General features: G+C 59.2%; 37 protein-coding genes, 8 tRNA genes and 9 pseudogenes. 12 read left to right on the top strand and 42 right to left on the bottom strand.

Annotated features, from left to right (window positions below; genetic code table 11):
* From CES87_RS18270 to leuC, 20 genes and pseudogenes are all read right to left on the bottom strand, one after another.
* Window positions 1–1,288 (bottom strand): annotated as a pseudogene (locus CES87_RS18270) (molybdopterin cofactor-binding domain-containing protein); the annotation flags it as partial.
* A gap of 525 nt (window positions 1,289–1,813) precedes the next feature.
* A tRNA-Asp gene (locus tag CES87_RS18265) sits at window positions 1,814–1,890 on the bottom strand.
* A 108-nt stretch (window positions 1,891–1,998) separates the two neighbouring features.
* Window positions 1,999–2,075, bottom strand: a tRNA-Asp gene (locus tag CES87_RS18260).
* Window positions 2,076–2,128: 53 nt separating this feature from the next.
* Window positions 2,129–2,204 (bottom strand) — tRNA-Val (locus CES87_RS18255).
* 233 nt (window positions 2,205–2,437) lie between these two features.
* Window positions 2,438–3,210 (bottom strand): annotated as a pseudogene (locus tag CES87_RS18250) (SDR family oxidoreductase).
* Window positions 3,207–4,418: an O-succinylhomoserine sulfhydrylase gene (locus tag CES87_RS18245; protein WP_128607218.1), complete on the bottom strand. Its 1,212-nt coding sequence runs from the start codon at window positions 4,416–4,418 to the stop codon at window positions 3,207–3,209. Before CES87_RS18245 ends, CES87_RS18250 begins: the two are co-directional and overlap by 4 nt.
* Before the next feature lie 116 nt (window positions 4,419–4,534).
* Window positions 4,535–6,039, bottom strand: a pseudogene (gene purF / locus CES87_RS18240) (amidophosphoribosyltransferase).
* Window positions 6,040–6,080: 41 nt separating this feature from the next.
* Window positions 6,081–6,641 carry a CvpA family protein gene (locus CES87_RS18235; RefSeq protein ID WP_128607217.1) on the bottom strand — a complete coding sequence of 187 codons (561 nt, stop codon included), beginning with the start codon at window positions 6,639–6,641 and terminating at the stop codon, window positions 6,081–6,083.
* A gap of 98 nt (window positions 6,642–6,739) precedes the next feature.
* Window positions 6,740–7,408 carry an SPOR domain-containing protein gene (locus CES87_RS18230; protein WP_128607216.1) on the bottom strand — a complete coding sequence of 223 codons (669 nt, stop codon included), beginning with the start codon at window positions 7,406–7,408 and terminating at the stop codon, window positions 6,740–6,742.
* Window positions 7,392–8,699 (bottom strand): bifunctional tetrahydrofolate synthase/dihydrofolate synthase, encoded by a 1,308-nt coding sequence (gene folC, locus CES87_RS18225; RefSeq protein ID WP_128607215.1) that lies wholly within the window; start codon window positions 8,697–8,699, stop codon window positions 7,392–7,394. Before folC ends, CES87_RS18230 begins: the two co-directional genes overlap by 17 nt.
* A complete protein-coding gene (accD, locus tag CES87_RS18220) occupies window positions 8,696–9,616 on the bottom strand; it encodes an acetyl-CoA carboxylase, carboxyltransferase subunit beta (RefSeq protein WP_128607214.1) in 921 nt (306 codons plus the stop codon). The genes folC and accD overlap by 4 nt, the downstream gene beginning before the upstream one ends.
* A 195-nt stretch (window positions 9,617–9,811) precedes the next feature.
* Window positions 9,812–10,435 (bottom strand): phosphoribosylanthranilate isomerase, encoded by a 624-nt coding sequence (locus CES87_RS18215; RefSeq protein WP_128607213.1) that lies wholly within the window; start codon window positions 10,433–10,435, stop codon window positions 9,812–9,814.
* Window positions 10,436–10,498: 63 nt separating this feature from the next.
* Window positions 10,499–11,322: pseudogene (gene truA / locus CES87_RS18210) on the bottom strand (tRNA pseudouridine(38-40) synthase TruA).
* Window positions 11,323–11,628: 306 nt separating this feature from the next.
* A complete protein-coding gene (locus tag CES87_RS18205; RefSeq protein WP_128607212.1) occupies window positions 11,629–14,295 on the bottom strand; it encodes a FimV/HubP family polar landmark protein in 2,667 nt (888 codons plus the stop codon).
* A gap of 207 nt (window positions 14,296–14,502) precedes the next feature.
* Window positions 14,503–15,513 (bottom strand): aspartate-semialdehyde dehydrogenase, encoded by a 1,011-nt coding sequence (locus tag CES87_RS18200; protein ID WP_128607211.1) that lies wholly within the window; start codon window positions 15,511–15,513, stop codon window positions 14,503–14,505.
* Window positions 15,514–15,759: 246 nt separating this feature from the next.
* Window positions 15,760–16,872, bottom strand: a complete 1,113-nt coding sequence (asd, locus tag CES87_RS18195; RefSeq protein WP_128607210.1) for an aspartate-semialdehyde dehydrogenase — start codon at window positions 16,870–16,872, stop codon at window positions 15,760–15,762.
* A gap of 68 nt (window positions 16,873–16,940) precedes the next feature.
* Window positions 16,941–18,023 carry a 3-isopropylmalate dehydrogenase gene (gene leuB, locus CES87_RS18190; RefSeq protein WP_128607209.1) on the bottom strand — a complete coding sequence of 361 codons (1,083 nt, stop codon included), beginning with the start codon at window positions 18,021–18,023 and terminating at the stop codon, window positions 16,941–16,943.
* A 51-nt stretch (window positions 18,024–18,074) separates the two neighbouring features.
* Window positions 18,075–18,842: a class I SAM-dependent methyltransferase gene (locus CES87_RS18185; protein WP_128607208.1), complete on the bottom strand. Its 768-nt coding sequence runs from the start codon at window positions 18,840–18,842 to the stop codon at window positions 18,075–18,077.
* Window positions 18,843–18,978: 136 nt separating this feature from the next.
* Entirely contained in the window at window positions 18,979–19,623 is a 645-nt protein-coding gene (gene leuD / locus CES87_RS18180; RefSeq protein ID WP_128607207.1) for a 3-isopropylmalate dehydratase small subunit, read from the bottom strand.
* A gap of 2 nt (window positions 19,624–19,625) precedes the next feature.
* A complete protein-coding gene (leuC, locus tag CES87_RS18175; RefSeq protein WP_128607206.1) occupies window positions 19,626–21,056 on the bottom strand; it encodes a 3-isopropylmalate dehydratase large subunit in 1,431 nt (476 codons plus the stop codon).
* Window positions 21,057–21,204: 148 nt separating this feature from the next.
* On the opposite strand from leuC, the gene CES87_RS18170 reads away from it, so the two are divergent.
* Window positions 21,205–22,095, top strand: a complete 891-nt coding sequence (locus tag CES87_RS18170; RefSeq protein ID WP_128607205.1) for a LysR family transcriptional regulator — start codon at window positions 21,205–21,207, stop codon at window positions 22,093–22,095.
* A 66-nt stretch (window positions 22,096–22,161) separates the two neighbouring features.
* Window positions 22,162–25,440 carry a bifunctional diguanylate cyclase/phosphodiesterase gene (locus CES87_RS18165; protein ID WP_128607204.1) on the top strand — a complete coding sequence of 1,093 codons (3,279 nt, stop codon included), beginning with the start codon at window positions 22,162–22,164 and terminating at the stop codon, window positions 25,438–25,440.
* A gap of 188 nt (window positions 25,441–25,628) precedes the next feature.
* Here the strand turns inward: CES87_RS18165 and CES87_RS18160 are convergent, their stop codons facing one another.
* From CES87_RS18160 to gltX, 10 genes are all read right to left on the bottom strand, one after another.
* On the bottom strand, window positions 25,629–26,075 hold the full coding sequence (locus CES87_RS18160; protein ID WP_128607203.1) for an Hsp20 family protein: 447 nt from the start codon (window positions 26,073–26,075) through the stop codon (window positions 25,629–25,631).
* Between the two features lie 131 nt (window positions 26,076–26,206).
* Complete coding sequence (locus CES87_RS18155; protein WP_128607202.1) at window positions 26,207–27,166, bottom strand: tRNA-dihydrouridine synthase; 960 nt, start codon at window positions 27,164–27,166, stop codon at window positions 26,207–26,209.
* A gap of 170 nt (window positions 27,167–27,336) precedes the next feature.
* A complete protein-coding gene (locus tag CES87_RS18150) occupies window positions 27,337–27,774 on the bottom strand; it encodes a thioesterase family protein (RefSeq protein WP_128607201.1) in 438 nt (145 codons plus the stop codon).
* Between the two features lie 48 nt (window positions 27,775–27,822).
* The gene (locus CES87_RS18145; protein ID WP_128607200.1) at window positions 27,823–28,656 is read right to left on the bottom strand and encodes an alpha/beta fold hydrolase; all 834 of its coding nucleotides are present in this window, start codon (window positions 28,654–28,656) and stop codon (window positions 27,823–27,825) included.
* A gap of 29 nt (window positions 28,657–28,685) precedes the next feature.
* Window positions 28,686–29,225 carry a TetR/AcrR family transcriptional regulator gene (locus CES87_RS18140; RefSeq protein WP_128607199.1) on the bottom strand — a complete coding sequence of 180 codons (540 nt, stop codon included), beginning with the start codon at window positions 29,223–29,225 and terminating at the stop codon, window positions 28,686–28,688.
* A 184-nt stretch (window positions 29,226–29,409) separates the two neighbouring features.
* Window positions 29,410–29,485 (bottom strand) — tRNA-Glu (locus tag CES87_RS18135).
* 80 nt (window positions 29,486–29,565) lie between these two features.
* Window positions 29,566–29,641 (bottom strand) — tRNA-Ala (locus CES87_RS18130).
* A gap of 53 nt (window positions 29,642–29,694) precedes the next feature.
* A tRNA-Glu gene (locus CES87_RS18125) sits at window positions 29,695–29,770 on the bottom strand.
* A 79-nt stretch (window positions 29,771–29,849) separates the two neighbouring features.
* A tRNA-Ala gene (locus CES87_RS18120) sits at window positions 29,850–29,925 on the bottom strand.
* A gap of 248 nt (window positions 29,926–30,173) precedes the next feature.
* Entirely contained in the window at window positions 30,174–31,655 is a 1,482-nt protein-coding gene (gene gltX, locus CES87_RS18115; RefSeq protein WP_128607198.1) for a glutamate--tRNA ligase, read from the bottom strand.
* A 230-nt stretch (window positions 31,656–31,885) separates the two neighbouring features.
* Between gltX and CES87_RS18110 the strand changes: the two genes are divergently transcribed.
* Together CES87_RS18110 and CES87_RS18105 are read left to right on the top strand one after the other, a co-directional pair.
* Entirely contained in the window at window positions 31,886–32,974 is a 1,089-nt protein-coding gene (locus CES87_RS18110) for an HlyD family secretion protein (RefSeq protein ID WP_128607197.1), read from the top strand.
* Between the two features lie 49 nt (window positions 32,975–33,023).
* The gene (locus CES87_RS18105; RefSeq protein WP_178081439.1) at window positions 33,024–34,514 is read left to right on the top strand and encodes an MDR family MFS transporter; all 1,491 of its coding nucleotides are present in this window, start codon (window positions 33,024–33,026) and stop codon (window positions 34,512–34,514) included.
* Window positions 34,515–34,618: 104 nt separating this feature from the next.
* On the opposite strand, the gene uvrB is transcribed toward CES87_RS18105, so the two are convergent.
* On the bottom strand, window positions 34,619–36,634 hold the full coding sequence (uvrB, locus tag CES87_RS18100) for an excinuclease ABC subunit UvrB (RefSeq protein ID WP_128607195.1): 2,016 nt from the start codon (window positions 36,632–36,634) through the stop codon (window positions 34,619–34,621).
* Between the two features lie 407 nt (window positions 36,635–37,041).
* On the opposite strand from uvrB, the gene CES87_RS18095 reads away from it, so the two are divergent.
* A complete protein-coding gene (locus CES87_RS18095; protein ID WP_128607194.1) occupies window positions 37,042–38,238 on the top strand; it encodes an amino acid aminotransferase in 1,197 nt (398 codons plus the stop codon).
* Window positions 38,239–38,556: 318 nt separating this feature from the next.
* Here the strand turns inward: CES87_RS18095 and CES87_RS18090 are convergent, their stop codons facing one another.
* Window positions 38,557–39,015, bottom strand: coding sequence for a transposase (locus tag CES87_RS18090; RefSeq protein ID WP_128607193.1), 459 nt, complete (start codon window positions 39,013–39,015; stop codon window positions 38,557–38,559).
* Between the two features lie 515 nt (window positions 39,016–39,530).
* Here CES87_RS18090 and CES87_RS18085 point away from each other — a divergent pair.
* Entirely contained in the window at window positions 39,531–39,731 is a 201-nt protein-coding gene (locus tag CES87_RS18085; RefSeq protein WP_128607192.1) for a hypothetical protein, read from the top strand.
* Here CES87_RS18085 and CES87_RS18080 read toward each other — a convergent pair.
* Window positions 39,728–39,958 carry a hypothetical protein gene (locus tag CES87_RS18080; protein ID WP_128607191.1) on the bottom strand — a complete coding sequence of 77 codons (231 nt, stop codon included), beginning with the start codon at window positions 39,956–39,958 and terminating at the stop codon, window positions 39,728–39,730. The two genes, CES87_RS18085 and CES87_RS18080, sit on opposite strands and share 4 nt — an antisense overlap.
* Window positions 39,959–40,185: 227 nt before the next feature.
* Here CES87_RS18080 and CES87_RS18075 point away from each other — a divergent pair.
* A tRNA-Asn gene (locus tag CES87_RS18075) sits at window positions 40,186–40,261 on the top strand.
* Window positions 40,262–40,322: 61 nt separating this feature from the next.
* On the opposite strand, the gene CES87_RS18070 is transcribed toward CES87_RS18075, so the two are convergent.
* The 7 genes and pseudogenes from CES87_RS18070 to CES87_RS18040 form a co-directional block, all read right to left on the bottom strand.
* Window positions 40,323–40,904, bottom strand: a complete 582-nt coding sequence (locus CES87_RS18070) for a hypothetical protein (protein ID WP_128607190.1) — start codon at window positions 40,902–40,904, stop codon at window positions 40,323–40,325.
* 195 nt (window positions 40,905–41,099) lie between these two features.
* Window positions 41,100–42,617 (bottom strand): nucleobase:cation symporter-2 family protein, encoded by a 1,518-nt coding sequence (locus tag CES87_RS18065; RefSeq protein WP_128607189.1) that lies wholly within the window; start codon window positions 42,615–42,617, stop codon window positions 41,100–41,102.
* Window positions 42,618–43,005: 388 nt separating this feature from the next.
* The gene (locus tag CES87_RS18060; protein WP_128607188.1) at window positions 43,006–43,833 is read right to left on the bottom strand and encodes an arylamine N-acetyltransferase; all 828 of its coding nucleotides are present in this window, start codon (window positions 43,831–43,833) and stop codon (window positions 43,006–43,008) included.
* A 112-nt stretch (window positions 43,834–43,945) separates the two neighbouring features.
* Window positions 43,946–44,740, bottom strand: a complete 795-nt coding sequence (xth, locus tag CES87_RS18055; protein ID WP_128607187.1) for an exodeoxyribonuclease III — start codon at window positions 44,738–44,740, stop codon at window positions 43,946–43,948.
* Between the two features lie 518 nt (window positions 44,741–45,258).
* Window positions 45,259–46,218, bottom strand: a pseudogene (locus CES87_RS18050) (DUF1254 domain-containing protein); the annotation flags it as partial.
* A gap of 142 nt (window positions 46,219–46,360) precedes the next feature.
* Window positions 46,361–47,929 carry a GGDEF domain-containing protein gene (locus tag CES87_RS18045; protein ID WP_128607185.1) on the bottom strand — a complete coding sequence of 523 codons (1,569 nt, stop codon included), beginning with the start codon at window positions 47,927–47,929 and terminating at the stop codon, window positions 46,361–46,363.
* A gap of 240 nt (window positions 47,930–48,169) precedes the next feature.
* Complete coding sequence (locus CES87_RS18040; protein ID WP_128607184.1) at window positions 48,170–49,915, bottom strand: murein L,D-transpeptidase; 1,746 nt, start codon at window positions 49,913–49,915, stop codon at window positions 48,170–48,172.
* An 82-nt stretch (window positions 49,916–49,997) separates the two neighbouring features.
* Between CES87_RS18040 and CES87_RS18035 the strand changes: the two genes are divergently transcribed.
* The 3 genes and pseudogenes from CES87_RS18035 (at window position 49,998) to CES87_RS18025 (ending at window position 51,904) form a co-directional block, all read left to right on the top strand.
* Window positions 49,998–50,702 carry a murein L,D-transpeptidase catalytic domain family protein gene (locus tag CES87_RS18035; protein WP_128607183.1) on the top strand — a complete coding sequence of 235 codons (705 nt, stop codon included), beginning with the start codon at window positions 49,998–50,000 and terminating at the stop codon, window positions 50,700–50,702.
* A gap of 63 nt (window positions 50,703–50,765) precedes the next feature.
* Window positions 50,766–50,948, top strand: a pseudogene (locus CES87_RS18030) (copper oxidase); the annotation flags it as partial.
* Between the two features lie 164 nt (window positions 50,949–51,112).
* The gene (locus CES87_RS18025; RefSeq protein WP_128607182.1) at window positions 51,113–51,904 is read left to right on the top strand and encodes a transporter substrate-binding domain-containing protein; all 792 of its coding nucleotides are present in this window, start codon (window positions 51,113–51,115) and stop codon (window positions 51,902–51,904) included.
* 128 nt (window positions 51,905–52,032) lie between these two features.
* On the opposite strand, the pseudogene CES87_RS18020 reads toward CES87_RS18025, so the two are convergent.
* Window positions 52,033–52,250: pseudogene (locus CES87_RS18020) on the bottom strand (hypothetical protein).
* A 457-nt stretch (window positions 52,251–52,707) separates the two neighbouring features.
* Here CES87_RS18020 and CES87_RS33255 point away from each other — a divergent pair.
* Window positions 52,708–52,976 (top strand): annotated as a pseudogene (locus tag CES87_RS33255) (short-chain dehydrogenase).
* 320 nt (window positions 52,977–53,296) lie between these two features.
* Window positions 53,297–54,783, top strand: a pseudogene (locus tag CES87_RS18005) (sensor histidine kinase).
* Between the two features lie 12 nt (window positions 54,784–54,795).
* Here CES87_RS18005 and CES87_RS18000 read toward each other — a convergent pair.
* A complete protein-coding gene (locus tag CES87_RS18000; RefSeq protein ID WP_128607180.1) occupies window positions 54,796–55,482 on the bottom strand; it encodes a response regulator transcription factor in 687 nt (228 codons plus the stop codon).
* Window positions 55,483–55,488 lie beyond the last annotated feature (6 nt).

Raw genomic sequence — 55,488 nt, 5'->3', positions numbered from 1 at the left:
TGCGGCATGTAGTAGATCGACTGCGCCGCCGTGGCGCCAACCGCCGCCACCGAAGGGCTGTAGTTGATTCGTCCGCCGCCGTCGACGCTCATCTCGGCGCGGAAAATCTTGAAGCTGTGGTCGGTCTTGTCCACCGCCAGCTGATAGCGGATATCGAACGGGTGACGCTTTATCCCGCTCTGGAACTGCTCGTAGCGATCGTTGGCCAGACGCACCGGCACACCGGCGCCGTACAACGCCGCCAGCGCTGCGTAGTAGACGAAAATGTTGTGGTCTTTAGAGCCGTAGCCGACGGTGTAGCCCGGGTGCATGTTCAGGTTGGCCAGGCCGAAACGCGACGGCGCGATCATCTTCGCGGTCTCGGTCGCGGTTTCCAGTGGGCACTGAGTGGCGACAACAAAATGCAGGGTCTTGGTCGCCGGGTCGTACCAGCCGTTGCCGTTGTCCGGTTCCATCGCTGCCGGTTCGATCGACGGCGTCTTGTAGCGCTCATCGAACACCAGCCAGTTGTCCGGCGGCGTATCGATCTGCTGCTTCATGCGCTCGGCGTAGAACAGACCGCGCTCGGTCAGGTTGCCATGCAGGTTCGGTTGGGATTCCACACCGGACGGCGGTTGCGCAGCATCGGGAACAGGATCGAATCCTTGAGACTGGCGAATTCGTCTTCGTCCGCCGAGGTCGCGCCACCCACACGCACGTAGCGGAAGCTGCCGTAGGGATCGCCTTCGTAGAACGGCGCTATATCGCCATAGCGGATTGCTTTGTCATTGAACTTGAGTTTGGCCTTGGCCTGGCGGAAGCGCTCGAAGTCGTTCCAGATCAGGATCGCCACCGGATGACCGATGAACATCGTACTTTGCCGGCTGGCAGCAGCGGATCAGGGCATGTTCTTCCGGAAAGACGATACCGTCCTTGACCAGGTCTTCGGCGTGACGATGCGGTCAGGCTGCAACTCGGCGCCCAGCCACGACAGATCGTAACCGTCGTAGATACGGTCAGCCTTGATGGTTTTCAGCAGCATGGCGTGGCCTTGTTGCTGCGGCCAGCCCGGCATGTCCTTGGCGCGGATGTCGCGCGCAAAGACCTTGCTGCCGCAGACTTTGGACAAGGCATCGTTACGGGCGCGCGCCTTGCCGTTGTTGCCGAGCCATTGCTCGGACGGCACGGTCACGCTGTTTTCCATCAAGGCCGCCAGCGCCTGACTGCTCAGCGGTATAAGCGTCACGCTCACACCCGCCACCAGCCCGCCCTGTAGGAACGAGCGCCGGGATATTTCACGGTTGGACATGGATCATCCTCTGGGCGGTTATGGGGTCCGCCCTTCTGGTTATGTACTGGAAATCTCGAGTCTTGCAGAAGCCCTTCTTGACGTTGCAAAGGGCTGAAATGACAGTGCAAAGCTGACCGAAAGGTTAAGTTTATAGACTTATGCGCTTGCGGCAAACAACCAGTTAGAAAAAAACTGACCAAAGAATCAAAATTCTTACGACCTCGGCCTCACATCTGATTTCAATCGGCCACAAAATTGTGTTCGACGCAGATCCAGGGTGGGAGCAACTGTCTTGATGTCTTTTATTTTGAAGATAGATCAGAGGGCAGCCGAACTCCCACAGTCGCAACCATGTGGTTTTCCAAAGCGCTTTACGAAGCAAATGCCCAGAAAGAGCAGACTGTCAGTGCAAGAGGAGAAAAAGCCAAATTTCAGACACAAAAAACCCCGGTCTTTCGACCAGGGTCTTTGCTATCGACTCGAAGTAACCAATACTGGCTTTCTTCGTAGCTCCAAGGCGTTCAGTGGGCCTTGAGGCAGATATGGCGCAGCGGACGGGACTCGAACCCGCGACCCCCGGCGTGACAGGCCGGTATTCTAACCGACTGAACTACCGCTGCGTATCGCTTTGAGCTGACGCTCAATTAACTCGTTTGATTGAAAGCTTCGGTACTTTTCAGTCACTAAATCAGTCAATCGCGAACCGAATGAATCCGATTCGTAAAATATGGCGCAGCGGACGGGACTCGAACCCGCGACCCCCGGCGTGACAGGCCGGTATTCTAACCGACTGAACTACCGCTGCGCGTCGGTGGAGGCATTTCAGCTTCCATCTTGCTTTCGCAAGACTCTCGGGAGTGGTGGGTGATGACGGGATCGAACCGCCGACATTCTGCTTGTAAGGCAGACGCTCTCCCAGCTGAGCTAATCACCCGTTTGCATCTCCGAGGCCGCGAAATTTACGCAGGTGGCGAACCTAAGTCAATAGCAGGATTGAAGTTTTTCTGAAAAAGACGAAATTCTTTCAATCGGTACAACATCGACAGCAGTCAGACAGCTTTCGCGAGCAGGCTCGCCCCCACAGTGGATCGCGTTTCTAATGTGGGAGCGAGCCTGCTCGCGAAGACGGCGGCACATTCAACGTCAATGCCTGGATTGCGGCTCAATCTACTCGCTATAAATCATCTTCTTGGTCATGCCGCCATCCACCACAAACTCCTGCCCCGTAACGAAACCGGCGTTCTTCGACAGCAGCCAGGCCACCATCGCCGCCACGTCCTCGACCGTCCCTACCCTGCCCGCCGGATGCTGCGCGTGATCAGTATCGGTCAGCGGTTCGGCACGGCGCACAGACGGGTCGCGCGTATCGATCCAGCCAGGGCTGACCGCATTGACGCGAATCTCCGGACCCAGACTGATGGCCAACGCGTGCGTCAGGGCCAACAGGCCGCCCTTGCTTGCCGCATATGCCTCGGTATCGGGTTCCGACTGCCCGGCGCGGGTCGAGGCCAGATTGACGATCGCCCCGCTATGAGCCCGCAGGTACGGCGCACAGTGTTTGGCCAACAGCATCGGACCACTGAGATTCACCGCCAGCACTCGATTCCAGTAGTTCAGATCGAGACTTTCCAGAGTGATGTTGTGTGGATCAGCCACTGCCGCATTGCACACCAACGCATCCAGGCGCCCGAACTGCCCCAGCACTCGGCAACACCCAACGCCACCTGCCCCTCGTTCGCGACGTCCATGGCGATGAACCAGGCATTTTCGCCAAGTACCTTCGCCACTTTCGATCCGCGCAAACGATCCAGATCCGTCAGCACAACCTGCCAGCCTTCACTGATCAGCCAGGCCGCGATACCCAGCCCGATGCCCCGTGCAGCGCCGGTCACCAGCGCTACACGGCCATTGGAGCCGATTGGCGTGGACAACTCGATCACAAGGCAGCCAACCCGCGCGCCAGATCGGCTTGCAGGTCTGCCACGTCTTCCAGACCGACCGCGATGCGGATCAGGCTGTCACGAATGCCCGCGGCTTCACGCTCTTGCGGCGCGAGACGGCCGTGGGAGGTGGTGCTCGGATGTGTGATGGTGGTCTTGCTGTCGCCCAGGTTGGCGGTGATCGAAATCAGGCGGGTTGCATCGATAAAGCGCCAGGCGCCCTCTTTGCCGCCCTTGACCTCGAAACTCACCACGGCACCGAAACCCTTTTGCTGGCGCTGGGCCAACTCGTGCTGCGGATGGCTCTTGAGGCCCGCGTAATGGACTTTCTCGATACCGTCCTGCTGCTCCAGCCACTCGGCTAACTCTTGGGCGTTGGCGCAATGCGCCTTCATCCGCAGGTTCAGGGTTTCCAGGCCCTTGAGGAAGATCCAGGCGTTGAACGGACTCAGGGTCGGCCCGGCGGTACGCAGGAAACCCACCACTTCTTTCATTTGCTCGCTGCGACCGGCCACGACCCCCCCCATACAACGACCTTGGCCGTCGATGAACTTGGTAGCCGAATGCACGACAATGTCCGCGCCCATTTTCAGCGGCTGCTGCAAGGCCGGGGTGCAGAAGCAGTTGTCGACCACCAGCATTGCGCCTTTGGCGTGAGCGATTTTCGACAGTTCGGCTATATCCACCAACTCGGCCAGCGGGTTGGACGGCGATTCGACGAACAGCAATTTAGTGTTGGCCTTGATCGCCGCATCCCAGCCGGACAAATCCGCCAGGGGCACGTAGTCGACTTCGACGCCAAAACGCTTGAAGTACTTCTCGAAGAGGCTGATGGTCGAGCCGAACACGCTGCGCGACACCAGCACGTGATCGCCGGCACTGCACAGACTCATCACCACCGCCATGATCGCGGCCATGCCGGTGGCGGTTGCCACGGCTTGCTCGGCGCCTTCCAGCGCGGCAATGCGCTCTTCGAAAGCACGCACGGTCGGGTTGGTGTAGCGCGAATAAACGTTGCCCGGTACTTCCCCGGCAAAACGCGCGGCCGCGTCGGCGGCGGTGCGAAACACATAGCTGGAAGTGAAGAACATCGGATCACCGTGTTCGCCTTCCGGCGTACGGTGCTGACCGGCACGTACGGCCAGGGTATCGAACGCTACGCCTTCGAGGTCGCTGTCCAACCGACCGGCATCCCAATCCTGACTCATGCTGTCACTCCTTGCTTGTTCGATAGTAGATACAAAACCGGCCTTGTAGGAGCGTGGCTTGCCCGCGAAGGCATCTTTGGAACCGCCAAAAGCGTCGCGGGCAAGCCTCACTCCTACTAGTTGTTGTACAGATCGATGATCGCGCTGACTGCCTGCGTCTTGACCTTGGAGGCATCGTTACGTGCCTGTTCGATCTTGTTCAGGTAAGCCTCATCGACGTCACCGGTGACGTAATGGCCATCGAACACTGCGCAATCGAACTTGTCGATCTTGATCTTGCCGCCACCGACCGCTTCGATCAAGTCAGGCAAGTCCTGATAGATCAGCCAGTCAGCACCGATCAGGTCGGCCACGTCTTGGGTCGAACGGTTGTGAGCGATCAGTTCGTGGGCGCTCGGCATGTCGATGCCGTAGACGTTCGGGAAGCGCACGGCCGGTGCTGCGGAGCAGAAGTAAACGTTCTTGGCGCCCGCTTCGCGCGCCATCTGGATGATCTGCTTGCAGGTGGTGCCGCGCACGATGGAGTCGTCCACCAGCATCACGTTCTTGCCGCGGAATTCCAGCTCGATCGCGTTGAGCTTCTGGCGTACGGATTTTTTCCGTGCCGCCTGACCCGGCATGATGAAGGTACGGCCGATGTAGCGGTTCTTCACGAAGCCTTCGCGGAACTTCACGCCCAGGTGGTTCGCCAGCTCCAGGGCTGCGGTACGGCTGGTGTCAGGGATCGGGATGACCACGTCGATATCGTGATCCGGACGCTCGCGCAGGATCTTCTCGGCGAGCTTTTCACCCATGCGCAGACGGGCCTTGTACACCGACACGCCGTCGATGATCGAATCCGGACGCGCCAGGTAAACGTGCTCGAAGATGCACGGGTCAGGGACGGGTTGGTCGCGCACTGACGGGTGTGCAGCTTGCCGTCTTCAGTGATGTAGACCGCTTCGCCCGGTGCCAGGTCGCGAATCAGGGTGAAACCGAGCACGTCCAGGGACACGCTTTCGGAGGCGATCATGTACTCGACGCCTTCGTCGGTGTGACGCTGGCCGAACACGATAGGGCGGATGCCGTGCGGGTCGCGGAAACCGACGATGCCGTAGCCGGTCACCATCGCCACGACCGCGTAACCACCGACGCAACGGTTGTGCACATCAGTGACGGCAGCGAACACGTCTTCTTCGGTAGGCTGCAACTTGCCGCGCTGGGCCAGTTCGTGTGCGAACACGTTAAGCAGTACTTCCGAATCAGAGTTGGTGTTGACGTGGCGCAGGTCAGATTCGTAAATCTCCTTGGCCAGTTGTTCAACGTTGGTCAGGTTACCGTTGTGCGCCAGGGTGATGCCGTAAGGCGAGTTGACGTAAAACGGTTGAGCTTCGGCCGACGTCGAGCTGCCCGCGGTCGGATAACGCACATGGCCGATACCCATGTGACCGACCAGGCGCTGCATGTGACGCTGCTGAAACACGTCACGCACCAGGCCATTGTCCTTGCGCAGGAATAACCGGCCATCATGGCTGGTCACGATACCGGCAGCGTCCTGGCCGCGGTGCTGGAGGACGGTTAGCGCGTCATACAGCGCCTGATTGACGTTCGACTTACCGACGATACCGACGATGCCACACATGCGACGCAACCCCTACTTAATGGATCTGAACTGAACACTACTCACTGAGGCGTTTTGGCCATCGGCAAGAGGTGCTCCTTGAACGGTATATCAGCGGGTACGCTGATTCCGCTGGCAAGCCACTGACTGCTCCACCCGAGAATCAGGTTTTTGGACCAGTCTGCAACCAATAGAAATTTTGGCACGAGCTGTGACTGTTGCCACCACTCGTCGTGCTGTACCGGCCCCAGGCTCAACAGCCCGACCGCCACAACCACCAGCAACCCGCCACGCGCGGCGCCGAAGGCCATGCCGAGGAATCGATCGGTCCCGGAAAGCCCGGTGACGCGTACCAACTCGCCGATCAGATAATTGATCATTGCGCCTACCACCAGGGTGGCGACAAACATGATGGCACAGCCCGCGATCACGCGAGCCGAAGGTGTCTGGATATATCCGCCGAGGTACTCGGACAATGAGCCACCAAACATCCAGGCAACGACTCCTGCGATGATCCAGGTCACCAGCGACAGAGCTTCTTTGACGAAGCCGCGGCTCAGACTGATCAATGCGGAGATGGCGACGATTGCAACGATCGCCCAGTCAACCCAGGTTAATGGCACAGTGCAGCCTACAGACGGATAAGGCGGCGCATTTTAGCAGAGCCCATGCTTGTCGGTAAGCTGCGATTGTCAGTGCATTTCAAATCAGGGCGATAGATTTAGCCGCGCTCTGGCTGAAAGCGCACCACAAATCCCTTGAGGTTCTGCTGACGGTTCAACAAGTCACGCAGACGATCGGCCTCGGCGCGCTCGATCAGCGGCCCGACAAACACCCGGTTCTTGCCGTCGGCAGAGCGGATATAGGCGTTATAACCCTGGCTGCGCAGGGTTTTCTGCAGTTTTTCCGCGCTTTCACGGTTTGACAGGCTGGCCAGTTGCACCGACCAACTGATCGACAGACCATTGGCGTCGACACGGCTTTGGGTGGTGTCTGGCTTGCCCGGGGCAGCCGTGATGGGCTGGGAAGGCGCTGTTGCAGGTTTAGCGGCCAGTGCCGGAACCGGAGCTGGCGACGGTTTGACCGGTTTGGCAGCTGGCGCCGGTGCAGCGGGCGCGGCCGGAGCGATCGGCGCTGCGGGCTCGTCCTGTGCAAGATCGTCGTCGCTCGGCACCGGTTCCTGAGGCAAGGCTTGCGGCTCAGGCACCACCACCGGCTCAACCTGAACTTGCGGTACCGAAGGTGCTTGCGGCGCAGACGGGGCTTCGACCGTTACCTGGCGCAGATCATCCTGACGGGAAAACAGCATCGGCAGGAAAATCACCGCCAGCGCCACCAGAACCAGGGCGCCGACCATGCGCTGTTTGTAGGCTTTATCCAGCAACGCCATTTGCCGCTTCCTCCGTGGAGTGCCGGGCCAGCCAATCCAGGGCCTCGGCGACACAATAAAATGATCCGAACAACAGAATTTCGTCGTCGCTCGTTGCCAGTGCGCACTGCCCTTCCAGGGCAGCGGCCACGCTGCCATAGGACGTTACCGAAGCACCGCGCTTGTGCAGCGCTGCGTGCAATTGAGCTACCGGCCGCGCCCTCGGCGAATCCAGCGGTGCAACGGCCCAATGCTCGACACTAGCACTCAATTCACCGATAACACCATCCAGATCCTTGTCTGCCAGCAACCCGAACACCGCCAGACGCTTGCCGGCCGGTGGACGACTGTCCAGACGCCGGGCCAGATACTCCGCCGCATGCGGGTTATGCCCCACATCCAGCAACAGATTCAGACGCTTGCCCTTCCAGTCGAACTGCCGGCGATCGAGGCGACCGACTACGCGCGTCGCATGCAGCGCCTGGATAATCTGCGCATCCACCCAAGGCAAACCGAGCAGCAGATAGGCTTGCAACGCCAGCGCCGCGTTTTCCATCGGCAGATCGAGCAAGGGCAAATCGCGCAACTCGACTACACGGCCTTGGGTGTCAACACCGCGCCATTGCCAGTTGTGATCGGTGATACCAAGGTCAAAATCGCGCCCACGCAGAAAAAACGGGCAATTGAGCTCGCGCGCTTTATCCAGCAGCGGTTGCGGAGGATTCAGGTCGCCACAGAGCGCCGGTGCGCCCTGGCGGAAGATACCGGCCTTCTCGTAGGCCACGGACTCACGGGTATCACCCAGGTAATCAGCATGATCGACGCCAATGCTGGTGACCAGCGCCATGTCGGCGTCCACCACGTTAACGGTGTCCAGACGCCCGCCCAGACCGACTTCCAGCACTACAGCGTCGAGCCCGGACTGTTGAAACAGCCAGAACGCCGCCAGGGTGCCCATCTCGAAATAGGTCAGGGAAGTGTCACCGCGCGCCGCCTCGACCGCAGCGAAGGCCTGGCACAGCTCGGCGTCAGTGGCCTCGACGCCATTGACCTGCACTCGCTCGTTGTAACGCAGCAGGTGCGGGGAATTGTAGACACCGACTTTCAGGCCCTGGGCCCGTAGCAACGAAGCCACGAACGCACAGGTGGAGCCCTTGCCGTTGGTGCCGGTGACCGTGATCACCCGAGGCGCCGGCTTGCCCAGTCCCATGCGGGACGCTACCTGTTGCGAGCGCTCAAGGCCCATGTCGATGGCCGAGGGGTGCAACTGCTCAAGGTAGGCGAGCCACTCGCCAAGGGTACGCTGGGTCATATGTTGGCAGGCACCGGTGGAACGACGATCGGTTCGATTGGCGCGGCGACGAATTTCGGCGTCGGCAGGCCCATCATTTGCGCCAGCAGGTTGCCCAGGCGCGGACGCAGTTCCTGACGGTGAATGATCATGTCGATTGCACCGTGCTCCAGCAGGAATTCACTGCGCTGGAAGCCTTCCGGCAGTTTTTCGCGCACCGTCTGCTCGATGACTCGCGGACCGGCAAAACCGATCAGGGCTTTTGGCTCGCCGACGATCACGTCGCCCAGCATCGCCAGACTGGCGGAAACACCACCGTAGACCGGGTCGGTCAGCACGGAAATGAACGGAATGCCTTCTTCACGCAGACGCGCCAATACCGCGGAGGTCTTGGCCATTTGCATCAGGGAAATCAACGCTTCCTGCATCCGTGCACCACCGGAGGCGGAGAAGCAGATCATCGGGCAGCGCTGTTCCAGCGCGTAGTTGGCAGCGCGCACAAAGCGTTCACCAACGATGGCACCCATCGAACCACCCATGAAGGAAAATTCGAATGCCGAGACCACAACCGGCATGCCCAGCAGGGTACCGCTCATGGAGACCAGCGCGTCTTTTTCACCGGTCTGCTTCTGCGCAGCGGTCAGGCGGTCCTTGTACTTCTTGCCGTCACGGAACTTCAGACGGTCAACCGGCTCCAGGTCTGCACCCAGTTCGGCACGGCCTTCAACGTCGAGGAAAATGTCGATACGGGCGCGGGCACCGATACGCATGTGGTGATTGCACTTGGGGCAAACGTCCAGGGTCTTTTCCAGCTCCGGACGATACAGCACAGCCTCGCAAGACGGGCATTTGTGCCAAAGACCTTCAGGCACCGAGCTCTTCTTGACCTCGGAACGCATGATCGAAGGGATCAGTTTGTCTACTAACCAGTTGCTCATGCTTACTTTCTCCAGTACCGGCGGCCCGAACGCTTTGGTTCGCAGCCCCGCGTATGCCCTTGAGCTAAATTCATGTGTGCGGCGATGTTTGATGAATGGCCGGGTCAGTGAAGCGTGACCAGCGTACGACCCATCAATCCTCAGCCGTTTTGTTCAGTGCAGTGGACGGCGGCAGTCTGCCAGCCGTCACATCATCTACGTGCTCGCGCGTACCGCCTCGATGAACGCCTTGATCTTTGCGTGATCCTTGATGCCCTTGCTCGCCTCCACCCCGCCACTCACATCCACGGCATAAGGCCGAACCCGCGCCACCGCTTCGGCAACGTTATCCGGGGTCAGGCCGCCCGCCAGGATGATTGGCTTGCTCAAGCCCTGCGGTATCAGTGACCAGTCGAACGCTTCGCCGGTTCCACCGGGAATACCTTCGACATAGGCGTCGAGCAGGATACCGCTGGCGCTGGGATAGGCATCGCAAGCCCCGGCGATGTCATCACCGGCCTTGACTCGCAACGCCTTGATGTACGGACGATGCCAGCCTTCACAGTCTTCAGCGGCTTCATCGCCATGGAACTGCAACAGGTCCAGCGGCACGGCGTCGAGGATTTCCCCCAACTCGCAACGGCTGGCATTGACGAACAGCCCGACGGTCGTGACAAACGGCGGGAGCGCCTTGATGATCGCACGTGCCTGCTGGAACGTGACCGCCCGCGGGCTCTTGGCGTAAAACACGAATCCGATGGCATCAGCCCCGGCTTCGACCGCTGCCAACGCATCCTCTATGCGGGTAATCCCGCAAATCTTGCTGCGAACGGCTGACATGTCGATAAAACCTCGCGGCAAATCCGAGAAAGTCCCGGATGGTAACAAAAGCGTTCGAGGGCGTCAGCCGTCAAGTTCGGAGAAACCGGTGAGGAAGTGTGGCCCGATATATCGCTCGGGTAATTCAAACTCGTCGCGGTATTCGACCTGCACCAGATACAGACCAAATGGATGTGCCGTCACCCCGCCTGTACGACGGATACGACTCTCCAGCACTTCTTTCATCCACTCCACCGGACGCTCGCCAGCACCAATGGTCATGAGCACACCGGCGATGTTACGCACCATGTGGTGCAGGAAAGCACTGGCACGGATATCCAGCACGATCATCTTGCCGTGGCGCGTGACGCGCAGGTGGTGCAGCTCCTTGATTGGCGACTTGGCCTGGCACTGGCCGGCGCGGAAGGCGCTGAAATCATGGGTGCCCACCAGGTATTGAGCCGCTTCGGCCATGCGCTCGACGTCCAGCGGACGATGGTTCCAGGTGATTCTTCGTTCAGGTGCGCCGGACGGATCTGATCGTTGTAGATCACATAGCGGTACCGACGGGCGATGGCCTTGAACCGTGCATGAAAATGCGCCGGCATGACCTTGGCCCAACTGACGCTGACGTCGTGCGGCAAATTGATATTGGCGCCCATCACCCAGGCTTTCATCGATCGCTCGACCTGAGTGTCGAAATGCACCACCTGGCCGCAGGCGTGCACACCGGCATCGGTACGTCCGGCGCAAAGCAAGGAAACAGGTGAATCGGCAACTTTGGACAAGGCGTTTTCGAGGGTTTCCTGCACGGTAAGCACGCCGGACGCCTGGCGCTGCCAGCCGCGATAGCGCGAGCCTTTGTATTCAACGCCCAACGCGATCCGGAAAAAGCCGTCGGCAACCATTTCGGCGGCCGGGTTATCTATGTTTGCCAAGGGGTGACAGCCTGCTGATGTTCGCTAAGGCGGGCATTATAAGGCTGTGAGGTGGGGATGCCAGCGGTGTGTGGGTTTTGTGGTTTATCGGGTTGAGGTGTGTGGTGGATGTGAGGGCCTCTTCGCGGGCAAGCCTCGCTCCTACAGGATTTGTGTTGACCTGTAGGAGCGAGGCTTGCCCGCGAAAGCGGTGGATCAGCCGCCATCACCCTACCGCCAGAAACAAAAACGGCAGCCTCACCGGGCTGCCGTTTTGTTTTCAACAATTCCTATCAATCAAGCCAGACGCGAAAGCATCTCCCTGGCTTCGCTCTTCTGACCGTCATCGCCTTCGGTCACCACCTCATTAAGGATATCGCGGGCACCGTCGTTGTCGCCCATATCAATGTAGGCCTGAGCCAGATCGAGCTTGGTGGCGACTTCGTCGGTGCCGGACAGGAAATCGAATTCCGGTTCGTCGTCCACAGTCGCCAGGGCGTCATCCACGGTGAAGGTTGGCTCACTGAAGTCCTGGGAGAGGCGATCCAGCTGGAAGTTTACATCATCCAGCTCGGCGGCAAACGCATCCGGAGCCGCCGGAGCCGCCGGAGCGTCCATCTCATCCGCCAGGGACAAGTCGAAATCGGCCGGTAGTTCCAGGTCGTCCAGCGTCACTTGCGGGACCGCCGGCACTTCGGCAACAGGCAGATCCTTGATGTCGTCATCCAGGCTCAGCAGGAAATCGTCTTCGGCCAGGGTCGCCGGCGAAGGCTCGCCACCGAGATCCATGTCCAGGTCAAAGTCTGACAGATCGTCGAGGTTTTCCTTGATCTCAGTCTGCTGTTGCAGCACCGACTCGAAGCTCAGATCGTCGTCGAGCGGAAAATCTTCCAGCTCGTCCAGCGCTGCAGCTTCCGGCTCCGCTTGCGGCGCTGGCGTAACGGCTGCTGGCGTAATGGTATCCAGATCATCCAGGCTCAGATCGAAGGCGCTGTCGAAATCGTCATCGGCCGGTGTCGGTGTCGGTGCTTGCGGCTCATCCAGCAGCAGATCCTTGACGTATTGCGCATCCAGCTCGGCAACGGCGGCAGCCGCAGCGATTCCACCGGCTGCGACCAGCGCCATGGCCGGGAAGCGGTTTTTCAGCTTTTCGACCTGGGCGAAATTGTCGCCATTAGCCACCAACTGACGCTCCTGAACCACGAACGCATCGCGATCGCCCTGCTGACCGTAGACCTCCATCAGTTTCAGGCGCAAATCACTGCGCTGCGGCTCACGCTTGACGCCCTCTTCCAGCAGCGCCGCAGCCTGATTCAGCCGACCACCGGCAATATGCGATTGTGCCTGGCCCAACACGTCGTCAGAACGCTCGGCGGCCGGAGCGACCAGCGGTGCGGCGATCGGTGGTGTGACCACAACCGGAGCAATAACCGGGGCGGGTGCCGGAGCCGGGGTTGGTGCAACCGGCGGCATGGTGGCGAGTTTCACGCTTGGCGGCGGAACTTCCAGGCCTTCGAAGCTGCTTTCCGGCAGATCGAGATCGGCGGAAAACGGCTGCTCTTCGGCCAGGGCGCGGGCCATTCGCAGATGCTTCTCGGCTTCCTGCTGGGCTTTGCGACGTCGGGCCAGCAACAGCAGCAACAGCAGCACAACCACTGCCCCGCCACCGGCCAAGCCCAGGAGCCATGGATTGGTCAGCAACTCGTTGAATTTCTGCTCGTCGGAGGCTGTCGGTGCAGGCTGCACGGGTTGCTCGGCCGGAGCCAGAGCCGGGGCAACTTCAGGCGTAACGGCGGCCGGTGTTGCCGGCACAGGCTCGACAGGTGTTGTCGCAGGGCTGGTCGCCAGTTCAGCCGTGATCGCCGGAGCGGTCGCGGCAGCAGAGGCAGCCGGCGCACCTGCAGCACCTTCGGCCTGCAACTTGGCCAGTTGATTGTTCTTCAGTTCGATGAGGCGCTGCAGCTTGTCCATCTGACTTTGCAGATCGGTCATGCGGCTTTTCAGTTCCTCGTTGCCACGACGGCTCGTGTCAAGGTTTTCCTGAGTAACAGCCAGTTTGTTGCTCAGCGCCTTGGCATCACCTGCAGCACCTTTACCACGGGCCTTGCCGGACTCTGCAGAGACCAGGCTCAACTTGTCCGGGCCCGCTTGCGTCGAAACCGCCTCACCGCGACCGCGGTTGGTGGCATCGAGTTGCTGCTGACCCGACCCCGGTTTCGCTACATAGCGACGACCCTGACGCCATGCAGTATTCTGCGCAGCCACTTCGGCAATGGCCTTGGGTTGCGGCAGGCCGGTGCTTTGTGCCTGATCAGGCAGACGTAGCACCTGACCGGTTTTCAAGCGGTTGATGTTGCCGTCGATAAAGGCATCCGGGTTCAGCGCCTGGATGGCCAGCATGGTTTGTTGAATCGACCCGCCGCTCCGTGCCTTCGCGGCGATTTCCCACAGGGTATCGCGCGGCGTGGTGGTGTATTGGGATGGCTTGGTCGCACCGGTGACCGGCGCCGTAACGCCTTGGGTCGGCGCAGGTTGCGCAGCCGCTTCAGCGGTTTGCGGCGAAAATTTGGATGGATCGAGCAGCACGCTGTACTCGCGCAACAGGCGACCGTTGGGCCACATCACTTGAACCAGGAATTTCACCATCGGTTCGGAGAGAGGCTTGCTGGAGGTCACACGCAGGATGCTTTTGCCGCTGGCGTTCAATACCGGGGTGAAGGTCAGGTCGTTGAGAAACGCCTGGCGGTCAACACCGGCCTTGGCGAATTCTTCAGGCAAAGCCAGGCTCGGCACCACTTCGGCAGCGGTGAGCTCCTTGACGTCGAGCAACTCGATTTCCGCCACCAGCGGCTGGTTCAGCGTCGATTTCAGGGTCAATTCCCCGAGCCCGAGGGCATGCGCCATACCGGAGGACAGCGCCGAGGCGGCCGCTATTGCTAACACCAGTTTGCGAACTTGAACCATAGCTAATCCTTAGTTTGAACATTCCTCGGCCAGCGAGAAGGTGTTGATTACCGCTGCCGTAAGGCATTGCGCGCGGAGACGAAGGGTCGTCGCGCGCGATCGTTTCGTGCATGCCCCGCAAAGCCCCGCAGGGTGGCTCGCCTTCAGCATTGCGGCCAAGCATAACGCTCGTTCGGAACCATTCGAAAAATTGTTGCCAAGTATCTTTTACAGCAGGTCTTTTATCAACAATTCAGCCAGCTGCACAGCATTGAGCGCGGCGCCTTTGCGTACGTTATCTGACGTCAGCCACACATTTAGTTCCGACAGGTCGTCGATACCGTGGCGCACCCGACCAACGTAAACCACATCCTGCCCTACCGCATCGCCGACCGGGGTTGGGTAATCACCGGCTTCGACCAATTCGATGCCGGGGGCATCCTCCAGCGCAGCGTTGACTTTCGCCAGGTCAATCTCGCTTGCAGACTGCAAGGTCACGCTAAAGCTATCGCCAAAAAATACCGGGGCTTGAATGCAAGTGACAGAAATCTTTAATGCAGGCAGCGCCATGACCTGACGCAGCTCACGCACCAAGCGTTTTTCCAGAAGAGTATGACCTTGTTCATCCGGCTTGCCGACCTGGGCCAGCAGGTTAAATGCCATCTGTCGGTCAAAGAAAGTCGGCTCCAGAGGACGCACATTGAGCAGTTCGGCGGTTTGCCGCGCCAGCTCGGTCACGGCTTCGCGACCTTGGGCAGACACGGCCAGACTCGCCGTCACGCTGATCCGCTGCAAGTCGAGCAAGCCCAACAACGGTGCGAGCACCACCGCCAGCGTGGTGGCCGATGGGCTCGGGCTGCTGATCTGAAATGGTTTTTTCAGGCTGGCCAACACGTGCGCATTGGCTTCCGGCACCACTTGGGGTGCTTGATTGGCCGGCAAAGCGCCGGATAGATCGATGACCGAGCAACCAGCCGCCGTGGCGCGCGCGGCGAAACTCAGGGTCGCCGCCGGGCCTGCGGCGAAGAACACCAGCTGTACCTTGCTGAAATCGAATTCATCGACTTCCCGCACACGCACGTTCTTGCCGCGAAACGGCACAGAACTGCCGGCGGACTCACTGCTGGCCAACAAGTGCAGATTGCCGACCGGGAAGTCGCGCTCTTCGAGAATCTGCACGAGCGTTTCGCCGACAGTACCGGTGGCGCCGATCACGGCAATATCAATGGTCTGGCTCATGGTTTTACCTCTGGCGAAACGGGGGGAGCGGCACTTTACCGGGTGGTGGTCATGCAGGCAATTTCTGCCGGGGATTTGCGGGGCCTGACAGGCCGCCTTCGCGGGCAAGCCTCGCTCCTACAGGGAATCTCGCTGCCCTTGTAGCAGCGAGGCTTGCCCGCGAAGGGGCCCCGACTGGCGAAACTCTTTCCATAAAAAAAACCCGCACCTCTTTCAAGGCACGGGCTCTTTTATTACATCAATCGATCAACGCTCAAGCAGGATCCGCAGCATGCGACGCAGCGGCTCGGCCGCGCCCCACAGCAGTTGGTCGCCGACGGTGAACGCGCCAATGAACTGCGAACCCATGTTCAGCTTGCGCAGACGGCCGACCGGCACGTTCAGGGTGCCGGTGACTTTCGTCGGGCTCAGCTCCTGCATGCTGATATCGCGGTTGTTCGGCACCAGCTTGACCCATGGGTTGTGCTGGCTGATCAGCCCTTCGATATCAGCGATCGGCACGTCTTTGTTCAGCTTGATGGTCAGCGCCTGGCTGTGGCAACGCATGGCGCCGACGCGCACGCAGATGCCATCCACCGGGATCGGGCTCTTGAAGCGACCGAGGATCTTGTTGGTCTCGGCCTGGGCCTTCCACTCTTCTCGGCTCTGGCCGTTCGGCAGTTCCTTGTCGATCCACGGGATCAGGCTGCCGGCCAGCGGTACGCCGAAGTTTTCAGTCGGATACGCGTCGCTGCGCATGGCTTCGGCAACACGACGGTCGATGTCGAGGATGGCGCTGGCCGGATCGGCCAGTTGATCGGCGACCGCGGCGTGGGTTACACCCATTTGCTTGATCAGTTCACGCATGTGCTGCGCGCCGCCACCGGATGCCGCCTGATACGTCATGGCGCTCATCCACTCCACCAGACCGGCTTCGAACAGGCCACCCAGGCCCATCAGCATCAGGCTGACAGTGCAGTTGCCGCCGATGTAGTTCTTGGTGCCCGCATCCAGCTGCTGGTCGATGACCTTGCGGTTGACCGGATCCAGAACGATAACCGCGTCATCCTGCATACGCAGGCTGGAAGCGGCGTCGATCCAGTAACCCTGCCAGCCGGCTTCGCGCAGCTTCGGGAAGACTTCGCTGGTGTAGTCGCCACCCTGGCAGGTCAGAATCACGTCGAGGGTTTTCAGCTCTTCAATGCTGTAAGCGTCCTTGAGCGGAGCAATGTCCTTGCCCACGGACGGGCCTTGGCCACCGACATTGGAAGTGGTGAAAAACACCGGCTCGATAAGATCAAAATCCTGCTCTTCCAGCATCCGCTGCATGAGCACGGAACCGACCATACCGCGCCAACCGATCAGACCTACACGTTTCATCGCAACTACACCTTCTTGAAAAGTGGGCCGCTGCTTTCGGGGATGAAAGTGGCAGCGGGCCCGAGAGATTACAGATTCTGCAGCGCGGCGACTACTGCGTCACCCATTTGCTGCGTACCGACTTTAGTGCAACCGGTCGACCAGATGTCACCGGTGCGCAAGCCCTGATCCAGCACCAGGCTGACGGCTTTCTCGATGGCATCGGCCGCGGCCTGCTGATTGAAGCTGTAACGCAGCATCATCGACACCGACAGAATGGTCGCCAACGGGTTGGCGATGCCCTGGCCCGCGATGTCCGGCGCCGAACCGTGACACGGCTCATACATGCCTTTGTTGTTGGTGTCCAGGGACGCCGACGGCAGCATGCCGATGGAACCGGTGAGCATCGATGCCTGGTCGGACAGGATGTCGCCGAACATGTTGTCGGTGACGATCACGTCGAACTGCTTCGGTGCACGTACCAGTTGCATGGCGGCGTTGTCGACATACATGTGGCTCAGTTCGACTTCAGGGTAATCCTTCGCGACCTGCTCGACCACTTCACGCCACAGCTGGCTGGACGCCAGTACGTTGGCCTTGTCCACCGAGCACAGCTTCTTGTTGCGCACCATGGCCATGTCGAAACCAACACGGGCGATGCGACGGATTTCACTTTCGCTGTACGGCAGGGTGTCGTAGGACTGACGCTCGCCGTTTTCCAGGGTACGGGTGCCGCGTGGCGCGCCGAAATAGATGCCGCCGGTCAGTTCGCGAACGATCAGGATGTCCAGACCGGAAACGATTTCCGCTTTCAGGCTGGAAGCCTCGGCCAGTTGCGGGTACAGGATGGCCGGACGCAGGTTGCCGAACAGGCCCAGTTGCGCACGGATTTTCAGCAGACCACGCTCAGGGCGGATGTCACGCTCGATGGTGTCCCATTTCGGGCCGCCAACGGCGCCCAACAGCACGGCATCGGCCGCACGGGCACGTTCCAGGGTTTCATCGGCCAGGGGCACGCCGTGTTTGTCGATGGCCGCGCCACCGATCACGTCGTGGCTCAACTCGAAGCCCAGGGCGTACTTGTCGTTGGCCAGCTCCAGTACCTTGACCGCTTCGGCCATGATTTCCGGGCCAATACCGTCACCTGGGAGAATCAGAATCTGCTTGCTCATGCTTTCCTCATGTCATCAGTCGGCGCGCCCTTGGGCGCACCCGGAAAAAGTCTATCGCTCGGCCATCAGCACCAGCACATCTGTACTGAACGAACCATCGGCCTCAATCTCAAAATATTCGCGTACTTCGTTGCCCATCGACTGCTGCAATTCGCGGATTGCCGCGCGCATCACCTGCGGTGTACGCATGCGTTCGACCCAGGAGTTGTACTCCAGACGCAGACGCTGACGGGTGGTACTGCGGGTATGCAAACCCGCTTCGCTGACCTGACGCAACCACTCCCCGGCGGAATAATCGCGCACATGGCTGGTGTCACGCAGCACTTCGACGCTTTGCAGGTAAGTGTCGAACAACGGGCTGCCCGGTGACAACACATCGATGAACGCCGCGACACCGCCCGGTTTCAGCACTCGACGCACTTCCCGCAGGGCCAGGCCGAGATCGCTCCAGTGGTGCGCCGAATAACGGCTGAAGACGAAATCGAACTCGCCATCGGCGAATGGCAGGCGCTCGGCCGCGCCGTTGACTGTGGTGACATTGCTCAGACCACGATCAACCGCCGCAGCGGCGACCACATCGAGCATTTGCTGGGACAAATCGTAGGCCACTACTTCTTTCACCAGCGAAGCCACATGAAAACTCACGTGACCGGCGCCGCAGCCCAGGTCCAGCACACGGGCATCTCCCTGCCCCGCCAGTTCGGCCTGTAGCAGTGCGAATTCGGTGCCTTGAGCGTGGACGGCGCTGCTCAGGTAGGCCGCGGCCTGTTCTCCGAATTGCTTCTGGACTACCTGACTGTGCTGGGCGGTGCTGGTCATGGGGACTTCCTTTTGGGGGTTAGTCTTGCGGTGTTTGTCCGGGCCTCTTCGCTGGCAAGCCAGCTCCTACAGGGAAATAGGTTTCAACTGTAGGAGCTGGCTTGCCAGCGAAAGCGTCATCACGTCTTATGCAAAATCAAGCGTCGCGAAACAACCATGGCTGGCTCGCACGGTGCTTGCCTTCAAACCTCGCAATTGCCTCGTGGTCCTGCAACGTCAGGCCGATATCGTCCAGACCATTGAGCAAACAGTGTTTGCGGAACGCGTCGATTTCGAAGCTCAGCACCTTGCCATCCGGACGGGTCACAGTCTGGGCTTGCAGGTCGATCTGCAACTGATAACCCGGATCGGCCTCGACCTGCTTGAACAATTCATCGACTTCTGCGTCGCTCAAGATGATCGGCAGCAAGCCGTTCTTGAAGCTGTTGTTAAAGAAGATGTCGGCGTAGCTCGGCGCGATGATGCTGCGAAAACCGTATTCTTCCAGCGCCCACGGCGCGTGCTCGCGGCTGGAACCGCAACCGAAGTTTTCTCTGGCCAGCAGCACGCTGGCGCCTTGATAACGCTCGGCGTTGAGGACGAAGTCCTTGTTCAGCGGGCGCTTGGAGTTGTCCTGGTAAGGCTGGCCGACATCCAGGTAGCGCCACTCATCGAACAGGTTCGGGCCGAAACCCGTGCGCTTGATCGACTTCAAAAACTGTTTCGGGATGATCTGGTCGGTGTCGACGTTGGCACGATCCAGAGGCGCGACAAGTCCAGTATGTTGGGTAAATGCTCTCATTTTTACTGCGCTCCCTGGATCAATTCACGGACGTCGATGAAACGACCGTTCACAGCGGCGGCCGCGGCCATGGCCGGGCTGACGAGGTGGGTACGGCCACCGGCGCCCTGACGGCCTTCGAAGTTGCGGTTGGAAGTCGAGGCGCAATGCTCGCCGGACTCCAAACGGTCCGGGTTCATCGCCAGGCACATCGAGCAACCCGGCTCACGCCATTCGAAACCGGCTTCGAGGAAAATCTTGTCCAGGCCTTCCGATTCAGCCTGTGCCTTCACCAGGCCCGAGCCCGGCACCACGATGGCCTGCTTGATGGTCGACGCCACTTTGCGGCCCTTAGCGATCACTGCCGCAGCGCGCAGGTCTTCGATCCGCGAGTTGGTGCAGGAGCCGATAAACACACGGTCCAGCTGAATATCGGTGATCGCCTGATTGGCGGTCAAACCCATGTATTTCAAGGCGCGCTCGATGGAACCGCGCTTGACCAGGTCCATTTCCTTCGCAGGATCCGGCACGTTCTGATCGACAGCCAACACCATCTCGGGCGAGGTGCCCCAGCTGACTTGCGGCTTGATTTGAGTAGCATCGAGCTCGACGATGGTGTCGAACTTCGCATCGACGTCGGACACCAGGTCTTTCCAGGCTTCAACGGCCAAATCCCATTCCGCGCCTTTCGGGGCGAATGGACGGCCCTTCACGTAAGCCACGGTTTTTTCGTCGGTGGCCACCAGACCTACGCGAGCGCCGGCCTCGATGGACATGTTGCAGATGGTCATGCGCCCTTCGACGGACAGGTCGCGAATCGCGCTGCCGGCGAATTCGATGGCGTGGCCGTTACCGCCGGCGGTGCCGATCTTGCCGATCACGGCGAGGACGATGTCCTTGGCGGTGACGCCGAATGGCAGTTTGCCTTCCACCGACACCAGCATGTTTTTCATTTTCTTGGCGACCAGGCACTGGGTGGCGAGCACGTGCTCGACCTCGGAAGTGCCGATACCGTGAGCCAGGGCACCGAACGCGCCGTGGGTCGAGGTATGGGAGTCGCCGCAGACCACGGTCATACCCGGCAAGGTGGCACCCTGCTCCGGGCCGATGACGTGAACGATGCCTTGGCGGACGTCATTCATCTTGAATTCGACGATGCCGTATTCGTCACAGTTATCGTCGAGAGTCTGGACCTGCAAACGCGAGACCTCATCGGCAATGGCTTCGATGCCGCCCTTGCGCTCTGGAGTTGTCGGAACGTTGTGGTCCGGGGTCGCGATGTTGGCATCGATGCGCCAAGGCTTGCGCCCGGCCAGACGCAAGCCTTCGAAGGCTTGCGGCGAGGTCACTTCATGGATGATGTGACGATCGATGTAGATCAGCGCAGAGCCATCGTCGCGCTGCTTGACCAAATGCGAATCCCAGAGCTTGTCGTAGAGCGTTTTGCCGGCCATCAGACGGTTTCCTCATCAGCTTGTTTCTATGCCCCGGGTTTCGAAGTCTTCAATAACCCTTTGGCTTGTGAGGCTGATCCTATGGGGTTACATTAAATAACTCAAATTCATATTTTTCATGCTTTGGATAACCAACTGGAATACATCCATGGACCTGGCCAATCTCAATGCCTTTATTGCCATCGCCGAGACGGGAAGCTTCTCTGGCGCGGGCGAGCGGCTGCATCTGACCCAACCGGCCATCAGTAAACGCATCGCCGGGCTGGAACAGCAATTGAAGGTGCGGTTGTTCGATCGGCTGGGCCGTGAAGTCGGCCTGACCGAGGCCGGCCGCGCCCTGCTGCCCCGTGCCTACCAGATTCTGAACGTCCTCGATGATACGCGCCGCGCCTTGACCAACCTCACGGGTGAAGTGACCGGTCGTCTGACCCTCGCCACCAGTCACCACATCGGCCTGCACCGTTTACCACCTTTATTAAGGGAGTACACCCGACGCTACCCTGACGTCGCGCTGGACATTCAATTTCTCGATTCTGAAGTGGCCTACGAGGAAATCCTGCATGGCCGTGCGGAATTGGCGGTCATCACCCTGGCGCCGGAGCCCCACGCACTGGTCAAGGCCACGCCGGTGTGGGACGACCCGCTAGACTTCGTGGTCGCCCCCGAGCACTCACTGATCAACAACGGCAGGGTCAGCCTGGCGGACATCGCACGACATCCGGCGGTATTTCCCGGCGGCAACACCTTCACCCACCATATCGTCCAGCGCCTGTTCGAAGCCCAGGGCCTGACGCCGAACATCGCCATGAGCACCAACTATCTGGAAACCATCAAGATGATGGTGTCGATTGGCCTGGCCTGGAGCGTCTTGCCGCGCACCATGCTCGATGAACAAGTTGCACGAATACCCTTGCCGGGCATACAACTCTCTCGCCAGCTAGGCTATATCCTGCACACAGAACGGACGCTGTCGAATGCCGCGCGGGCCTTCATGGCCTTGCTGGATGCTCAAATCGATCTGCCAGGGACTCAAGGCTAACTTGTGCTACTCCTATAGAGCCGCGAAATCCTGCGCCAAATGCTTAATTCAGCCTAAGGCTTGCCAATGCCGAAATCTGTTGACCGTATTCCGCCGATGCCGCGTATTCAGGCACTTGACCCCAAGCGTTCCGAACAGAGTTGGGAAAGTGCCCCACAATTGTTGGCCGCCCTGAACGGCGCGCGTCTGGGCGCCTGGTATTGGGACATCGAGCGCGGGCAGATCAGTTGGTCGCGGGGTACGCAGGCGCTGTTCGGCTTCGATCCGCGGCAACCGTTGCCTGCCGATCTGGAATACCTCGACTTGCTGCCCCCCGAAGACCGGGCAAAAACCGTGCGCGCCTTCCACGCGGTGATCGCCGGCGCACCGCTGGAGCAAGCGATGCACCACCGCATTCGCTGGCCCGACGGCAGCCTGCATTGGCTGGAAATCAACGGTAGCCTGCTGCCGGACAAACACGGTCGGCCACGGATGATCGGTGTGATCCGCGAAATTACCCACCAACGCCAGCGCGAACAGGCGTTGAGCAGCTCGGAAAAGCGCTTCGCCACGCTGTTTCATTTGTGCCCGAACATGGTCCTGCTGACCCGTCAGGAAGACGGTCTGATCACTGAAGCCAACCAGTATTTCGAAAGCCTTTTCGGCTGGCCGGTGCAGGACGCGATTGGTCGCACCACTTTGGAACTGGGGCTGTGGGTACACCCCGAACAACGGGCGGAACTGGTCAAGGCCACCAAGGCCAAAGGCGAGTTGACCAGCATGGAGGTGCAGTTTCGCGCCAGCAACGGCCAGATCCACGACGGCATCCTTAGTGCGCAAAAGGTCGAACTCGAAGGTCAGCCCTATCTGCTCAGCACGTTCCTCGACACCACCGAGCGCAAAGCCGCCGAGCACGCATTGAGAGACAGCCAGGAACGCCTCGATCTGGCCCTCGATTCGGCGCAACTGGGCACCTGGGACTGGCACATTCCCAGCGGCATGCTCTACGGCTCGGCCCGCGCCGCCCAGCTGCACGGAATGGAGGCCAAACCTTTCCATGAATCCTTCGAAGAGTTTTTCGAAGGTGTGCCCGGCGATGAACGCGACACCATGCGCGACGCCTATCGCAGCCTGCGCGAAGGCCCGGCCGGCAACTACCAGCTGACTTATCGCGTACAACTGCCCGACGGCAGCTCGCGCTACCTGGAAAGCCGTGCCCGGCTCTATCGCGATGAAAACGGCGTGCCGCTGCGCATGGCTGGCACCCTGCTCGATATCACCGATCAGGTCGAGCGCGAGCAACAGCTGGTGGCCTCCGAAGAGAAATTCGCCACCCTGTTCCAGGTCAGCCCGGACCCGATCTGTGTGACCCGCCAGGACACCGGGCAGTTCATCGAGATCAATTCCAGTTTCACCCAGACCTTCGGCTGGACCACTTGGGACGTAATCGGTCGCAGCGCCGATGAAATCGGTCTGTGGGACGCCTCGGCGAAAAGCCTGCAGCGGATCGAACAGGTAATACGCGAACAAGCGCTGAACAATGTGGCGATCATTGTCCAGCACAAGGACGGGCAATTTCTGACCTGCGTGATATCCAGTCGCCAGATCAGCGTCGGCGACCAGCCGTGCATCGTCACCACCTTGCGCGACATTACCCAGCAGCAACGTTCGGAAGCGGCACTCAAGGCCAGCGAAGAAAAGTTCGCCAAGGCGTTCCACTCCAGCCCCGACGCCATCACCATCACCGAACGCGACACCGGACGCTATCTGGAGGTCAACGACGGCTTTTGCCGCCTGACCGGTTATCGCGCCGATGAAGTGATCGGTCGCACGGTGTATCAGCTCGGGATCTGGGCCGAAGAGAAACAACGCTCGGCGTTGCTAGCCGAACTGCAGATCAAGGGCCGTGTTCATCATCAGGAAATGCTCGGGCGCAACAAGCGCGGCGAGTTGCTGACCGTCGAAGTCTCGGTGGAGCCGATTACCCTCAACGAAACCGCGTGCCTGCTACTGACCGCGCGGGACGTCAGCCTGCTGAAAAACGCCGAGGCGCAGATCCGCCACCTGGCCTACCACGATCCGCTGACCAACCTGCCTAACCGCGCACTGCTGATGGATCGCCTGAGCCAGCAGATTGCCCTGCTCAAGCGCCACAACTTGCGCGGCGCGTTGATGTTTCTCGATCTCGACCACTTCAAGCACATCAACGACTCGCTCGGCCATCCCGTCGGCGATACGGTACTGAAAATCATCACCGCGCGCCTAGAGGCCAGCGTGCGCATGGAAGACACCGTCGCGCGCCTGGGCGGTGACGAATTCGTGGTGCTGCTCAGCGGCCTTGAAGGTTCACGCAACGACGTCAGTCTCCAGGTGAGTGAGTTGGCCGACACCTTGCGCGAACTGCTGTCCGAGCCGATGTTTCTCGACGGGCAGCGCCTGCAAGTGACGCCGAGTATCGGTATCGCGTTGATTCCCGATCACGGCTCCACGCCGACCGACCTGCTCAAGCGCGCCGACATCGCGCTGTATCGCGCCAAGGATTCGGGGCGCAACACCGCGCAGATGTATCACAACACCATGCAGAAGGCCGCAAGCGAGCGCCTGCGCATGGAGACCGATCTGCGTCTGGCGCTCTCCCGGGGTGAGTTTCGCGTGCACTACCAACCCCAACTCGACGCCCGAAATAACCGCATCGTCGGCGCCGAAGCGCTGGTGCGCTGGAATCATCCGGAACTCGGCACGCAATCGCCCACCGAGTTCATCAAGGTGCTGGAAGACAGCGGCTTGATACTGGAGGTTGGCACCTGGATCGTCGACGAAGCCTGCCAGGCCTTCAGGCACCTGATTGCCAATGGCCTGGTGGACCCGCTGGATTTCAGCCTGTGCGTGAACATCAGCCCGCGGCAATTTCGCCAGAATGATTTTGTCGAGCTCATCGAAGAAAGCCTCGCCCGCTACGGCTTGCCTTGCTCGATGCTCAAGCTGGAAATCACCGAAGGTATTGTCATTCAGAACCTGGAGGACACCATCAGCAAAATGCGCCGCCTGAAAAAGCTCGGCGTGAGCTTTGCCATGGACGACTTCGGCACCGGTTACTCATCGCTCACCTACCTCAAGCGCCTGCCGGTCGACACCCTGAAAATCGACCAGTCGTTCATTCGCGACGCTACCACCGACCCCAACGACGCCGAGATCATCCGCGCCATCGTCGCCATGGCCCGCAGCCTGGAATTGAAAGTGATTGCCGAAGGCGTGGAGACGCCGGAGCAGCTGGAGTTCCTGCAAGGGCTTGGTTGTCACTTCTATCAGGGGTATTTGCACAGTAAGCCGTTGCCAGTGGAGGAGTTTCAAAAGCTGCTGAGGTAATGAACACAATCGCTGTAGGAGCCGGCTTGCTGGCGATGAGGGAGCAACAGTCGACAACCCTGTCGCCTGACGAACCGCTATCGCCAGCAAGCCGGCTCCTACAGGTCTACCTCCAATTGCGTGCTTTCCTGATGTAAACCCGAGGCGCAAAAAAAGGGCGCCAATGGCGCCCTTCTTGATGCTCTGACTTAGTGTTGCAAAGCCGGCTTTTGCGTCCCGTTGATCGGGATGCGCTTGGCTTTCGCCTCTTCCGGGATCACTCGCAGCAGGTCGATGCTCAACAGACCGTTGCTGAGACCGGCGGCCTTGATTTCGATATGGTCTGCCAGACGGAAGGACAGTTTGAAGGCTCGCTGGGCGATGCCTTGATGCAGGAAGGTCACGCCTTCGCTGGCATCACGTTTGCCGCCACTGATGGTCAGCACCCCCTTCTCCACTTGCAGCTCCAGGTCTTCCTCCTGGAAACCGGCCGCCGCCACGACGATGCGGTATTGATCGTCACCGTGTTTCTCGACGTTGTAAGGTGGGTAGGTGCTGCCTGGCTCGTTGCGCAGGGCGGTTTCGAACAGGTCGTTGAAGCGATCGAAACCGACAGAGGAACGGAACAGTGGTGCCAGGGAAAATGCAGTAGTCATGATTCAAAATCTCCTGAAAACAATCAGCAAGGTTTATGTCTCCGCGACCCGAATTCGGCATCGCGTAACCCTTAGATAGGGACCGCTGATTGCTTTTCAAGAGATTATTTTCAGATTTTTTTCATCAAACTTCAGGCTGCTTCAGCCACCTGCAGACCCAGCAGACGCGAAACATGATCAAGTTCCGTCTCACGACGCAGGACAGTGAACAGCTCTACTGCCTCGGGATAATTGCGAGTCAGCATCGCCAGCCACTGCTTCAAGCGACCCGGCGATTGGCGTGGCGTCATCTGCGCCTTGGCCTGCAGCCAGAAATCCTGAATCAGCGGTAGCAACTCGGCCCAAGTCATCTCGACGACCTCTTCACCGGCCCGCGCCGCAGCGATTTGCCGGGCCAGATCCGGACGCGAAACCAGGCCGCGGCCAAGCATGATGTCCTCCACGCCGCTGATCTCGCGGCAACGGCGCCAGTCTTCGACACTCCAGATATCGCCATTGGCAAACACCGGCACCTTGACCACGTCCTGCACCCGCGGAATCCACTCCCAATGCGCCGGCGGTTTGTAGCCGTCGGTCTTGGTCCGCGCGTGAACCACAATGTGTTCCGCGCCGCCTTCAGCCAGGGCCGTGGCGCACACCAGCGAACCGTCAGGGCTGTCGAAGCCCAGGCGCATTTTGGCGGTCACCGGAATGTGCGCCGGAACGGCGCGACGGACATGCTCGACGATCTGGTTCAGCAGCTCAGGCTCTTTGAGCAACACCGCGCCGCCACGGGACTTGTTCACGGTCTTGGCCGGGCAGCCGAAGTTCAGGTCGATAACCTCGGAACCCAACTCGCAGGCAAGCGCAGCGTTTTCCGCCAGGCAAACCGGATCCGATCCCAGCAACTGCACGCGCAGCGGCACGCCGGATGCGGTGCGGGCACCGTTCAGCAGTTCAGGACCGAACTTGTGGAAATAGGCAGGCGTAAGCAGCTGATCGTTGATCCGAATGAATTCGGTCACGCACCAATCGATACCGCCCACACGGGTCAGTACGTCGCGCAAGATGTTGTCGACCAACCCCTCCATGGGCGCCAAAGCAATTTGCATGAAAAACACACTCAACGAAAAACGTGCGGCAGTTTACTGGTTTCGGCGGGTAGAAGGTATTTCGTCAGACGGGGCGGTGACGATTTTGCGGGCGCCTTCGCGGGCAAGCCTCGCTCCTACAGGGATCGGTGATGGCCTGTAGGAGCGAGGCTTGCCCGCGAAGATAGCGATCAGGTCGTGAGTTGTAATGCCGGGCCATAACCCTCGATGAACTCCGCCGGCATGCGCTTGGGCTTGCCCGTGGACAGCTCGATGCAGACAAAGGTGGTTTGCGCACGCAGCAACGTCGAATTATCGCTGGGGCGCTTCAACTGGAAGTGGCGGGTCATTTTCAGGCGCTGGTCCCAATCGACAATCCAGGTCGCCAATTGCAACTCATCGCCTTCATAAGCGGCCGCCAGGTAATCGATTTCGTGCCGCACAACGGCCATCGCCCGGTCCAGCCGACGATATTCGACCAGATCCAGGCCGAGGCGCTGGGAATGACGCCATGCACAACGTTCGAGCCAGGTCACGTACACCGCGTTATTGGCGTGCCCCAGCCCGTCGATATCCTCGGCACCCACTTGCAGATCAATGATAAATGGCGTTGCCCGATCCCAGCCCATGCCCCACTCCCGGTCAGATTATTTCGACCGGGGCAGTGTACCGGATGCTCAGGCCGATTGGCGCGATTGCAGACTGCGACCGGCCAACAGTGATAACACGCCATCAATCACCCGGGGATCAGCGAGCACCCGCTGATGACCGCCCTCTTCCAGGCGCAACAGGCGGCTGTCGAACCAGGCTTCGTGGATCGCCTGCGACTCTTTGACTGAAACCTGTTTGTCGTCCTCGGCATGAACGATCAGGCCGGGCATGTCGAGTTGATAGTGCGCGACATCCAGCGTGGCAGCACGCATGCCAACGTCCTTCTCGACCTGGCGAATGAACGCGGAGCGGGCCTTCGGAGGCAATCCCACATAATGGGCGAAACCGCGCAATACACCGAGAATCCGCGCCGGCGCGGCGATGGTGACCAGGGTTTCAGTGCGCAAGCCCAATTGCACGGCAAGCATGGCACTGGCGCCACCCATGGAGTGACCGATGACGGCTTGCAACGGTGGCAATTCAGCGGCGGCTTCGAGCATGGCGCGGGCGAACAACGCTACATTCGCCTCGGTGCCGGGAGAGCGACCGTGTGCCGGGCCATCAAGGGCTACCACGGTGTAACCGGCATCGACCAGCGCGGTGATGAGACTGGCAAATTGTGTCGGCCGACCTTCCCAGCCGTGCATCAGCATCACCGTCGGCCCCTGCCCCCAACGCAACGCCGAGAGGCCGAAACGCAAAGTGATCCGTTCGGATTTGGCCAGGAGCGGCATTTCCCAGTCACGCGGTGGAAAATCTCGCGGCGTCATGAACGCCAGTCGCATTTTGCTTGCGACCAGTTTTGGAGCAAACCAGCCCAAGGTGCCATTAACGCCACGAACCCACTTCAACGTGCTCATCGCTCTTTCTCCCAAGGCTAGCCTTCAGGTCAGCGCACCGCCGACTTGGCAGCGCGTAGCAATCGATCGGATAAATCACCTGGTCCCAGCGCCCGTGCCAGCGCCAGACCGCCCACCATCAAGGCTATGTCGGCCAAGGCTTTGTCGGTGTCTTCAGGACTGGCCGCCAACTGCGCGACCATCATTTCCAAGTGCTCGTTCAGCGCAATGCGGAACGTCTCAGGCAGACGTCCGAGTTCACCGATCGAGGCCGGGATCGGGCACGCAGACTCGCTGGAATCACGGTGCTTGCGCGACAGGTAGAACGCAGCGACCAGGGTGCGACGCTCTTCACCGGTCAACTCGGCATCCATGTCGGCAATCAGGTCACGACGACGACCCAGCAATTGCTTGAACGCCTCCAGCATCATCGCGTCCTTGCTTTCGAAGTGCGCATAGAAGCCGCCGACGGTCAGGCCGGCTGCGCCCATCACTTCGCCCACGCTCGGATCGGCCGGGCCGCGCTGAATCAGCGCTGTGCTGGCGGCCTTGAGGATGCGTTCGCGGGTTTGAGCTTTTTTATCGTTCATCGTTGCCTCCGAATATTACGACTAGAATATTATTCTCATAATAATTTTCTGCAAGCCGTGGATGTGACCGCTGGTCTGAAGAACAGTTTGAAAGAAATGGGGGGATTTGGCCAAACGCCAGACAAACAAAAGGGCCATTCAATAATTGAATGACCCTTATAAAATCCCGCAGAGCGGGTAATCGTGGCGTCCCCTAGGGGACTCGAACCCCTGTTACCGCCGTGAAAGGGCGGTGTCCTAGGCCACTAGACGAAGGGGACACAAACCCTTCTATACAACTGATCAGTGCTGAGAGCTGATCGATTCAAGGCCGGTGTGGCCAGACCTTGAACTGTAAAATTGGTGGAGCTAGACGGGATCGAACCGTCGACCTCTTGCATGCCATGCAAGCGCTCTCCCAGCTGAGCTATAGCCCCAGATTTTTCGCCTCGCGGCGGAGCGACATCTTGCAACATCGCTTCTGTAAAACTGGCGTCCCCTAGGGGACTCGAACCCCTGTTACCGCCGTGAAAGGGCGGTGTCCTAGGCCACTAGACGAAGGGGACGCAAACCCTTCTATACAACTGATCAACGCTGAGTGTTGATCGCTTCAAGGCCGGTGTGGCCAGACCTTGAAGTGTAAATTGGTGGAGCTAGACGGGATCGAACCGTCGACCTCTTGCATGCCATGCAAGCGCTCTCCCAGCTGAGCTATAGCCCCTCATCGCTGAGGACGGGGCGAATCTTAAGGGCGTATCGAAAGCCTGTCAAACTTATTTTTCAAAATATTTAAAATTTTTTGCCGACATAACAATCACTTACCGCCCTCCCCCGGAATCCCGGGGATGTATTCGCCCCTGCAGGAGCCAGGCTTGCCGGCGAACTAGACGCTGCGGTGTGTCTGCTGCACCGCGTCATCGCTCTTCGCGGGCGAGCCTCGCTCCTACAGGCGAAACAGGTGCGCGCGGGTCAGGCGATGTTGCCCAAGAGCTTTTCCCACTCTTTGTTTTCTTTCTTCGACACGCCGCCCAGCAGGTCGATCGCCTGGCGCAAGCGGAAACGGGTCAGGTCCGGACCGAGGATTTCCATCGCATCGAGCACCGATACCGAGCTGGCCTGCCCCGTGATCGCCGCGAACATCAGCGGCATGGCATCACGCAACTTCAGCTCAAGGGATTCGACCACTGCCTGGATCGTCGCGGTGATGCTGTCCTTCTCCCACTGACGCAGGCTTTCCAGCTTCCACAGGATCAACTGCATCAACTGACGCACCTGATCGCCCGAGAGCTTCTTCGATTCAAACAGTTTGGCGTCCGGATTGACGCCACCAGCGAAGAAGAACCCGGCCAGCGGTGCGACCTGGCTGAAGGTTTCAACCCGGCCCTGCACGTGCGGCGCGATCTTCATCATGTATTCAGAATTCAACGCCCACTTCTGCACGCGTGCGGCGAACTCTTCTACCGGCAGGTCGCGCAGCCACTGGCCGTTGAGCCAGGACAGTTTCTCGATATCGAAAATCGGCCCTCCGAGGGAAACACGCTTGAGGTCGAAGTGATCGACCATCTCCTGCAAGGAGAACTTCTCGCGCTCGTCCGGCATCGACCAGCCCATGCGGCCCAGATAGTTGAGCATGGCTTCCGGCATGAAGCCCATGCGCTCATAGAACGTCACCGAGGTCGGGTTCTTGCGCTTGGACAGCTTGCTCTTGTCCGGGTTACGCAGCAGCGGCATGTAGCACAGCTCCGGCTGTTCCCAGCCGAAGTATTCGTACAGCAGGATCAGTTTCGGCGCCGATGGCAGCCACTCTTCACCGCGCAGTACATGGGTGATGCCCATCAGGTGGTCATCGACCACGTTGGCCAGGAAGTACGTCGGCAGGCCGTCGGTCTTCATCAAGACTTGCATGTCCATGCGATCCCACGGGATTTCGACATCGCCACGCAGCATGTCCGGGACCACGCAGACGCCTTCGCTCGGCACCTTCATGCGGATCACGTGTGGCTCGCCAGCGGCGAGGCGGCGCGCGACTTCATCCGCGGACAGCAGCAGCGCGCGACCGTCGTAACGTGGGGTTTCGCCACGGGCCATTTGTTCGGCGCGCATCTGATCCAGTTCTTCAGCGGTGCAGAAGCACGGGAAGGCATGGCCGAGCTCCACAAGCTGCTGGCAGTACTTCTGATAAATATCGCCGCGCTCGCTTTGACGGTATGGACCGTGCGGGCCGCCGACATCCGGGCCTTCGCTCCAGTCGATGCCCAACCAGCGCAGAGCGTCGAAAATCTGTTGTTCGGACTCGCGGGTCGAACGCAATTGGTCGGTGTCTTCGATCCGCAGGATGAACTCACCGCCGTGCTGCTTGGCAAAGCAGTAGTTGAACAATGCGATGTAAGCGGTACCTACGTGGGGGTCCCCGGTAGGCGATGGCGCGATGCGAGTGCGGACGGTGGTCATGGCATGTCTCGAAAAGAATAAAAAGCGAAATCAAACAAGGCGCGAATGGTAACAGGCGCAGCCCGCCCGGCTCCAGTGAACAGGGCATTTAAGCCAAGGTTGCGTCTACAACGCCCGTATGGCGCGGTGAATGGCCGAATATCAGCCGATGGCATTTACCATTTATCGGCTGTATGCCAGATTCACCTGCTGATAACTTTCCTTACATATTCTCGACTACAGTTTGCCCCATGCCTGCCCAACTCAAGCGTCGCCTGTTTACGTTCCTGATGATTGTCCTGCTGATAGCCGGGGGCTTTTTTGCCCAATGGTTTTTCAAGGGACGGTTTTATGAAAGCACTGACAACGCCTATGTCCAGGGCGAAATCACCCGTGTGTCGAGTCAGTTGGGCGCGCGCATCGATCAAGTGCTTGTGCAGGACAACCAGCACGTCGAGAAAGGCCAGTTGTTGATAAAACTCGAAGGCGATGACTTTAACCTCGCCGTCGACCGCGCCAACGCGACTCTCGCAACCCGCCAGGCCGAACGCCTGCAAGCCCAGAGCAAACTGACCCAGCAAGCCAGCCTGATTGCCGCCAGCGACGCGCAAGTTGCCTCCACCCAAGCGAGCCTGAGTCGCTCGCAAATCGACCTGGCCCGCGCCCAGACCCTGCGCAAACCCGGTTACGTCTCGGAAGAACGGGTGACCACCCTCTCCGCCGACAACCACATCGCCCGATCGCAACTGAGCAAAGCCCAGGCGGATGCCCAGGGTCAACGTCAGCAAGTCAACGCGTTGACCGCCGAAATCAAACGCCTCGACGCGCAGATTGCCAACGCCAGAACCGATCTGGCTCAAGCCGAACTGAACCTCACCCGCAGTGAGATCCACGCGCCCATTAGCGGCCTGATCGGTCAGCGCGCCGCCCGCGAAGGCCAATACGTGCAGGCCGGTGCCTACTTGCTGTCGATAGTGCCCGATGAAGACATCTGGATTCAGGCCAACTTCAAGGAAACCCAGATCGGCCGTATGCAACCTGGTCAGAAAGCAGAACTGACTTTCGATGCCTACGGCGACACGCCGATCGAAGCGCGGGTCGACAGCCTGTTCGCCGCCTCGGGTGCGCAGTTCAGCCTGTTGCCGCCGGACAATGCCACGGGCAACTTCACCAAAGTCGTACAGCGGATTCCGGTAAAACTGACCTTCGCCGCCGACAATCCGCTGCGCGGCAAGATCCGGCCGGGCATGTCCGTCACCGCCAAAGTGAACATCAAGGACGCGCCTGAAGTTGTCACTGCCAAGGTGAACAGCGAAGACACCCCAGACGATGGCCGGTGATCAACTGATCCGCCCCGTCGGGGAACCGACCCGGCGGGACTGGATCGCGGTGATGAGCGTAATGCTCGGCGCCTTCATGGCGGTGCTGGACATCCAGATCACCAACTCATCGCTCAAGGATATTCAGGGCGCGCTGTCGGCGACCCTCGAAGAAGGCTCGTGGATTTCCACCTCGTACCTGGTGGCGGAAATCATCATGATTCCGCTGACTGCATGGCTGGTGCAGCTGCTGTCTGCCCGCCGCCTGGCGGTGTGGGTATCCCTCGGTTTTCTATTCGCCTCGCTGCTGTGCTCCATGGCCTGGAGCCTGGAGAGCATGATTGTCTTCCGCGCCCTGCAAGGCTTTACCGGCGGCGCGCTGATTCCACTGGCGTTCACCCTGACCCTGATCAAACTGCCCGAGCATCACCGCGCCAAAGGCATGGCCATGTTCGCGATGACCGCCACCTTCGCTCCGTCCATCGGCCCTACACTCGGCGGCTGGCTGACCGAGAACTGGGGTTGGGAATACATTTTCTACATCAACATACCGCCCGGCCTGATCATGATCGCCGGGCTGATGTACGGCCTGGAGAAGAAAGAAGCGCACTGGGAACTCCTGAAAAGCACCGACTACGCAGGGATTGTCACCCTCGGCGTCGGCCTCGGCTGTTTGCAGGTGTTTCTGGAGGAAGGCCATCGCAAGGACTGGCTCGAATCGGACCTGATCGTGACACTTGGCAGCATCGCGCTGATCAGCCTGATCACCTTTGTAATCGTGCAGTTTTCCAAGCCCAATCCGTTGATCAACCTCGGCATCCTTGGTAACCGCAATTTCGGTTTATCCAGCATTTCCAGTGTCGGAATGGGGGTCGGCTTGTACGGCTCGATCTATCTGTTGCCGCTCTACCTGGCGCAGATTCAGAACTACAACGCCCTGCAAATCGGCGAAGTGATCATGTGGATGGGCGTGCCACAGCTGTTTTTGATTCCGCTGGTGCCCAAGCTGATGAAATATGTCTCGCCGAAATGGCTGTGCACGGTGGGCTTCGGTCTGTTCGGCCTGGCGAGTTTTTCTTCGGGGGTGCTGAACCCGGACTTCGCCGGGCCGCAGTTCAATCACATCCAGATTATCCGCGCGCTGGGCCAGCCGCTGATCATGGTGACCATCTCGCTGATCGCCACTTCGTACATCCTGCCCAAGGATGCGGGTTCAGCATCGAGCCTGTTCAACATCCTGCGCAACCTCGGCGGTGCCATCGGCATCGCCCTCCTCGCCACGCTGCTGGATGCGCGAACCAAGGTCTACTTCGACTACTTGCGCGAGTCCATTGTGCCGAGCAACCCGCAGGTGGCCGAACGCCTGGCGTCCTTGACCGACAGGCTGGGCAGCGAAACCGCGGCGCTGGGCAAGCTCAGTGAAATCGCCCACCAGCAGGCGTCGATCATGGCCTACAACGATGCGTTTCATTTTGTCGGGATTGCGCTGGGGATCAGCATGTTGGCGGTGTTGTTGACCAGGACATTGCCGGCGGGGCTCAAGGCTGGCGAAGCACATTAAGACCGTGCTGCAGCCTTCGCGGGCAAGCCTCGCTCCTACAGGGCTCGGTGATGACCCGTAGGAGCGAGGCTTGCCCGCGAAGAGGCCCTATCAGGCGCTAGAGATCAAACTGTGATCAACCGCTCCCGCAACTTGGTTATCTCGTCGCGCATCTGCGCCGCGGCCTCGAACTCCAGGTCGCGAGCGAGTTGGTACATCTTCTCTTCCAACGCCTTGATACGCTTGGCTACCTCGCCAGGCGAGCGCAGTTCGGCTTCGTATTTGGCGCTTTCCTCGGCGGCCTTGGCCATGCCCTTGCGCTTCTTGCTGCGCGAGCCCGGCACGGTGGCGCCTTCCATGATGTCGGCAACGTCCTTGAATACACCTTTAGGCGTGATGCCGTTGGCCAGGTTGAAGGCAATCTGCTTGTCGCGCCGACGCTCGGTTTCGCCGATCGCCCGCTCCATGGAACCGGTGATGCGATCGGCATACAAAATCGCCCGGCCATTGAGGTTACGCGCCGCCCGGCCGATGGTCTGGATCAGCGAGCGCTCGGAACGCAGGAAGCCTTCCTTGTCCGCATCGAGGATCGCCACCAGCGAGACTTCCGGCATATCCAGACCTTCGCGCAGCAAGTTGATCCCCACCAGCACATCGAAGGTGCCGAGGCGCAAATCACGGATGATTTCCACCCGCTCCACGGTGTCGATGTCCGAGTGCAGGTAACGCACCCGAACGCCGTGGTCGGCCAGGTAATCGGTCAAGTCTTCGGCCATGCGTTTGGTCAGCGTGGTGACCAGTACGCGCTCCTCGAGCGCCACACGCTTGCCGATTTCCGACAGCAAGTCGTCGACCTGAGTCAGCGCAGGGCGGATCTCGATTTGCGGGTCCACCAGGCCGGTCGGCCGCACCACCATATCAATGACACGCCCGGCGTGTTCGGCTTCATAGTTGCCCGGTGTCGCCGAAACGAAGATCGTCTGCGGGCTGATGCTTTCCCATTCGTCGAAACGCATCGGCCGATTATCCAGCGCCGACGGCAGGCGAAAACCATATTCCACCAGCGTCTCTTTACGCGAACGGTCACCTTTATACATGGCCCCGACCTGCGGCACGCTGACGTGGGATTCATCGATTACCAGCAAGGCGTCGGCCGGCAGGTAGTCGTAAAGGGTCGGTGGAGGTGCGCCGGCTTCACGGCCGGACAGATAACGCGAGTAGTTTTCGATACCGTTGCAGTAGCCCAGTTCGAGGATCATCTCCAGGTCGAAACGGGTGCGCTGCTCCAGACGCTGGGCTTCCACCAGCTTGTTGTTGGAACGCAGGTACTCCAGGCGCTCCTTCAACTCGACCTTGATCCCTTCGACGGCGCCCATCAGGGTTTCCCGTGGCGTCACGTAGTGGCTTTTCGGGTAGAAGGTGAAACGCGGCAGCTTTCGAATGACTTCGCCGGTCAGCGGATCGAACGCCGACAGACTTTCCACTTCATCATCGAACAGCTCGATGCGGATCGCTTCAAAATCGGATTCCGCCGGGTGGATATCAATCACGTCGCCACGCACGCGGAAAGTCGCCCGGGCGAAATCCATGTCGTTGCGGGTGTATTGCAGATCGGCCAGACGCCGCAGCAACTCACGCTGATCCAGCTTGTCGCCGCGATCCACGTGCAACACCATTTTCAAATAGGTTTCCGGACTGCCCAGCCCGTAAATGCATGACACCGTGGTGACGATGATCGCGTCCTTGCGCTCCAGTAACGCCTTGGTCGCAGACAGGCGCATCTGCTCGATGTGGTCGTTGATCGAGGCGTCCTTCTCGATGAAGGTGTCGGACGACGGCACGTAGGCTTCGGGCTGGTAGTAGTCGTAGTAGGAAACGAAATACTCCACCGCATTGTTCGGGAAGAACGCCTTGAATTCGCCGTACAGCTGCGCGGCCAGGGTCTTGTTTGGCGCCAGCACCAAGGTCGGACGTTGCACTTGGGCGATTACGTTGGCGATGCTGAAGGTCTTGCCCGAGCCGGTCACACCGAGCAACGTCTGGTGCGCCAACCCGGCTTCGATGCCCTCGACCATCAGGCGGATGGCTTCCGGCTGATCGCCGGCAGGCTCGAAACGGGTGACCAGCTGAAATTCAGACATGCATACCTCTCGGTTCTCGGAGCGTAGTTCTCGGAGCGTAGTTCTCGGAGCGTAGTTCTCGGAGCGCGGTTCTCGGAGCAGGGAATCGCGCCTGCGCAGTCAAACCGGCAGAAACGAGAACGGCCGCAAACGACGCACGTCGCCCGAGGAAAAAACTGGATTGTGCTCAATGTGGTGTCGATTGCCCGCGCTTTCAAGACAAACGTCCTACATCCCATGAAGTCTTTGATGCGGCCAATCGACTAACGATCGAAAAATAATCGGAAAAACTTACCCAAAAAGCCGAATCGTCTGTCGCCATCAATCGCCGATGGCCTCTATACTAGCTCCCCGTTTGTGCACCGCTCTAGTGCATTCGGCTGGAGCGCCACACGTCCCTCCACTCCCCATTCAGAGCCGCCGCAAAAATGAGCCTGTTCTCCGCTGTCGAAATGGCACCACGCGATCCAATCCTGGGCCTCAACGAAGCATTCAATGCCGATACCCGTACTGACAAAGTCAACCTGGGGGTCGGTGTTTACTGCAACGAGGAGGGGCGAATTCCACTCCTGCGCGCCGTTGTCGAAGCCGAAACGATTCGCGTCGCTCAACACGCTTCCCGTGGCTACCTGCCAATCGACGGCATCGCCGCCTACGACCAGGCCGTGCAAAAACTGCTGTTCGGCAATGATTCGCCACTGATCGCCGCTGGCCGGGTCATCACTACCCAAGCCGTTGGTGGTACTGGCGCACTGAAAATCGGTGCCGACTTCCTCAAGCGACTGCTGCCGAACGCCGTCGTTGCGATCAGCGACCCGAGCTGGGAAAACCATCGCGCGCTGTTCGAAACCGCCGGTTTCCCGGTGCAGAACTACCGCTATTACGACGCCGCGACCCACGACGTGAACCGCACCGGTCTGCTGGAAGACCTGAACGCCCTGCCTAACGGCTCGATCATTGTGCTGCACGCCTGCTGCCACAACCCCACCGGCGTCGACCTGAGCCCGGCGGATTGGAAAAACGTTCTGGAAACCGTGAAAGCCAAAGGTCACGTGCCGTTCCTCGACATGGCCTATCAGGGCTTTGGCGATGGCATCGACGAAGACGCCGCTGCCGTGCGTCTGTTCGCAGAATCGGGCCTGACCTTCTTCGTTTCCAGCTCGTTCTCCAAATCGTTCTCGTTGTACGGCGAGCGCGTTGGCGCCCTGTCGATCGTCAGCGAATCGAAAGAAGAAAGCGCGCGCGTACTGTCGCAAGTCAAACGCGTGATCCGCACCAACTACTCCAACCCGCCGACCCACGGCGCAAGCATCGTTGCTGCTGTACTCAACAGCCCGGAACTGCGCGCCCAGTGGGAAGCCGAACTGGCCGAAATGCGCCTGCGGATTCGCGGCATGCGCACCCAGATGGTTGAGCTGCTGGCGAAAAACGCACCGCAACGCGATTTCAGCTTCGTCGGTCGTCAGCGCGGCATGTTCTCCTACTCCGGCCTGACAGTTGAGCAAGTGACCCGTCTGCGCAACGAGTTCGGCATCTACGCCCTGGACACCGGCCGTATCTGCGTTGCCGCGTTGAACCAGAGCAACATCAAGGTCGTAACGGATGCGATCGTTCAGGTGATCTGAACCGCGCCGTAATATGAAAAACGGGAAGCCTTCGGGCTTCCCGTTTTTTTGTGCCCCAGATAATTCTCAAACCGCCAACCAAGCCCTCTAAACTGCACACATCTACATTGTAGGAGCCGGCTTGCTGGCGAAGAGGCCGCAACAGTCACCATTGATGGCGGCTGGTCAATCGCAATCGCCAGCAAGCCGGCTCCAGGTTTGGTCGCGTCCACAAAATCATTGAGTACGCGTTTTTTGTAATTGGATGGACTCGCCCAAGCCAAGGCGGTCGTGAGTAGTGCGGCGCCAATGAAAACGCCCTCGCCAGCAATCCGGCATCTATATCCATATGGCATCCCACAACGAATAGTCATGAACGCGTCTGACCAAGCCTGCACGCAACGGGTTGGCGATGATGTAACGGGCCACAGTCAACAGATTTTCTTCACGGCGGATAGCGCGATCGTGGAAACCTTTTTGCCAAAATTTGCCCGAGCGACCCAAGTAGGCATTGATCTCCCTCGCGCTGCGCGATTTGGTTGCAAGCATCAATTCCGGCAGCGTGCTGTTCTGGAGTTCGACCAGCCAGTGAAAATGGTCGGGCATCACCACCCAGGCTAGCGATTCTGCCCGTCCTTCTGTGCGGGCCAGACGAAATTGATCCACCACCAAGCGTCCCGCTCGCCAATCGCGGAACACCGGTTCACGCAGGTGGGTCACGGCGGTAAGCAGGTAAATTTGTCCAGATTGGGAATGGCGACCGGCGCGCAGTTGGTTGGCGTGGGAACGAGTGGGCAATCCTTTGCCCTCCTGTTTAGGTAGAAAGAGCTAAGGCTAGGTGTGAAGATGACGTAACGTCGTAAAAGTCTAGGTCCAGATGTGTACGTGCCGCTTTCGCCAGCAAGCCGGCTCCTACAGGATTGGTGGCGTCCACAAAATCATCGTGTGTACGCATTTGTGTAGGAGCTGGCTTGCCAGCGAAGGCGGCCGTGCGGCATGCAGCGCCAATGAAAAAGCCTTCGCCAGCAAGCCGGCTCCTACAGGTGTTGTGTACACCCGAGAATTCTGACGAGAGCCCCCATGAAAATCGATGACCTACGCGCTGACTGCGATGGGTCGTGACGGATGCGCCCCAGATAATTCTCAAACCACCAACCAAGCCCTCTAAACTGCACACATCTACATTGTAGGAGCCGGCTTGCTGGCGAAGAGGCCGTAACAGTCACCGTTGATGGTGGCTGGTCAATCGCAATCGCGAGCAAGCCTGCTCCTACAGGTGTTGTGTACACCCGAGAATTCTGACGAGAGCCCCCATGAAAATCGATGACCTCCGCGCTGACCGTGATGACCTGGATGACTTCACCCCCCGCACCCCGGCCAAACGCGGCAACAACCTGGTGATGCAAGTCGCTGCCGGCGTGTTTCTCGGCGGTCTGGCCTTATGGCTGGTGCAATTGGGCGCCACGGCGCTTTACGCCAAACTGATGCTCGGAACGATTACTTTCGGCGGTTAGGCCAGTTCGGTCGCGCGCAGACTGGCGGCATCGTCAAAGGCAACGTACAGCGATTCAGCGACCTGGCTCTTGATCGCTTTGGTGCTTTCCAGGCCCAGGACAAAACCTTCGGCCTTGCCCCCTGCGCGGTTCAATTCGTGCGCATTACTCGCCTGAGTAATCGCGTCGAACAACTTCTCGGCGTGCGGGCCGACACCTTTGGGCAGGCTGATCTGGGCGATGCTCATGCGAACACCTCGTTGTTTCCATATGTGGCAGTTGGGTGAGTCATGGCGCGTACCTTTTCGGCGAATGGCCGGTAGCGCGTGTAACCACTTCCGGGCGGCCATGGTAGACCCCTGAGGCAGTTCTGGTAACCGCCAATCACCGATAAACCACCGTCCGTCCCATTGAATCGGCCCATTTGCTATCAGATGCTTGACTTCTCTTTTTGAATCAGTAACATAGGCGCCATTCCGCGATAGCTCAGTTGGTAGAGCAAGTGACTGTTAATCACTGGGTCCCTGGTTCGAGTCCAGGTCGTGGAGCCAGACAGCAATATCGAAAAGCCCCTGAATCGAAAGATTCAGGGGCTTTTTTGTGGGCAATACCCTAAGACCAATGCGGGTTATCAACGCTCAACTGGACGACCTTCTTACGGCTGCGTGAAAAGATGAAGGTGCAGGTGACTGTCCAGGGCGGTTGTGTTGCGCCAGCCAGGCGCTCCATTTCCACCGGCTTCATGCTCAAGTGGCAAATCCCTCGGGTCTCGATACTCACCCCTGGCGCCAATGAATACGGCAATATCGTTCCTTCCTGCAGGCCAACAGGGCCAGCGCCAAAGATGGCTTTGGCAGTACGAAATATTTCGCCGCCCTTGCTGACCTTGAGTTCGACGTCCTCCAGCAGCTCCTCAACCTCTCCGGTGTTGGTCACGCGGGCATTCAACGAAAACGACCACAACGCGTTGTACGTTCCAGCCTGTTCGGCATCCGCCGACATCCAGACTTCCAGCACCTTGCACTGCGCCTTGCCCTTGCCTGGTGCCAACAAAGCCACTAAAGCTGCCGACACCGACAGAACACCGATTACGGCCACCGCATCGCTCAGCGGCCAGTTCATGGCGCCCATCACCGCTGGAATCATCAAAATCAGCACCACCGTGATGGCAAGGCACAGCAGTATTCGCTTCATTTGCACATCCGCTAATCATGCAACCAGATCGTTGAAGGTTTCCCTGAATTAACAGCGTAGTGAATTTCCTCCCACCGCATCGCCCCATGCAAAAAGGGCAGAGAGGATACGATCCCCCCCTGCCCTTTCGTTTCTTAGCAATGACAGTGCCAGCTGTCAGCTGTCAGCTGTCAGCAAACGACCTGTTCAGCAACATCAAACATGCTCACTGCTCTTGGCCAGCACCGGTCGCGGGTCCACAGTGCCATGCGCCGATTCCACCACCGGAATCTCCTTGCCATCGCAGTCGTGCAGCTTGCCGTCGCTGAAGTAATCCCCTTCGCGCAGCGCCGCCAGATCCTGATAGCGCAGAACCCGTTCGGTACCCGCTGCAAACACCGACTGCTGGTCGGAGTTACCGGCCGTGAGGTGGTTGAAGGTCAGGTTCAATACGATGGCCATGATCGCCGAGGAGCTGATGCCCGAGTGGAAGATTGTGGCGAACCAGCTTGGGAAGTGGTCGTAAAAGTTCGGCGCAGCGATCGGGATCATGCCGAAGCCGATGGAGGTGGCGACGATGATCAGGTTGACGTTGTTGCGATAGTCGACCTTGGACAGCGTACGAATGCCGCTGGCAGCCACGGTGCCGAACAGCACGATCCCGGCGCCGCCGAGGACGGAGGTCGGCACCGCAGCGATCACCCGGCCCATGAATGGCAGCAGGCCGAGAATCACCAGGAACAGACCGCCGGTGGCCACCACAAAACGACTCTTGATGCCGGTGACCGCCACCAGCCCGACGTTCTGGGCGAAGGCACTTTGGGTGAAGGAGCCGAAGATCGGTGCGATCATGCTCGACAACATGTCGGCACGCAGGCCGTTACCCAGACGCTTGGAGTCGACCTTGGTGTCGATGATCTCACCGACCGCCAGGATGTCCGCCGAGGTTTCCACCAGGGTTACCATCACCACGATGCACATCGACAGGATCGCGGCGAAGTGGAAGGTCGGCATACCGAAGTGGAACGGCGTCGGGAAGCCAAACATCGGGCCTTGAGTAACGGACGAGAAATCCGCCATGCCAAGGAACACCGCGATGATCGTGCCGATGACCATCGCCAGCAGGATCGACAGACGGGAGATGGTCGCGCTACCGATTTTGCTCAAGAACAGCACCAGCACCAGCGTCACCGCAGCCAGGCCGATATTGGCCATGCTGCCGAACTCCGGGGAATGGCTGTTGCCGCCCATGGCCCAGCGTGCAGCCACCGGCATCAATGTCAGGCCGATGGTGGTGATCACGATCCCCGTGACCAGCGGTGGAAAGAACTTGGTGATTCGCGAGAACACCGGCGTTATCAGCAAGCCGATCAGGGACGCCGCAATCACCGCCCCCAGAATCGACTGAAACCCGCCCTCACCGCCGCTGCTGACAATCGCCACCATGGTCGCGACACCAGAGAACGACACGCCCTGCACCAGTGGCAACTGACAACCAAAAAACGGTAAGCCCAGGGTTTGCAGCAACGTGGCCAGCCCCCCCGCAAACAATGAAGCAGCAATCAACAAACCGATGTCCGCCGGCGACAGCCCGGCAGCCTGACCAATGATCAAAGGCACCGCGACGATGCCGCCGTACATGGTCAGAACATGTTGCAGGCCGTAAGCCATATTCGCGCCGATCCCGAGGTTTTCGTCTTCAGGCCGTTGGTGTGAAACATGGGGCGTTTTCATGTTAGGGGGTTCCCTGGTTTTTGTTATGCGCACACTGTATTCAATACTCAGGACAAATGTCTATAGAGTTGTATACAACTTGCCATTCAAATTATGAACGGTTGGCCATGCAGACTGTGTGCCACTGCGCATCAAACCTTGAAATACATCCCCCATCAACAACACACTGCGTCGGGCACTGTTGACTGAACAAGTTGCAGAGTCCGCAACTGCCGGGCACCTCAAGAAGGGGATCACGACTCCCGAGTTGAAAAGCCTGGAGAAAAAACTCTCGGAAGCCCTCAGAGAAATTCACCGCGTGATGGAGCCTGAAGCTCGACCCTAGACCCGATGCAAAAAGGGGCAGATTGATTCAATCTGCCCCTTTTTTGTGTGCACGATGTAATGCCTATTGCGGCTCGATCAAGCGCTCAAGCGTACGTACCAATGTCGCATGGGCCGGCACCCGAATGCCGAATTCGCTATCCAGCAATGCAATCAGTTCCCGCACATCGGCCACCTGCCGACGTTCGCTGTCGCGGCCCAGGCGATGGATCGCAAAATTGCCGTTGTTGAGGGTACGTCGCCACCCTTCCCCGGTCCGCGCCACCATCAGCTGCCTTGCGAAGGATGATTCGGGATGGGTCGAGACGTACCAGTTGCCGACGGTGTAATCGATGTCCTCCTGGCGTTGCAGGTCGAAAATGTACATCGCGCGCCACTCTTCCCCGACCTTGGCGCGCAGGGTGTAGCCATCGGTGTGTTGCTCGATGCGATACGGTTCGTGGGGAGTGAGTTGTTCGGCCCTGCTATCAAGCAACAGCGGCGCGGTAGGCACCATGCCACCGAAGCCGACGTCAGTGATGTAGCGCTCGCCGTCCAGGGTCACCAGGCTCAAACGGTGCGTGCGGGCAGTCCATGCGCCTTCGGGTTGGCCCATGACCACGCGACCGCTTATAGCACGCGCGTCAAAACCCAGTTCTTGAAGCAAGGCCAGGTACAGATTGTTGAGTTCGTAGCAGTACCCGCCGCGCCCGTCGTGCAGGACTTTGCGCTCTACCGATGGCAGGTCGATCAGCACCGGTTCGCCCGACAGCGTGGTGAGGTTTTCAAACGGGAAAGCGCCGGTGTGGCGCAATTGAAGCTGACGCAAGGTCTCCAGGGTCGCCGCCGGGGGCGCATCGAAGCCCAGACGTTGCAGGTACAGCGTACGGTTCGTCAGGCGTGGCTCGCTCATCGTTCAGTCCTTATGTACGCAGGCTGCGGATCGCTCCGCCAATGGGCGCTATGTATAAGGGATGAACCGCTGCCGCTGACAATTGATTTAGCCAATCGCCCTGCGGGAAAAATCAATGACGCTTGCGCGAGCCGAGTTGAATCCAGGTCGGCGCATGATCACTGGCATGCGGTTCGTTGCGCACCCACGCATCGACGCCAGCGTCCTGCAAGTAAGGACTCAGCGCCGGGTTGAGCAGCAGATGATCGATACGCAACCCCGAGTTCTTCTGCCAGTGCTGGCGGAAATAATCCCAGAAGGTGTAGAGCCGATCCTGCGGATACAGATGTCGCAGCGAATCGGTCCAGCCCTGATCCAGCAGACGCTGATAACACGCGCGGCTCTGCGGTTGCAGCAACGCGTCCTTGAGCCAGGAGCGCGGGTTGTAGATATCCAGATCGGTGGGGACCACGTTGTAGTCACCGGCCAGCACCACGGGATGATCGCTGCTTTGCAGCGCCTGCGCGTAGCGGATCAGCCGCTCGAACCACGCCAGTTTGTAATCGAATTTCGGTCCCGGCTGCGGGTTGCCATTCGGTAGGTACAGGCAGCCCACCAGCACCCCATGCACGGCGGCTTCCAGATAGCGACTTTGACTGTCACCTTCATCGCCCGGCAATCCTCGCCGACTCTCCAGCGGCTGCGCATCCCGCGCCAGAATTGCCACCCCGTTCCATGACGTCTGCCCTTGCCAGACCGCGCCGTAGCCTGCCGCCTCAAGCTCGGAGTCGGGAAAGGCACTGTCGACCGACTTGAGCTCCTGCAAACAGGCAATGTCCGGTTGTTCGCGCTCAAGCCAGGTCAGCAGGTTCGGCAGACGGGCGCGCATGCCGTTGACATTGAAGGTCGCGATTCGCAGCTTTTTCATGGCCACCGGTCCGTTTGGCTGGGTGTTCAGGTTGTGACCTCGAAGCCGCTCGGTGGTTGCGTCGGCTGATGTAGGAGCGAGCTTGCTCGCGATGGCGGTGTATCAGATAACTTAAACTTTGACTGACTCACCCTCATCGCGAGCAAGCTCGCTCCCACAGGGTTATCGACAGGCCATGGAGTGGTGAATGGTTTCCCCCGAGATAACAGCCACTCGTCATGCAAGCGGCACCAGCCCCCTCGGGCGGCAACGCTGGCGATGGCGGCGCCACGGGGTCATCAAGCGGCAGTGCAGGCGGCGCCAGCGGCTCTGGCTCAGGTTCGGGCGCTGGTGGTGGCACCGGTTCGGCGGGCGGTGGAACCGGGGGTGCCGGTGGCGGAACGGGCAGCTGAACGCGTAAAGGCGGCCGATGGTAAGTCATCGTCGCCTGCTTCAATTGCCCGGCTTCTACTATTGGATGGCTACATCTGCTTGACCGGCGGCGGATCCCACTTGCCGTTCAACGCTTCGGCCTTCGGCCCGTACAGACGCATGATTGACCAGCCGTTGACCACCCGCGCCAGGGTTTCCACTTTCCACTTCATCAGTGCCTGCGCTTCTTCAGGCACGGTTTGCAGCGCAGCCTTGATTTCAGGGTCAAGCGCGTCCATGTCAAACGACTTGCCGGGCTCGATGCCGATCCGCTCGATCTGCGCCAGCATCGGTTGATCGGTACTGTGGGCCGGATGCATTTTGAGCAATTGGGCAGCGTAGGCGAAGTACCTGGCTGCCGACATCGTGTCGACCTGGATTTTCGGCGGGGTCTTCATATCCACGGCTGGGTCGACCGTGACGCTGACCGACTCAGCGCTTTTGCCCAGCCGCGACAAAGGCGTCACGGTGTAGCCGGCCTGGATCTTGTGCACAGCTTCGTAGTCCGCCGAACCGTCGGTTTTGGTGCGGCCGATAACCCAGACATAAGGCGTCGGCGCCGGCAGATGATTCAAACCGGCAGGCACCGTGCCGGTCCAGCCTGGTGGTGTCACCAAAAACTGCGAGGCGTTGGTGCCTGTGGTGCGCCAGCCCGGTGAGGCGAACACATCGCTCCACATATCAAGCATTGGCAGCAAGTAGAAGCGCCCGGAAGTGTCCGGCGCAGCGATCACCAGCGGCTCCTTGGTCAAGTCGAGCCAGGCGATGGAATACAGGGTGTCGAAATTCGAACGCACCACGCCTTTGACATTCGCAGGTGGATACTGCGGCACGTTCACAAACGTATTCATCGGTCCTTTATCGAACTCCTTGACCGGTTCGATGTTGGTGGACTGCTGGCGGGTGATGTCCATGGTCAGCAGCGGGTAGAAATAGATATAGGCTTCAACACCAATGGTGTGAGCTTCTTCGAATGTGACTTTCGATTGCGCCTGACTGACCAGCGGAAAGATAGCGCAGGCTGCAACGGTCAGAACAACGGCTGTCAATGCTCGAGATATCAACATGTTGGTGATCGTCCGTACGTTTGGGAGACCTGCCGCAGTGGGCAGAGCTAACGGAACTTTAGACGATCAATTGAACGGACTCTGACAGGCAGACAGTCGGCTCGCCGGGGTGTTACGCAGGTGAAACAACAAGACAAACGCTTCAACGATCCGAACGCATCAGCGCCTCGCCGCCCTCCATCGACAGCACAGCCGAGCGATTTCGCCCCGAATGCTTGGCCTGATACAGCGCCGCGTCCGCGCGCTGGATGAACACTTCCATGCTGTCGCGCCCCATTGGCACAAACGAATAACAGCCAAGGCTTACCGTGACGTACCCCGCGGGCGATCCGCTGTGGCTGATGTTCTTGTCGATGACACTGCGACGGATTTGCTCGGCGATGGTCATGGCGCCATGCAGGTCGGTGTCGGGCAGCAACACCGCAAATTCTTCACCGCCGTAGCGCACCGCCAGATCGGCCTTGCGATGACAGCAACCCTTCACGGCCCGCGCCACCTCGGCCAGGCAGTGATCGCCCACCACATGGCCGTAAGTGTCGTTGTAGCGCTTGAAGTAATCGATATCGAGCATGATCAGGCTCAGCGGACTGTGCTGGCGTGCGCCGCGCCCGAACTCGATTTCCAGCGCCCGCTCGAACAATCGGCGGTTGCCCAGACCGGTCAGGCTGTCGTGGGTGGCGATCAACTCCAGCGCGTGTTGTGCATTGCGCAAATCCGCCTCGACCCGTTCGCCGACTCGCACCTGGCGGATGAATACCCAACCGAACAGTGCCACGCCGAGCATGACCAGCGCGACGATGATGCTGGAACGAAACGCCGTTTCGTACCACCGCGCCAGAATCGAATCCCTGGACGATGCCGCCGAGACGACCAGCGGGTAAGCCTCCAGCTGCCGGTAGCCATACAAGCGGACAACGCCATCCACCACCGAAGTGAACATCGCGTTGCCGGAGGACGCCTGGGGCAGCAGTTTCTGAAAGATTTCGCCCTGAGCCAATGACGTGCCGATTTGAGACTCCAAAAATGGCCGGCGCGCCAGCAGCGTTCCATCGGTCAATCCCAGGAACATCGAGCCGTTGTCATCGATGCTGAAGCTTTTGAAGAACTGGTCGAAGTACGACATTTTGATCCCGGCCAGCAACACGCCCTGAAACTGGCCGTTTTTGTCGTTCACCCGCTTGGAAACCGGAATGATCCATTCGCCATTTTCCCGACTGCGAATGGCCGGGCCGATGTGCGCCTCGGACGACACGTTCTGCTGGTGGAACTTGAAATACTCACGATCCGCCACGCCGGGGCCGCGAGGCAGATTATCGAACGAAGTCACCACCCATTGGCCCTTCTGGTCGAACAGCAAGATGCCATGCAGCTGGTCGAGCGCCTGTACGCGCCGGGCGAAGGTTTTCTGCAGACGGGGCCTCAGGGGTGGACCGAAACCGTCGACCTGAATCCAGTCCACCAGACTGGTCAGCACCAGATCAGCCTTCATGAACGTGTCTTCGGCCTGCTGTGCCATGGCCCGCGTCAGGTTCGACGAGGCGACCTGGGCCTGGCTCAGGTCATGACGCCGGGATTGCTCCAGTTGCAGATAAAGCAAAGCGCACAGGCACAGACACACCGTGGCAATGAACAATACCGCTGCCTTGCGCAGCGGTATGCGTTTCAATGCGACGCCGGGAGCGTGGTGCAGGTCGTGAAGGCGCGTGGGCAAAAAATTCGTCCTTTAAGGGCAACGCACGGGCACAAGCCCAAAAGCCCTTAGTTTTTGTGCGCGTAGTCTACGGGGTAATCGGGGATAAATGGCAACCACATATCAAGTGGTTCGGACCTGCTGTGGCCCTCAGATCAATCTGTCGAGTTCATCGAATGTGACCCGTCTCGAACGATGGCAGGATTCTCATATTGAAATGCTCATCGAGCGCATCAAAAAAATCCTGCCTCTTCCCTGTCGTTACTGGCTTTGCCCTGTTACAACCATTGTGGCTTCAGCCCCGGGCAATTGCAGAGCGGGCAGTTTGGAAGGCAAATCCAGCTGCCGCAGTACCGGAGTGTCGTAGCCATAAACGTCGGGTTTGAACGTCACCCGCCCTTCTTTACTCAGGTCGACAGTCCAGTAAGCCAACAGCACAGGCACCCTGACCGGTAGCCTGATGTTTTCGGTCTTGCCATTGGCCAACTGCTTTTGAATGCCCTCACTGTTCCAGCGCACCGGGTCGTTGAACAACAGTTCGACCAACTGCAGCGGGTTCTCTACCCGAATGCATCCGGAGCTAGTGGCGCGCATGGACTTGGCAAACAGTTCGCGATGGGGCGTGTCGTGCAGATAAATCGCGTAGTCGTTGGGGAACCGAATGACCACCTGCCCCAATGAGTTTTCAGGGCCGGCATCCTGGCGCAGCGTTAAACCGCGTGCGTTGCTCCAGTCGACGGTCGACGGATCGAGCACATTGCCTGCCCGATCCAGGACTTTGATCCGGCTGGCCGCCAGGTATCCCGGGTTCTGTTGAATCTTGGGCAGCATATCCTGGACCAGAATCGTCGGCGGTACGGTCCAGGTGGGGTTGAACGTGATGTAGGTAATCTCGGACTGAAACACTGGTGTGCTGCGAAACGGCTTGCCGACCTGTACTCGGGAACGCCAGATGGGCTGACCGTCGCGGTACAGCGCAACTTTATAGCCGGCGATGTCAACGACGACAAAAGTGCCCTGAAGTTTGTACAACAACCAACGCGCCCGCTCCATGTTCACCCGGACCTGATCGATCCGTGCCTCGACGGGCACATTCAGCGCCTCCAGTGTCGATGCCCCCGCCACACCATCCGCGCCCAGGTACTGCTCGAGCTGATACTTCTTCACTGCCGCAATGACTTTGTCGTCGTAATCGTTTCGTTTGCTCTTGTGCGGTTCCAGATACCCACCGGCCACCAGACGGGCACGCAACTGTGCGACCGCCGCGCCGTCCATCCCCGGCTTGAGTGACTGCCCCTCGGCGATTTTCGGCCAACCGCCAGCAGCCTGAACCTGACGCAGCTGCGCCAGGGCCTCACGCATGCTGCGATAAACCGCCTCTTGCGGCGGCGCCTGAGCGAACGCGCGTGCCACGTCGTGATCATCGAGAGCGGCAAAGAAACTGTTCACGTCCTCACGGGGATCGACCCCGACCGGATCGAAGTTCCAATGAAAATCCAGCCGGGACGGATCGACCTTGCCGCGCCGCAATTGCAGCAGCGCGGTGATGTAGGTGCGGGTCAGCGCGATATCGAAAGCCGCCGATTGCGCCGGCGTCGGTGCGGTGGCCTGCAACGCCAGTTGCGCCTCGGCCAACTGGGCACCACGGAAATCCCCAGGGTTCAAGCCATCAGTTTCAGTGTCATTCAGGCTTTTAAGCAACTGGTTCACATCGCCGTTGGTCCAGGCGGCGCGATAGTTGCGATGAGCATAGAAATCCAGGACCACGCGATTGATATCCACCCGTTGATGCTTGCGCGAAGTGAGCAGCGGCGGAAACGCCGATTGCAGAGGTTCAAGCATTGCTTGAATCCCTTGCCCCACGACATCGTCGGGCGCCGCGCTCACCTCACTAACTGCCGGAGATACCAGCACGTTCGGCGACGTTTCCCCATGCGCAGCGCCGCCGATCAGAAAGACCATAAAAAATATGCGGCTTATGACGAATAACCTTGTTAAATGCACCATGAATAATCCCTAATCTCCCGCAAATCAAAAAGCTAGCGCTCACTCACTGCTAGACTCGACATATTCCTGATGAGATTCACTTATGGCGCTATATCGCTTTGGCTGTCTACTCACAGCGCTGCTGTTGACGTCGGCCTTCATACCAGCAGCCTACGCCGATTCGCTTGAAGTCGCGCTGGCCAAAGCCGCTCCAAATGCCAATGCCAAGGTCATCGCCCTGGCAGTCCGTGCTACCCAATGCTCCCGCGCTCAAGGCGCAGCCCCGGCACAGAGACTAGCAGTGATCGATTACTCCATGCCTTCGACCGAACAACGGCTGTGGGTGTTCGACCTGAAAAAGCGCAAATTGCTCTTCCACGAACTCGTCGCCCATGGCCGCAACAGCGGCGAAAACATGGCTACCCAGTTCTCCAACCAGAACGAAAGCTTTGCCACAAGCCTCGGCCTGTTCCGTACGCAGGAAAGTTATCGCGGCCAGAACGGCTATTCGTTGCGCATGGAAGGTCTGGAACCGGGTTTCAACGATAACGCGTTTGACCGGGCAATCGTCATTCACGGCGCACCGTATGTCAGTCCGGTACTGGCACGCGCCAACGGCCGCATCGGCAGAAGCCTCGGCTGCCCGGCGGTCCGGCCGGCAATTGCGCATCGGCTGATCGATTCGATGAAGGACGGGCAGTTGCTGTTTTCCTACTATCCGGATCAACGCTGGCTGAAGTCTTCTTCTTACATCAATTGCGGCAGCGGCACCGTGGCGTCGTCGGAAAAGACCACCAAACGCCAGTAACCCGCGCCCCCAGCTGACAAAACTGTAATCCCCTCCTCAGCCTGCTGAAAGGCACCGCCCGTTTACAACTACAACAAGCGCACCGTGGGCGATTTCATCCACGACGTCAGCGACAAAGGCTGGGGCGCGACGGTCGCCGATCGTAAGATGTGGGCCGAAATGAAGATGAATCCCACCGATCTGGCCGACGTCAGCGGCGCCACGTACACCTTCTTGATGAACTGCCAGGCACCGGACTCGAACTTTGGCAGATGCCGTGATCCCCTGTAGGAGCGATGCTTGCTCGCGATGGACGTCAACGATAACGCGCCCTGTCTGGAGGATCGCGTTGTTCAAACATAAACCCAAGTAGCCGTCACCCAAGCAACGGATATGTACACCAACCCACCCATCACAAAAACCCGATAACAATGAAAATCCTCAAAAGCACAATGATGCTCGGTGGCCTGCTCGCCCTATCGTTTGGCGCTCAGGCACAGGAAGGCCCTTCGCATCTGGACAGCGTCATGCAACAAGGCCAACTGCGCGTCTGTACCACGGGCGACTACAAACCCTACACCTACAAAGCCGAGGACGGCGAATACTCGGGCATCGACATTGCCATGGCCCGCTCATTGGCCGACAGCCTCGGCGTCAAGGTCGAATGGGTGCAAACCACCTGGAAAACCCTGATGCCCGATATGCTCGCCGGCAAATGCGACATCGGCATGGGCGGCATCTCCGTAACCCTGGAACGGCAGAAAAAAGCCTTCTTCAGCACCACCCTCGACGTCGACGGCAAGATCCCGTTGGTTCGTTGCGAAAACCAGGCCCTGTACCAAACCATCGACCAGATCAACCAACCCACGGTTCGCCTGGTCGAGCCGGCCGGCGGCACCAACGAAGCCTTCGTTCACGCCTTCCTGCCCAAGGCGCAATTGCAGTTGCACGACAACGTCACCATCTTTCAGGAGCTGTTGGACAAGAAGGCTGACGTGATGATCACTGACGCTTCGGAAGCGCTGTACCAGCAGAAACTCAAACCGGGACTGTGCGCGGTGAATCCGACGCAATACATGCAATACGGCGAGAAGGCCTACCTGCTGCCTCGCGATGACATGACCTGGAAGTTGTATGTGGATCAGTGGCTGCATTTGGCGAAGGTGACGGGGAATTACCAGAAGGTTTTGGGGCAGTGGATAGCAGTGCCTGTACCCAAATAGCACTCACAACCACAGCCCCTGTAGCAGCTGGCGAAGCCTGCGTCCGACTGCGCAGCAGTCGCAAAATCAGCGTTCACGATCCATCAGGCAGATTGCACAACGGTGGACTATATCCGCCGTTGCGCTCGTTAATCATCGTGCAGCAGACCCGAGCTGTATTCACCGAAGCTGTTGCCGAGCGCACTGCCATGGAAATTCATCTTGTTGGGGTTGTTGGTAGGCCCCGGGCCGAAGCCGGCTGACGGCAGGCTTTCTTCAGAATAGCGGCTTGTGGTGCTCACCCCGAACAGGCGCTCAACAGCACAGCACCGGCGATTAGCGCGACTTTGGCGAGGTTCGAGATCATTGTTGTGATTCCTGTGGGTTGGGTGCGCGGCGGATTGATCTTATGCGTTCATCCTAGGCTCCCGAAGGGCGGGATTATGAAACTTTGCGGGGTGACAGCGTTGGTTCAGGTACGGCCTGCTGCTGACGAATGACGCAAACTTTCAAAAAGAGCAACGTCCTACACCACGATAGGAAATGTCCGTAGACTTGCGCATTGCTGTGCCTTTGTCATGAGCCCTATAGTCCGAACGCGCCCAAATGGCGTATCGGGTTTGGCGACTCGATGACAAAGCACAGAAACCTCCGAGTTATCTCGGAGCGTTTCTGAACGCACTTGGCTGCTTTTTTGGTGGCTGTGCGTGGGAGACCTTAGGGTCTGCCGGTTTGCCTTGTCCCGGTTCGCCAACCCGCGTACAGCTACCACCCTTTGTTTGGCGACGATGAGTGGTAGATCTCCTCAATTCAAGGAATCACTCATGAACGAATATATGGCTTTAACCAGCAACGCTGACGATCTACCCTCGCTATACGTCAACACCACACAACCCTGCACTCCCTGCTCAGCACGGCCACTTACAGAATCCGAGCCGTGACGCAGATTCTTGAAAACCTCGCGATGCGCGGTGACATCACAACCGACTCAGTAATTCTCAGCGACTTTGCGTTGCTGTGTTGCGTGCCTTTGCGTGACGGGTGCGATGTGTTGGATGTGATTGCGCGACGTATGGATGCTGAGCCTTCCTGATGTAAAAAAGGGGCGTCCAGCTTGGGCGCCCACTTGGCTTCACGGAGGCCACTCACTAAATTTAGGCAGAAAATATCACGAGGCGCAGTGAGATGTGGCGCAAGACCCGCGTCGCCATGGCCACCTTGTCATACTGACCGCCTCCCTCCCAATGCCCACAGATTCTTAGTCCACCATTGAAGCTATCGGATCGCTACACAGTGAACTACTGTCAGTCATAGACGTGGCGCCCACAGGGACGCCGCCCCGGCAATCTCCAGATGCCCGTTGAGTTGCAAGGTTTCCAACCGACTTGTCAAGATGTTCAGGGAACCAGGCCGATGGCAAAAGATGCAAACATCGAATCAAACAACGGGACTTTTATCGCGCAGGAGACTGAGGCTCTGCTCGGACCTGCCCCGGTTTCCGATATGGCTCGCAACGCAATCTGGCGCGCCCGGATCACGACGCAGGCGCGCAATCTGAGTCGCTCGACCCAGTTTGTCATTGCCGCCGCGCTGATCCTGGGACTTACCATGTTCTTCGTCGGCAATCTGGTGAGCGAACGAATCGAAAATGCCGCGGTGCAGAGCGCAGCAGAAGCAGGCGCTCAGTACATGGATACGTTTCTGGAGCCCTTCGTGCAGGAGATGAGCCGGGACAACAACCTCTCGGCTGAAAGTGTCCAGTCCCTGGACCGCCTCACGCAAAGTCGTTCGCTAAAACAGCACATTGTCTCGATCAAGATCTGGCGGCCGGATGGCACGGTGGTCTTCAGCACGAATAAAGCCGTCACCAACGTTAAATTCCCAATGGATGAGATCGCCGAGGCACTCGAGGGCAATGTGGTCACCGACCTTGAAGACCCGAACCAGGATGAGAACGCGTTTGAGCGCAAGCTCAACCTGCCGCTCTATGAGATCTACGCGCCCCTGCGGGATTCAACCTCCGGGAAAGTCATCGCGGTGGCGAATTTTATGAAAAGGCCGATAGTCTGAAACGCGAGATCAATCGTGTACGACAAGAGGTATGGGTGGTCGTTGGCGCCGCGACGTTGTCGATGCTGATGCTGCTTTTCTTCATCGTGCGACGCGGTGACAAGATTATCCAGCGACAACAAGTGGCATTGCGCTTACGGCTGCTGGAGCAAACCCGTTTGCACATCAGCAATGCCGAACTGCAGCGCAAGATGTCGACGGCTACCCAAGAGTTTTCCCGTGTCAACGAACTCACCTTGAGGCGCATTGGTGCAGACCTGCACGATGGGCCGGCGCAGTTATTGACCTTGATTCTGATACGGCTCGACGACTTGGCCGAAAACTGCTCCGTTATCGATCAGGAGTCGCTGGAAACCATTCGTGGCGCCGCCACCGACGCATTGCGTGAGGTCCGCGATTTATCACGAGGTCTGGCACTTCCGGAAATTAACGACTTGAGCCTGGTGGAAGAGTTGCAACTGGTGGCGCAACGGCACGAGCAACGCACTGGCACCAAGGTCACATTAACCCTGGGGCAACTACCGGAGAGCGCGTCACTGCCGCTCAAACTCTGCTTGTATCGTTTTGTGCAAGAAGCCCTCAACAACGCTTTCCGTCATGCCGACGGCGAGCGTCAGGTCATCCAGGCGCGATACATTGATGAAGTATTGAACATCAGCGTCAGGGACGGTGGTCCAGGCATGGCGGCGGACGCCATGCTGCTCGAGAAATCCGGCAGAACCCGATTGGGGCTCGCCGGTTTGCGTTATCGCGTTGAATCTCTGGGCGGGTTATTCAGCATCGACTCCTGCGCCTCTGGTACGTCGGTAAATGCACAATTCAAACTCTAGATCAGGAGCCGCTCACGGATCAATTTGTGTTTTTTCTGCGCCAGTGTGAAGTGCCCCGACAGCTTCGCGCTCCCAATAAAGCCGTAGAGTTGTGACCGCCTCGACGCGATTTCGGGCGTGCAGTTTCTGCATCACGCCGCTCATGTGGTGCTTTACGGTTTGTTCGGTAATCAACAGTTTTGACGCAACTTCCCTATTGGTCAGCCCCTTTGAAACTTCACGAATGACCTGCTCCTCGCGAGGGCTCAAATCCAACTGGTGAAATTCTGTTTCGTGCTCCTTGATGTTGCCCTGCAGTTTGTTGGCAACCTCGGGGGTGATATAGGTCTCACCCTTGGAAACCGACCTGATCGCCTGGACGAGCTCCGGTCCGCTGACACCTTTCAACACATACCCGCGCGCGCCGGCCTCCAGTGCCGAAAAGGCGTCATCTTCGGATTCTGAAACCGTCAGCATCAGCACCTTCACATCCGACAGCTGAGTGGAAATGAACCGCACCGCGGCGAAAACATCGCCCGGCATATTGACGTCCATCAACATCACGTCCGGACACATCCTCTGGGCAATATCCCTGGCATCTTCCGCATTGGCGCCCTGCTCGACGACCTGAAGATCCGCCCGTCTTCTCAATGTATTGGCAACGCCCTCACGCAACATTGGATGATCGTCGACAATGCCGATGCGAATAAATGGACTCATGACGCG

Source organism: Pseudomonas sp. ERMR1:02 (genome assembly GCF_002277815.1).
Lineage (GTDB): Bacteria > Pseudomonadota > Gammaproteobacteria > Pseudomonadales > Pseudomonadaceae > Aquipseudomonas.
Note: the sequence above shows the minus strand (reverse complement) of the source record. Positions and strands in the feature narration are given on the sequence as shown.

Coding starts and splice junctions, on each gene's coding strand:
- CES87_RS18025 (WP_128607182.1), top strand. CDS start 51,113: ATGAAAATCCTCAAAAGCACAATGATGCTCGGTGGCCTGCTCGCCCTA.
- CES87_RS18080 (WP_128607191.1), bottom strand. CDS start 39,958: ATGAGCATCGCCCAGATCAGCCTGCCCAAAGGTGTCGGCCCGCACGCC.
- CES87_RS18165 (WP_128607204.1), top strand. CDS start 22,162: ATGCCGAAATCTGTTGACCGTATTCCGCCGATGCCGCGTATTCAGGCA.
- xth (WP_128607187.1), bottom strand. CDS start 44,740: ATGAAAAAGCTGCGAATCGCGACCTTCAATGTCAACGGCATGCGCGCC.
- uvrB (WP_128607195.1), bottom strand. CDS start 36,634: ATGTCTGAATTTCAGCTGGTCACCCGTTTCGAGCCTGCCGGCGATCAG.
- CES87_RS18070 (WP_128607190.1), bottom strand. CDS start 40,904: ATGAAGCGAATACTGCTGTGCCTTGCCATCACGGTGGTGCTGATTTTG.
- gltX (WP_128607198.1), bottom strand. CDS start 31,655: ATGACCACCGTCCGCACTCGCATCGCGCCATCGCCTACCGGGGACCCC.
- CES87_RS18065 (WP_128607189.1), bottom strand. CDS start 42,617: ATGAAAACGCCCCATGTTTCACACCAACGGCCTGAAGACGAAAACCTC.
- CES87_RS18040 (WP_128607184.1), bottom strand. CDS start 49,915: ATGGTGCATTTAACAAGGTTATTCGTCATAAGCCGCATATTTTTTATG.
- CES87_RS18035 (WP_128607183.1), top strand. CDS start 49,998: ATGGCGCTATATCGCTTTGGCTGTCTACTCACAGCGCTGCTGTTGACG.
- leuB (WP_128607209.1), bottom strand. CDS start 18,023: ATGAGCAAGCAGATTCTGATTCTCCCAGGTGACGGTATTGGCCCGGAA.
- leuD (WP_128607207.1), bottom strand. CDS start 19,623: ATGAGAGCATTTACCCAACATACTGGACTTGTCGCGCCTCTGGATCGT.
- CES87_RS18245 (WP_128607218.1), bottom strand. CDS start 4,418: ATGAGTCAGGATTGGGATGCCGGTCGGTTGGACAGCGACCTCGAAGGC.
- CES87_RS18000 (WP_128607180.1), bottom strand. CDS start 55,482: ATGAGTCCATTTATTCGCATCGGCATTGTCGACGATCATCCAATGTTG.
- CES87_RS18150 (WP_128607201.1), bottom strand. CDS start 27,774: ATGGGCTGGGATCGGGCAACGCCATTTATCATTGATCTGCAAGTGGGT.
- leuC (WP_128607206.1), bottom strand. CDS start 21,056: ATGGCCGGCAAAACGCTCTACGACAAGCTCTGGGATTCGCATTTGGTC.
- CES87_RS18140 (WP_128607199.1), bottom strand. CDS start 29,225: ATGAACGATAAAAAAGCTCAAACCCGCGAACGCATCCTCAAGGCCGCC.
- CES87_RS18145 (WP_128607200.1), bottom strand. CDS start 28,656: ATGAGCACGTTGAAGTGGGTTCGTGGCGTTAATGGCACCTTGGGCTGG.
- CES87_RS18185 (WP_128607208.1), bottom strand. CDS start 18,842: ATGACCAGCACCGCCCAGCACAGTCAGGTAGTCCAGAAGCAATTCGGA.
- CES87_RS18215 (WP_128607213.1), bottom strand. CDS start 10,435: ATGTCAGCCGTTCGCAGCAAGATTTGCGGGATTACCCGCATAGAGGAT.
- CES87_RS18155 (WP_128607202.1), bottom strand. CDS start 27,166: ATGCAAATTGCTTTGGCGCCCATGGAGGGGTTGGTCGACAACATCTTG.
- CES87_RS18160 (WP_128607203.1), bottom strand. CDS start 26,075: ATGACTACTGCATTTTCCCTGGCACCACTGTTCCGTTCCTCTGTCGGT.
- CES87_RS18060 (WP_128607188.1), bottom strand. CDS start 43,833: ATGAGCGAGCCACGCCTGACGAACCGTACGCTGTACCTGCAACGTCTG.
- CES87_RS18095 (WP_128607194.1), top strand. CDS start 37,042: ATGAGCCTGTTCTCCGCTGTCGAAATGGCACCACGCGATCCAATCCTG.
- CES87_RS18170 (WP_128607205.1), top strand. CDS start 21,205: ATGGACCTGGCCAATCTCAATGCCTTTATTGCCATCGCCGAGACGGGA.
- CES87_RS18085 (WP_128607192.1), top strand. CDS start 39,531: ATGAAAATCGATGACCTCCGCGCTGACCGTGATGACCTGGATGACTTC.
- CES87_RS18205 (WP_128607212.1), bottom strand. CDS start 14,295: ATGGTTCAAGTTCGCAAACTGGTGTTAGCAATAGCGGCCGCCTCGGCG.
- CES87_RS18230 (WP_128607216.1), bottom strand. CDS start 7,408: ATGGCGTTGCTGGATAAAGCCTACAAACAGCGCATGGTCGGCGCCCTG.
- accD (WP_128607214.1), bottom strand. CDS start 9,616: ATGAGCAACTGGTTAGTAGACAAACTGATCCCTTCGATCATGCGTTCC.
- CES87_RS18110 (WP_128607197.1), top strand. CDS start 31,886: ATGCCTGCCCAACTCAAGCGTCGCCTGTTTACGTTCCTGATGATTGTC.
- asd (WP_128607210.1), bottom strand. CDS start 16,872: ATGAAACGTGTAGGTCTGATCGGTTGGCGCGGTATGGTCGGTTCCGTG.
- folC (WP_128607215.1), bottom strand. CDS start 8,699: ATGACCCAGCGTACCCTTGGCGAGTGGCTCGCCTACCTTGAGCAGTTG.
- CES87_RS18200 (WP_128607211.1), bottom strand. CDS start 15,513: ATGAGCCAGACCATTGATATTGCCGTGATCGGCGCCACCGGTACTGTC.